Here is a 56,234-nt window from a genome sequence, read left to right on the forward strand (position 1 = left end):
AGCGCCAGCAGCGCGGCGCGGGCGGCATCGTCGACGTGCAGGGCGAGGCGCGGATCGGGCTGCTCGAAACCGCTGCCCGGCCCGTACAGGCGCCCGTAGCGCAGGACGATCCCCTGCAGCGGCGCGGCCTCCAGCACGGCCTTTTCCAGCGCGGCGACGCCGCCGACGCTGATGCCGCGGCCGCCCCCCGCGCCCAGGTCGAGCGGCTGGTCCTCGCGGTGCGGCAGCGCGCCCGGCGCATAGGCCCAGGCGATGCTCTGCGCCACCAGCCGCTGCGCCCCGGCGGCACGGGCGGCGGCCACCAGGTTGGCGGTGCCTTCGCGGCGCAGTCGAGCATTGCGGCGGATGGCCTCGTCCATGCGCGCCGGGTCCAGCCCCGGCGGCAGGTCGGTCAGCTGGTGGATGACCCACTGCGGGCGGAATCCGCCGAGCAGGTCGTGCAGCGCATCGCCGTCGAACACATCCAGCAACCGCGCCTGTACGCCGCTCCGGCGCAGGGCCTCGACGCGCTCCGCCGAGCGGCTGATGGCGAGCACCTGGTAACCGCGCGCCAGCAGCAGCGGCAGCAGGCGACGGCCGACGACGCCGGTGGCGCCGGCCAGGAAGACTTTCATGCACATGGGAGCAACCTCCGTCGGGAGAATCCATTGGACAGCTGCGACTCTAGGCCGCGGATGGCATAGTCCACAGAGCCAAGAACCATGAAAGTGACCGGGACATGAAGACACTGGGCCTGCACCTCGACCCCACGCTGGCGCTGCCGATCTATCGCCAGCTCTACCAACGCTTCCGCGAGGCGATCGCCCGCGGCACGCTGCGCCCCGGCGAGCGAGTGCCGCCGGTACGCGGGCTGGCCAGCGAACTGGGCGTGGCGCGCGGCACGGTGGAGCTGGCCTACCAGCTGCTCGCCAGCGAGGGCTACCTGCTGCCGCGCGGCCCGGCCGGCACCGTGGTTTCGCCACAGCTGGCGGAGCGCATCGCCACCACGCCACAACGCCCGGCGGCGGTGGCCGAGCAGGTGCATCCGGGCCTGATCGCCCACGGCCCGCAGGTGCGCCCGTTGCAGCTCGGCCTGCCGGCGCTGGATGCCTTCCCGCGCGCGCTGTGGTCGCGCCTGGCGGCACGGCGCCTGCGCCAGCTCGGACCGCTCGACCTGGTCTATCCCGATCCCTGCGGGCTGGCGCCACTGCGCGCGGCCATCGCGGCCTATCTCGGCGTGTCGCGGGGCATCGCCTGCGATCCGGCGCAGGTGTTCATCTGCGCCGGCTACCAGGGCGCGCTCGACCTGATCAGCCGCACCCTGCTGCAACCGGGGGACAAGGCCTGGCACGAGGACCCCGGCTATCCGCGCAGCCGCGGCCTGCTGCAGGCGGCCGGCGCCGAGCTGGTGTCGCTGCCGGTGGACGAGGACGGCCTGCGTGTGAGCGACGGGCTGGAACGCGCGGCGGACGCCCGTTTCGCCCTGGTCACGCCATCGCAGCAGAGCCCCACCGGCGTTGCGCTGTCACTGCCACGGCGGCTGGCGCTGCTGGACTGGGCGGCCGACGCCGGCAGCTGGATCATCGAGGACGACTACGACAGCGAATACCGCTACAACGGCTTCCCCCTGCCGGCGCTGAAGAGCCTCGACCGCCAGGGCCGGGTGCTCTACACCGGCACCTTCAGCAAGGTGCTGTTCCCGGCGCTGCGCCTGGGCTACCTGGTGGCGCCGGAAAGCCAGGTCGAGCGCTTCGTGCGCAGCGCGCAGACCTTCTCCGCCGGCTGCCCGGAACTGCTGCAGGCGACGCTCTGCGACTTCCTCGTCGAGGGCCATTTCGCCCGCCACCTGAAACGCACCCGCAGCCTCTATGCGCAGCGCCGCCGGATGCTGCGCTCGACGCTGGAGGAACGGCTGGGGGAGCGCATGAAGTTCGCCGACCTGCCCGGCGGCCTGCACCTGATCGGCCAGGTAGAGGGCGACGACCTCGCCGTCGCACAACGCGCGCACGCGACGGGGCTGGGATTGCAGGCGCTGAATGCCTGGTGCCTGGAAGCGCGGCGTGAACCGGCATTGATGATGAGTTTCACCAATGTGGTGGACGAGGCGATGGCGGAACGCCTGGCGCAGCGGGTGGCGGAGGTGATGTAGGGCGAATGAAGCGGAACGCTTCATCCGCCGATGAGGCCGTGCCGAAGCGATGGCGGATAACGCTGGCGCGTTATGCGCCCTACCCGGGGTCCCATCGAAACTGTAGGAGCGGGCCATGCCCGCGACCGGTCGCGCCCAGGTGCGCTCCTACAGGAAGCCTCGAGCCTCAGGCCGACAGGTACGACGATCGCGTCAGCCCCAGGCGCAGGGCGTCGAGGTACTGGGTGCGTTCGCGCGCGGTGAGCTTGGCGCGGGCCACCTTGTCGCGGTAGTGGGTCATCAGCTCCTCGGGCGACAGGTGCACGTAGCGCAGCATGTCCTCGATGGTGTCGTGGGTCTCGATGCCGGCGTGGAAGAAGCTGCCATCGGCGTTCTGGTAGACGTTCACCGAGTCGGTGTCGCCGAACAGGTTGTGCATGTCGCCGAGGATTTCCTGGTACGCGCCGACCAGGAACACGCCGATCATGTACTCCTCGCCTTCCCTCACCTCGTGCACCGGCAGGCTGGTCTCGATGCTCTGCTCGTCGACGTACTGGGTGATCTTGCCGTCGGAGTCGCAGGTCAGGTCCTGCAGCACGGCGCGGCGCAGCGGTTCCTCGCCGAGGCGGTGGATCGGCAGGATCGGCAGCACCTGGCCGATGGCCCAGGTATCCGGCAGGCTCTGGAACACCGAGAAGTTGCAGATGTACTTGTCGGCGAGCTTGTCGTTGAGTTCGTCGAGCACCTGGCGATGGGAGCGCTGGCGGGCCTTGAGCTGGTTGTGCAGGCGCCGGCAGATGGCGAAGTAGCACTGCTCGGCGAGGGCCTTCTGCGCCAGGCTGATCTTGCCTTCGGCGTACTGCGCGGCGGCGTCGCTCATGTAGTGGGTGGCGCGCCAGTAGGTTTCGGTGACCATCTCTGCGTCGGTCGGGCCAAGCAGGTCGGCCAGCCACTGGACGATCTCCGGTTGCTCGTCGCGATCGGTGATCTTCGGCAGCTCGTCGTTGTGCCGCTCGACGTCGGTGACCTGGGTGATCAGCACCGCGTGATGCGCGGTCAGCGCGCGGCCGCTCTCGGAGAAGATGTGCGGATGCGGCAGGCCCTGGGCGTCGCAGAACTCCTTGAGCATGCTCACCACCACGCCGGCGTAGTCTTCGATGTCGTAGTTGATCGAGCTGGCGTTGCGCGAGTGGGTGCCGTCGTAGTCCACGCCGAGACCGCCGCCGACGTCGACGTGGTCCACCGGCAGGCCGAGGCCGCGCAGTTCGCCGTAGTAGCGGATGGCTTCCTTGAAGCCGTGCTGGTAGTCGGCCAGGTTGGCGATCTGCGAGCCCATGTGGAAGTGCAGCAGGCGCACGCCCTGGTCCAGCCCGGCCTTGCGGAAGCGCTCGACCACCGACAGCAGCTGCGCGGCGGAGAGGCCGAACTTGGCCTTCTCGCCGCCGGTGTCGGCCCACTTCGACGAAGCCAGCGAGGACAGCCGCACGCGCAGGCCGACCTGCGGCAGCACGCCGATGTGCTCGGCCTCCTCGATCACCAGCTGAACCTCGGACTCCTTCTCGATCACGATGAACACGTTGTGGCCGAGCTTCTGCCCCATCAGCGCCAGCTTGATGAACTCGCGGTCCTTGTAGCCGTTGCAGACGATGGTGCCGCCCTTGGGCGCCAGCGCCAGCACGGCCATCAGCTCGGGCTTGGAACCGGCTTCCAGGCCGATGGAGACCTTCTGCGTGGCGATGATGCTTTCCACCACCGCTTCCTGCTGGTTGACCTTGATCGGGTACAGCGCAGTGTAGCGGCTCTGGTATTCCAGGCGCGCGATGTTGGCGTCGAAGGCACCGGTGAGCTTGCGCACGCGGTCCTGCAGGATGTCCGGGAAACGCACCAGCAGCGGCAGCGACAGCCCCGCCTCGCGCAGTTGGCCGACCAGAGCATGCAGATCGATCGGCTGGCCGTCGATGCCCTGCGGACGCGCCTCGACGTTGCCGGCTTCGTTGATCGCGTAATAGCCGGCGCCCCAATGGCGAATGCCGTAGATGCTGCGGCTGTCTGCCACGGTCCAGTTGCTGCCGTCGTCTTTGCGGGTCCGTCTGGCGGCCATGCGCGGAGTTCTCCTCGATAGAAAAGTCGGCCCGTCCGCGGGTGCGCGGGCAGGCATGAATAGCGTAAACGTCGGATATGACGTTGCCGTGTGGACCGCGTTGCCTAGCGGTAGTTTAGGAAAGCAGGACGAGCGCGCAGGCGCCAGGCGTCTTCCATCCAGGGAGCGGGCTTGTGGATAACCCGCTCTCTGCAGGGAAGACCGGCATCAGCCGCCGGATTTCTTCGTCTTGAAGCCGCGCTTGGCCAGCTCTTCGAGGAGCAGCTCGACGTGGTCGCCCTGGATCTCGATCACCCCGTCCTTGAGGCTGCCGCCGGTGCCGCAACGCTTCTTCAGCGCAGTGGCGAGGTCCTTCAGGGCGTCTTCGGCCAGGGGCACGCCGGTCACCGTGGTCACGGTCTTGCCGCCGCGGCCCTTGGTTTCCCGGCGCACGCGGGCGATGCCATCGCCGGCGGGGATCAGCGCCTGCTTGCAGATGCATTCGGCCACGGGCTTGCCGCAGTCCGGGCAGTGCCGGCCGGCGTCGGTGGAATATACGAGACCGCCGAGGGCGGAGAAGGAGGAAGCTTTCTTGACCACCGGGCTATGTCCCTGGATTGGCCTCTTGGGGCCAGGTCAATGTTAAGGCTGACGATTGCCAACCGCGACGCCCCACTCAGGCAGGGGCTGCGCATGACCGGCCGTGGCCGGCCGGAAAAGGTCGCGCAATTTAGCAGCATTGCGGGCAAATGCTAAGAGCAGAAATGCGCCATTGATCGCTGGAATGGCGACATCGGCGCGGCGGACGCCTTTGCGTAGGGTGGATCACGCTCCACCGATCCACCATGGCCGCGCATGCGGCCCCGCAATGGTGGATGAAAAAAGCCTCATCCACCCTACGTCCATGGCAGCGGAGTTGCGCCCGGGCTCCTACAGGTTTGGCACTCTGGCGATTTGTGGGAGCGACTCCACCATCGATGTTGAGAGCCGCGCGAATGGTGGATGGAAAAAGCCCCATCCACCCTACGTTTGATCATTCCAACGCCACGCAGGATGGACTTATCCCCACCTCCTGTTGACCTCCCTGTGGACAACATGCGGACAACCCCGCCCGCCCCAGCCACGGCAGGCCCCGCCGCCATCTGTTCAGCTTTTATCCGCACTGGCTGTTGTGCACCACTCACGGAGCCGGCTGTTATCCTCCCCGGGAACGTCGAAAACCCCGCGCCGGCTGCGATCCCTACCTCACCGGGAATGCCGGCCCAGAGAGGAGCAAGCCATGACTTCCACCCTGTTCATTACCGGCGCCACTTCCGGCTTCGGCGAAGCCTGTGCGCGGCGGTTCGCCCGCGAGGGCTGGTCGCTGGTGATCAGCGGCCGCCGCGAGGACCGCCTGCAGGCGCTGGCCCAGGAGCTTTCCGCGCAGACCGAGGTGCTGCCGCTGACCCTCGACGTGCGCGACCGCGCCGCCGTCGCCGCCGCGCTGGACAGCCTGCCGGCCGGCTTCGACCGCCTGACCGGGCTGATCAACAACGCCGGCCTCGCCCTCGGCACCGATCCGGCGCAGGACTGCGACCTGGATGACTGGGACACCATGGTCGACACCAACATCAAGGGCCTGATGTACTGCACCCGCCTGCTGCTGCCGCGGCTGATCGCCCACGGGCGCGGGGCGAGCATCCTCAACCTGGGGTCGGTAGCCGGCCGCTGGCCCTATCCGGGCGGCCACGTGTACGGCGCGACCAAGGCCTTCGTCGAGCAGTTCTCGCGCAACCTGCGCTGCGACCTGCAGGGCACCGGCGTGCGGGTGAGCAACCTGGAGCCCGGCCTGTGCGAGAGCGAGTTCTCCCTGGTGCGCTTCGGCGGCGACCAGGCGCGCTACGACAAGACCTACGCCGGCGCCGAGCCGATCCAGCCGCAGGACATCGCCGAGACCATCTTCTGGATCATGACCCAGCCGCCGCACATCAATATCAACAACCTGGAAATCATGCCGGTCAGCCAGTCCTGGGCCGGCTTCGCCATCCATCGCAAGGGCTGAGGCATACGGAACCCGGCGTCCGGGGCGTCGTCAGATGGCGTCCGCCCCGTCGCCCAGCCATCCCATACCCGCAACCGCGGGGTGTTGTTCAAGGAATCGAAATGTTCGGCCCGCTCGTCACCTTCCCGGCGCTCTACAGCGCCACCCTGCTCATGCTCGCCGGCACCGGCCTGCTCACCACCTACCTGGGCCTGCGCCTGACCGCCGAAGGGGTCGGCGACCTGTGGGTCGGCGGCCTGACCGCGGCCTACTATTTCGGCCTGGTCTGCGGCGCCAAGTTCGGCCACCGGCTGATCGCCAGCTTCGGCCACATCCGCTCCTACGTGGCCTGCGCCGGCCTGGCGACGGTGGCGGTGCTGCTGCATGCGCTGATCGACCAGTTGGAGGTGTGGGTGGTGCTGCGCTTCGTCACCGGCGCGGTGATGATGAACCAGTACATGGTGATCGAGAGCTGGCTCAACGAGCAGGCCGAGAGCCACCAGCGCGGCAAGGTGTTCGCCGGCTACATGATCGCCGTCGACCTCGGCCTGGTGCTCGGCCAGGGCCTGCTGGCGCTGAGCCCGGGGCTGGATTACCGGCCGCTGCTGCTGGTGGCGATCTGTTTCGCCGCCTGCCTGATCCCGCTGGCGATGACCCGCCGCGTGCACCCGGCCAAGCTGGTCGCGGCGCCGCTGGAGCTGCGCTTCTTCTGGCAGCGCGTGCCGCAGTCGCTGGGCACCATCTTCGCCGCCGGCCTGATGGTCGGCGCCTTCTACGGCCTGGCGCCGGTGTACGCCAGCCGCAACGGCCTGGATACCTCGCACGCCAGCCTGTTCGTCGGCCTGTGCATCGTCGCCGGCTTCTGCGCGCAGTGGCCGCTGGGCTGGCTGTCGGACCGCATGAACCGCGCCTGGCTGATCCGCCTCAACGCGCTGCTGCTGTGCCTGGCCGCGGTGCCGATGTGGGGGCTGATCGAGCTGCCGTACTGGGGCCTGCTGGGCAACGGCTTCCTCACCGGCATGCTGCTGTTCACCCTCTATCCGCTGGCGGTGGCGCTGGCCAACGACCACGTGGAGCAGCCGCGGCGGGTGGCGCTGTCGGCCATCATGCTGACCGCCTACGGCGTCGGCGCCTGCATCGGCCCGCTGATCGCCGGCGCGCTGATGCGCCATTTCCATCCGGGGATGTTCTACGTGCTGATCTCGGCCTATTCGCTGCTGCTGATCTTCTGGGTGCGGCCGAAGAAGGTCAGCGACCTGCCGCAGGTCGACGAGGCGCCGCTGCACCACGTGGTGATGCCGGAATCCGCCAGCCCGGTGTCCGCCGCGCTCGACCCGCGCGTCGAGCAGATTCCGGAGGAAATGACCGTGGAAGCCCCGCCGAGCATCGGCCGCCCGGAAGATTCGCACCCCTGAAAACGCCAAGGCCCGGCGGGGTGCCGGGCCTTGTGTGGTTGGACTTGCCTGGAGCCGCAGTCATGCGATGCGGCTCTGGCCAGCCATCTTCTCGTGCAGGCGATCGATGGTGCGCTCGCTGCCATTCTCGGCGATGCGCGGTTGCTCGCTCATCTTCTCGTGCAGGCGGTCGATGGTCCGTTCGCTGCCGTTCTCGGCCATGCGCAGTTGCTCACCCATCTTCTCGTGCAGGCGGTCGATGGTCCGTTCGCTGCCGTTCTCGGCGATGCGCGGTTGCTCGCTCATCTTCTCGTGCAGGCGGTCGATGGTCCGTTCGCTGCCGTTCTCGGCGAGCACCTGGACGTCGCTGGCCTGCGGGGCGGCGACTACGCGCTGCGGAGCGGAAACGGCGATGTTGGCGGCGAGGAAGGAAAGGGCAAAACCAAGTACAAGAGTGGGTTTCATGATGTCGGCTCCTGGAAGAGTGGGGAGTTCGTTGAACACGGAGCCATTGTCTGTTCTGGATAATCGATTTAAAAACGAAGACGGCGAATAGTCGCTATCATTCCCATCGATTCAACATTTTCCATTTAAAAACAATAGATTGATTTTAAAAATTGACGTCTATCAACGGCCTCGATAGCAAATATCGGCCCGAACGTTAATATCGAATAAATGGATATTATCAGCAGGAGCCACATTGGCGAGGCCTTGCCAGGCGGCTGGCGCGGCGCTTCCCGAGCGGAGAAGATCGGCGAGATCGCGGGAGCTTAACGTGCCAGCACCGGTCCAAGAGTTACTGGCGGTGGCCCGAGCCGGCATCGCGCAGCCCATCACCGACGCGGCGACAAGGAGTTCAGCATGACGCGCGGCCGAAAAATCTCGCTCTGGGCCTTCGCTGCCCTGTTCTGCCTGCTGGCGCTCGGCGTGGTGTTCATCGCCACCTTCGACTGGAATCGCGCCAAACCCCTGCTCAATGAAAAGGTCTCCGCCGCGCTCAACCGCCCCTTCGCCATCAACGGCGACCTGCGGGTGGTCTGGAATCGCGAGCCCGGCGAGGACGGCTGGCGCGCCTGGGTGCCGTGGCCACGCTTCCAGGCCAGCGACCTGACCCTCGGCAACCCCGACTGGACCGCCGGCCAGACCCGCGCCGAGCGCTTCGCCAGCCTGGACAGCGTGGAGTTCCGCCTGGCTCCGCTGCCGCTGCTGTGGAAACGCATCGTCATCCCGCAGATCACCCTCGTCCGCCCCAGCGCCGACCTCCTGCGCCTGGCCGACGGCCGCGCCAACTGGGACTTCCAGCTCCCCGCCAACGAGGAGGAACCCCGGGAGCCCTCGCCGTGGCAGCTGGAGATCGGCGCCATCGGCTTCGACCAGGGGCGCGTCAGCCTTGACGACCGCCAGTTGAAATCGCGCATCGAACTGCTGGTGGACAGTCTCGGCAAGCCGGTGCCCTTCGCCCAGCTGGCCGGCAAGGCCGCCGGCGCCAACGCCACGGCGACCCAGGACTACGTGTTCGGCTGGAAGGCCAGGGGCGAGTACAAGGGCCTGCCATTCAGCGGCCAGGGCAAGGTCGGCGGCGTGCTGGCGCTGCAGGAGGCCAGCCGGCCGTTCCCGGTGCAGGCCGACGTGCGCGCCGGCAGCACCCGCGCCAGCATCGTCGGCACCCTCACCGACCCGCTGCACCTCGGCGCCCTCGACCTGCGCCTGAAGCTGGAAGGCGCCAGCATGGCCCATCTCTACCCGCTTACCGGCATCACCCTGCCCGATACCCCGCCCTACGCCACCGACGGCCGCCTGCACGCCGAGCTGAACGACCCCGGCGGCGCGGTGTTCCGCTACCGGGACTTCAACGGCAAGGTCGGCGACAGCGACCTCCACGGCAGCCTCACCTTCGTCAACCGCCAGCCGCGGCCGAAGCTCTCCGGCAAGCTGCAGTCCAACCAGCTGCGCATGGTCGACCTCGGCCCGCTGATCGGCGCCGACTCCAACGACAAGAAGCGGGCCCGCGGCCAGACCACCCGCCAGCCGGCGGACAAGGTGCTGCCGGTGGAGGAATTCCGCACCGAGCGCTGGCGGACGATGGACGCCGACGTGGAATTCACCGGCAAGCGCATCGTGCACGGCGACAAGCTGCCGATCAGCGACCTGTACACCCACATCCAGCTGCACGACGGCCTGCTGGCCCTGCAGCCGCTGCGCTTCGGCATGGCCGGCGGCAAGCTGGAATCGCAGATCCGCCTGGACGGCGGCAGGACGCCGATGCAGAGCCGCATCGAAATGCAGGCGCGGGGCCTGCAGCTGAAGCAGCTGTTCCCCGGCTTCGCGCCGATGCAGACCAGCTTCGGCGAGCTGAACGGCGACGCGGCGCTGAGCGGCAGCGGCAACTCGGTGGCGAAGATCCTCGGCGGCGCCGATGGCGAGATGAAGCTGCTGATGAACGACGGCGCGATCAGCAAGGGCCTGATGGAAATCGCCGGGCTGAACGTCGGCAACTACCTGGTGACGCGGATGTTCGGCGACGAGGACGTGCAGATCAATTGCGCCGCCGCCGACGTCGGCATCACCCGCGGCCTGGCCAGGCCGCGGGTGTTCGTGTTCGACACGGAGAACGCCATCATCAACGTCGAGGGCGACGCCAGCTTCGCCACGGAGGCGCTGAACATCGACGTGATCCCGCACAGCAAGGGCCTGCGCATCTTCTCCCTGCGCTCGCCGCTGTACGTCCACGGCACCTTCAAGAACCCGCGCCCCGGCGTGCACGCCCTGCCGCTGGCGGCGCGGGGAGCGGGAATGGTCGCCCTCGGCATCGCCGCGGGCCCGGCCGCCGGCCTGCTGGCCCTGGTGGCGCCAAGCAAGCGCGAGGACAACCAGTGCGCGGCGCTGCTGGCGCAGATGCGCAAGCGCTGAACCCTGCAGGAGCGCGCCATGCGCGCGAGTCGCGGGCATGGCCCGCTCCTACAGGCGACGATGCATGTGCGTGACGTAGGGTGGATGAGTCTTTTTTCATCCACCATTGCGGGGGCCGCATGCGCGGCCATGGTGGATCGATGGAGCCTGATCCACCCTACGAACAGCGCGCCGGCTCAGTAGACCGGGATATACAGATCCACTTCCGCCGCCGGATCGTCCGGCCCGCTGAAGCGCTGGTCATAGCGTTCGTACCCCACCCCCTGCTTCGGCTCCAGCCCGTGGCGGGCGAGCAGTTCCGAGTAGATCGCCTGGAAGCTGTCGGCAATCTGCTCCACCGTGCCGCGATGGGTGAACACCGCGCACTTCTGCGCCGGCACCACGAACTTCACCATGCCCTCGGGCAGCGAGGCGGTGTCCGGGGCGTGGACGCCGGCGATGTAGCGCAGCATGCCGTCCGCCGTCTGGCTGCAGATGCCATAGGCAACGCCCGGCTCCAGGCGCGGGGCGATCTCGCCTTCCCGGGGGATGAAGCGCTGCCAGAGCTGGCGCAGGTTGTCGGCGGGGTCGCTGCCGATGTATTCCAGGCCGACCACGGTGAAGGCCGGCGATTCGATGATACGTTGTTTCATGGGGCGGGACTCCTGGATGACCACAGGATGATAGCCCGCCGCTCCGGACGGCTCAGCGTTCCCACGCGGGAGCGCGGGAACGCTCATCCGCTGTCACGGCCTGGCATCGCGCTCGTGGCGGTCCAGTTCGGAACAGGTCATGAAGCCCGAGCCGTCCACCTGGCCATTGCCGTCGAAACTGACGTAGTACGGCTGTTGCCGGCCATCGGTGGTGAGGATGTAGCTGTTGCAGCTACCGGGCTTCATCAGGCGCTCCTGGGTGGACGAAGGCGTGCCGCCGATGCGCAGCACATCCGACTTGCTCATGCCCTTCTCGACGTCCCTGACCAGCGGTTCGTCCCGATAGGTGACGTAGTTGACCGGGTTCTGCACCTTGGTCGATGCGCAACCGGCAACCGCAGCCAGTACCACCATAGCCAGCAACGTATGTCTGTACATGATCGGCTCCTTGTGGACGAGCAGAGGCGCTCAGTCTGGTTTGAGCCGGGCACGCCTGCGCAAGTTCGATCCGATGCGCCAGCCCGGCACTATCAGCCGTAGCGCTTTTTCGCCTCGATCGCCAGGCCGCTGCCGATGCTGCCGAAGCGGTTGCCGTCCACATGCCGCGCGTTCGGCAGCATCGCCGCCACGCTCTGGCGCAGCGCCGGCACGCCGCTGGAGCCGCCGGTGAAGAACACCGTGTCGACCCGCTCCACCGGCACGTCCGCCTGCGCCAGCAGCTGGGTGACGCTGTTGCGCACGCGCACCAGCAGCGGCTCGATGGCCTCCTCGAACAGGCCGCGGGTGAGGTCGGCGCGCAAGTTCGGCTCGATGCGCGAGAGGTCGATGCTGCGCGCGTCGATGTCGCTCAGCTCGATCTTGCTGGCCTCCACCTGCATCGCCAGCCAGTGCCCGGCGCGCTGGTCGATCAGCCTGAACAGGCGGTCGATGCCGGTGGCGTCGACGATGTCGTAGCGCATGTTCTTCAGCGCCAGCTGCGACTTCTGCGCGTACACCGCGTTGATGGTGTGCCAGGTGGCGAGGTTCAGGTGGTAGCTGGTCGGCATGAAGGCGTCGCTCTTCATCCGGCTGCCGTAGCCGAACAGCGGCATCACGCCCTGCAGGCTGAGCTGCTTGTCGAAGTCGGTGCCGCCAACGTGCACGCCGCCGGTGGCGAGGATGTCGGACTGGCGGTCGGCGACGTCGCGGCGCTCCGGCGCCAGGCGCACCAGGGAGAAGTCCGAGGTACCGCCGCCAATGTCGACGATCAGCACCAGTTCCTCGCGCTCGACGCCGCGCTCGTAGTCGAAGGCCGCGGCGATCGGTTCGTACTGGAACGACACTTCGCTGAAGCCGATCTTCCTGGCCACCTCGACCAGGGTGTCGGAAGCTTCCCTGTCGGCCTTCTCGTCGTCATCGACGAAGAACACCGGGCGGCCCAGCACGACGGAATCGAACTCGCGCCCGGCAGCCGCCTCGCCACGCTTCTTCAGCTCGCCGAGGAACAGCCCGAGCAGGTCCTTGAACGGCAGCGCGCTGCCCAGCACGGTGGTTTCGCTCTTCAGCAGGCTGGAGCCCAGCAGGCTCTTCAGCGAGCGCATCAGGCGGCCTTCGTAGCCTTCCAGGTATTCGTGCAGGGCCAGGCGGCCGTACACCGGGCGGCGTTCCTCGACGTTGAAGAACACCACCGACGGCAGGGTGATCCTGCCGTCCTCCAGTACGATCAGCGGCTCCGCGTCCGGGCGCCACCAGCCGACGGTGGAATTGGAAGTGCCGAAGTCGATGCCCAGGGCGCGGGCCGGAGTGCTGTGCTGCATGACGCGAAGGGTCCGGGGAAAAAACGGCCGCGCAGTTTACGCGAGAGAGGCACGCGATGCTCGTCCATCGAGCGGATGATGGGGACGAAAGGCTGCTGCAAGTTTGATACTGTATACAATCTCCTCATCAAGATCCCGCTACAGCTGGACCCCTCACCATGCAAAGAGCTTCCCACCATGAACTGCGTGCGGCCTTTCGCGCGCTGCTGAATTCCCATTCCTGCTACCACACCGCCTCGGTGTTCGATCCGATGTCCGCGCGCATCGCCGCCGACCTCGGCTTCGAAGTCGGCATCCTCGGCGGCTCGGTCGCCTCCCTGCAGGTCCTGGCGGCGCCGGACTTCGCCCTGATCACCCTCAGCGAATTCGTCGAGCAGGCCACCCGCATCGGCCGCGTCGCCCGCCTGCCGGTGATCGCCGACGCCGACCACGGCTACGGCAACGCGCTGAACACCATGCGCACGGTGGTGGAACTGGAGCGCGCCGGCATCGCCGCGCTGACCATCGAGGACACCCTGCTGCCGGCGCAGTTCGGCCGCAAGTCCACCGACCTGATCCCGGTCGAGGAAGGCGTCGGCAAGATCCGCGCGGCGCTGGAAGCGCGGGTCGACCAGGACATGGCGATCATCGCCCGCACCAACGCCGAGGTGATCGAGGTGGACGACGTGATCCGCCGCACCCTCGCCTACCAGGCCGCCGGCGCGGACGCCATCTGCATGGTCGGCATCCGCGACTTCGAGCACCTGGAAGCCATCGCCCGGCACCTGCGCATCCCGCTGATGCTGGTCACCTACGGCAACCCGCAACTGCGCGACGACCGCCGCCTGGCGCAGCTCGGCGTGCGCATCGTGGTCAACGGCCACCTGGCCTACTTCGCCGCGATCAAGGCGACCTACGACTGCCTGCGCGAACAGCGCGGCGTCGACGCGTCGGACCTGACCGCCTCGGAACTGGCGAAGAAGTACACCCTGCCCGAGGAGTACCAGATCTGGGCGCGGGAATACATGGAAGTGAAGGAATAGCGAACAGCTCGTCGCCGGAAGCGACATGCACCCTTGCAATGCCGAGTGCTGCCGCGCATATCTTCGGACAGACGACGAATTTCGGAGGCAGCCATGGCCAGCGGTTGGGCGAACGACGGGGCGGTACAGGAACAGATCGACAGCACCATCGAGGACGCCGTCGCCCGCGCGCGCAGCAACCTGCCGCGCGGCGAAAGCCTGAGCCACTGCGAGGAATGCGGCGCCGCCATCCCCGAGGCCCGGCGCAAGGCCGTGCCCGGCGTGCACCTGTGCGTCACCTGCCAGAGCGAGCACGACAAAGAGGAGGCGGCCTTCGCCGGCTACAACCGGCGGGGGAGCAAGGATAGTCAGTTGCGTTGAGACGCAGGGCTTGTGGCGGATAACGCCGGGGCGTTATTCGCCCTACACCGCCCCCGACTGCAGGAGCAACTGTCTGGTATCTCAGCACATTTGCTCGCGAATCCCGTGTAGGAGCGGGCCATGCCCGCGACACTCCGAGGACACCGATATCGGGCGCGCTCCTACGGCGCCTTGCGCTCCGGATCGAGCACCAGCTGCATGAAGGTCAGGTCCAGCCAGCGCCCGAATTTCTGCCCCACCTGCGGCATCTGCCCGGTGGTGACGAAGCCGACGCGTTCGTGCAGGCGGATCGAGGCGGCGTTGCCGCTTTCGATGGCGGCGACCATCACGTGCAGGCCCTGCACCCGGGCGCGGACGATCAGGGCCTGCATCAGCTGCGGACCGATGCCCTTGCCGCGCTGGTCGTCGCGCACGTAGACCGAGTGCTCCACCGTTTCGCGGAAGCCATCGAAGTTGCGCCACGGACCGTAGCTGGCATAGCCGACCACCTCGCCGCCCTCCTCCGCCACCAGCACCGGGAAGCCCTGCTGCCGGCGCCCGGCGAACCAGTCGCGGCGGTTGTCGAGGTCGACCTCGGTTTCGTTCCAGATCGCCGTGGTGTTGCGTACGGCGTCGTTGTAGGTGTCGCGAATGCCGGGCAGGTCGGCTTCGCTGGCGTCGCGGATGACGAGGGACATGACTGGATCTCGAACCGTTGTTTGTTCACGAAGCGTTCGCCAGCAGGCTGGCTCCTGCGGGCAAGACATCATCGTCACTGGACGATGAAGTACCCGCGCACCCCGGTCATGATGATCTGCGCCGCCAGCGCACAGACGAACAGGCCCATCAGGCGGCTGACGATCTGCAGGCCATCCTCGCCGAGGAATCTTTCGATCCTGTCGGACATGTAGAGCGTCACGCCAAGGGTGACGCACGCGGCGGCCACCGCCAGCATGGAGATCAGCTTGTCGTCCCAGGGCTGGCCGACGCCCATCACCAGCAACGCACCGATGGTGCCGGGGCCGACGGTGATGGGGATGGTCAGCGGCACTATGGTGACGTCCTGCTGCACGTTGTCGCTCTGCACCGTCGAGCGCCCCTGGGCCATGCCCAGGGCGGAGATGAACAGCACGCTGCCGGCGCCGATGCGGAAGGCGTCGGCGGTGATGCCGAACAGGGTGAAGATGTAGCGGCCGAACAGGTACAGCAGCAGGCTGGCGATCAGCGCCGCCAGCGCCACGCGCCAGGCCATGCGCTTGCGGTCGCGCGGGCCGAAGCCGCGGCTCAGGCTGATGAAGCAGGAAAGCACGAAGAAGGGGCTGTAGAGCACCAGCATCTTCAGGTACACGCTGAACAGCAAATGCATGGAAACGACTCCGGGAGGAAAGACTCGGCGGCCCTGCGCCTGGCTCAGAGCATAGCGGCGGATGGTGACGGGGTCATGGAGCAGTTGCAGGGCGGACCGTAGGGTGGATGAGTCTCCTTTCATCCACCATCCGGCGAGCAGTCAGGACGCCAGCGCATCCTTCTCCAGCCGCCGCTGGCGCTCGCCGACCCAGTAGGCCACCAGCTCGCGCAGCTGCGACAGTTCCACCGGCTTGGCCATGTGGCCGTCCATGCCGACCTGCCGGGCGCGGTCCTTGTGTTCGCTGAGGATGTGCGCGGTGAGCGCCACCACCGGGGTGCGCGGGCGCTGTTCGCTGGCCTCCCAGGCGCGCAGGCGTTCGGTGGCGGAGAAGCCGTCGAGCACCGGCATCTCGCAGTCCATCAGCACCAGGTCGTACTGGGTCTTCTTCATCGCCGACAGCGCTTCCTCGCCGTTGCTGGCGGTGTCCGGCTGCAGGTTGAGCTTGCCGAGCATGCCGCGGATGACCTTGGTGGAGATGCTGTTGTCCTCGGCGATGAGGATGCGGAAGTCGCCGGGCAGTTCGACCGGCAGCGGCTCCACGCCGGCCGGCGCGTAGCTGTCGGCGCTGCCGTGGCCGCGGCGGTCGAGCTCGTCGGCGAGGGTGGCCTTGAGCGCGTAGCCGGCCACCGGCTTGGCGAGGATGCGCTTGATCCCGGCGTTGCGCGCGATGATCTTGCTCGGCGCGTTGCTGATGCCGGTGAGCATGATCAGCAGCAGGTCGTGGTTGAGGTTGGGGTCTTCCTTGATCTTGGTGGCCAGCTGCATGCCGGTCATGCCGGGCATTTCCTGGTCGAGCAGGACCACGTCGAAATATTCGCGCAGGTGCGCCTTGGTGCGCAGGTGGGCCAGCGCCTCCTTGCCCGACGCCACCGCGCTGACGTCCATGCCCCAGGCGCTGCACTGCTGCATGACCACCTTGCGGCAGGTCTGGTTGTCATCGACGATCAGCAGCCGCGCGCCCTGCAGCGGGCCGTCGAGGTCGGCGGCGGGCTGTTCCAGCAGTTGCTGGTCGAGCGGCAGGCTCAGCCAGAGGGTGCTGCCCTGGGCGTCGCCGGTCTCGATGCCGAACTGGCCGGACATCAGCTGGATCAGCTGGCGGGCGATGATCAGGCCGAGGTGACGATCCTCGCGATCGGTGGCGAGGAAGTCGCGGCTGTGCAGCTTCGCCTCCAGCAGCGCCTGACGCTCGCCGGCGCCCAGCGGGCGGCCGCTGTCCTGCACGGCGATGCGCAGGCGCTTCTGCCCCTCCGGGCCGTCCAGGGCCACCACCAGCAGCACCTCGCCCTCCTCGGTCTGGCGGAAGGCATTCTCCAGCAGACTGATCAGCACCTGGCGCAGGCGCGCCGGGTCGCCGCAGACCACCCGCGGCACCTGCGGCTGGGTGAAGCTGATCAGCTCGATCTTCTGCTGCTCGGCCCGGGCGCGGAAGATCGCCAGGCAGTCCTCGATCAGCGCACCGAGGTCGAAGGACACCTCGTCCAGCTCGATCTGCCCGGACTCGATGCGCGAGATGTCGAGGATCTCGTTGATCAGCGCCAGCAGTTCGTTGCCGGAGCTGTGGATGGTCTGCACGTAGTCGCGCTGCTTGGCCGACAGGGTGGTGTCGAGCAGCAGCTCGGTCATGCCCAGCACGCCGTTCATGGGGGTGCGGATCTCGTGGCTGAGCCGGGCGAGGAACTCGCCCTTGGCCTTCAGCTCGGCGATGTTCGCCGCGCGCCGGCGGCTGGCGGTGAAGTGGTCGTACTGCATCTTCCAGCGGCGCTCGGCCTGCGCCTGGCTGAGCAGGAAGCCGGCGATGGCGGTGATGCCGAGCAGGCCGCTGGTCAGCCATTCGCTGCGGGTCGGCACGTAGCCGAGCAGCGCCGGCAGGTTGATGACCCAGGAGCAGAGGAACACCAGCATGCCGATCACGAACATCCGTGCCGGCTGGTAGCCGTGCGCCCAGTAGCGGATGCCCACCAGCAGGGCGCCGAGGTTGCCGAGGACGATCAGCCCGTAGAGCAGGCTGCTGGCCGGCACGCCGAGCCAGTAGTACAGCGGCAGGCCGAGCAGCAGCAGGCCGGCGGCGCCGCCGCACAGCAGGCGCCTGAGCGGCAGCTGCGGCGGGACGTTGCGGAAGAACGCCGCGGTATGCGCGAGGATGCAGCACAGCGCCGCCAGGTGCGCCAGCTGGGCGGTGAGCGGCTGCCATTGCTGGTGTTCGCCGTACCAGGGGCTGAGCAGGCCGAAGCCGGTCAGGCAGGCGACCAGCAGGCTGAGATAGAGCGCGGCGAGCCAGATCCCGCCGCGCGGATCGGCATAGGCGAGGCGCACCAGCTGGTAGAGCAGCAGCATCACCAGGCAGCCGAGCAGCACGCCGAACTGCAGCATGCGCAATTCGCTGCCCGGCTGCAGGCCATCCTCCAGGCTGATGCTGGGATAGAGCGGCTGCGCGGAGCCCAGGCGCAGATACAGGTCGAGCTGCCCGGTGGCGGCAGGCAGCGGCAGGAGGATGTCGCTGCTCAGCAGCGGCCGGGCGATGGGAGTGAGGTTGCCGGCGCTCTTCTGCTCCAGCAACTGGCCGTTGCGCAGGACGAAGAGTTCCAGGCTGTCCAGGCTCGGCGCGAACACGCGCAGCTGGCGAGGCCCCTCGGCGGGCGGCAGGTGATAGTGCAGCCAGATCGCACCGGCGCCGGCCGGGGCGTGGACGTCCTCGATATCGGCGAGCGGGCTGAACAGCGGGTGGAAGCGTGGCGCAGTGACATCGTGCAGCTGCAGGCGCCCTTCTCCGTCATGCAGCTGCGCCCAGCCGGATGCCGGACCCTCCGCAGTGGTCGGCATGAAGACCACTGCGGCAAGCGCAAAGCTGATCAGGAGTCCAATGGCAATCCAGAGCCGGTGCACGGTGAGGTCCCTTCGGTGAACAATGGGCGGAGTATAGACAAGCGCCCGATCGGCCTGACGGCGGGCCGCCGGAGCGTACTCCGGCGGCGCAGGCGTCAGCTCTCGCCCTGCTCGCGGGCGATGGCGCGATAGCCGATGTCCTTGCGGTAGAAGCAGCCGTTCCAGCGGATCTTCTCCGCCAGACGGTAGGCCTGCTGCTGGGCCGAGGACACGCTCGGGCCGATGGCGGTGGCGCAGAGCACGCGGCCGCCGCTGGTGACGATCCGGCCGTCCTTCAGCGCGGTGCCGGCATGGAATACCTTGCCGTCCAGCGCGGCGGCGTCTTCCAGGCCCTCGATCACGTCACCCTTGGCGTAGTCACCCGGGTAGCCGCCGGCGGCCAGCACCACGCCCACGGTCGGACGCGGGTCCCAGGTCGCCTCGACCTTGTCCAGCGCCTTGGCCAGCGCGGCCTCGACCAGCAGGACCAGGGAGGATTCCAGACGCACCATGATCGGCTGGGTTTCCGGATCGCCGAAGCGGCAGTTGAACTCGATGACCTTGGGCGCGCCGCTCTTGTCGATCATCAGGCCGGCGTAGAGGAAGCCGGTGTAGACGTTGCCTTCCTCGGCCATGCCGCGCACGGTCGGGTAGATCACTTCGTCCATCACCCGCTGATGCACCTCGGGAGTGACCACCGGGGCCGGCGAGTAGGCGCCCATGCCGCCGGTGTTCGGGCCGGTATCGCCGTCGCCGACGCGCTTGTGGTCCTGGCTGGTGGCCATCGGCAGCACGTTCTGGCCGTCGACCATGACGATGAAGCTGGCTTCCTCGCCGTCGAGGAACTCCTCGATCACCACCCGCGAACCGGCGTCACCGAAGGCGTTGCCGGCGAGCATGTCGCGCACGGCGGCTTCGGCTTCGTCCAGGGTCATGGCGACGATCACGCCCTTGCCCGCGGCCAGGCCGTCGGCCTTGATCACGATGGGCGCGCCCTTCTCTTTCAGGTAGGCCAGCGCCGGCTCGACTTCGGTGAAGTTCTGGTAGTCGGCGGTGGGAATCCTGTGGCGGGCGAGGAAGTCCTTGGTGAAGGCCTTGGAGCCTTCCAGCTGGGCGGCGCCGGCGGTCGGGCCGAAGATGTCCAGGCCGCGCGAGCGGAACAGGTCGACCACCCCGGCCACCAGCGGCGCCTCGGGGCCGACGATGGTCAGCTGCACGTTCTTCGCGGCGAAGTCGGCCAGTTGCTCCAGCGCCAGCACGTCGATGGCGACGTTCTCGCACTTGGCTTCGGTGGCGGTGCCGGCGTTGCCCGGTGCGACGAAGACCTTCTCGACGCGCGGGTCCTGGGCCACTTTCCAGGCCAGGGCGTGTTCGCGACCGCCGCTGCCGATGATGAGTACGTTCATGGGAGTTCTCCTGAACAGTTCCGGACCTGCCGGATCGTTGGGTATCGCTTCGCTCCACCCAACCTACGAATTCTTTGCGACCAAATCTCGAGGGGCGCGATGAAGCTGGTAGATGCAAGGCGCCCGAGCGTTCACCAAGCGGAGTTGCCTACTGGCAATGAGCATTGGGGAACGTTCGGGCAACGCAGCAGATGCCTGCTTCAGTGCGCCCTATCCACCTTAGTGACGGAAGTGACGCATGCCGGTGAACACCATCGCGATACCGGCCTCGTCTGCCGCGGCGATGACTTCGTTGTCACGCATCGAGCCGCCCGGCTGGATCACCGCGGTGATGCCGGCCTTGGCGGCGTTGTCGATGCCGTCGCGGAACGGGAAGAAGGCGTCGGAAGCCATCACCGCGCCCGCAACGATCAGGCCGGCGTGCTCGGCCTTGATCGCGGCGATGCGCGCGGAGTTGACGCGGCTCATCTGGCCGGCGCCGACGCCGACGGTCTGGCGGTTCTTCGCATACACGATGGCGTTGGACTTGACGAACTTGGCCACTTTCCAGGCGAAGATCAGGTCGTGGATTTCCTGCTCGCTCGGCGCGCGCTGGGTGACGATCTTCAGGTCGGCCTCGGTGATCATGCCGATGTCGCGGCTCTGCACCAGCAGACCGCCGTTGACGCGCTTGAAGTCCCAGCCCGCGGCGCGCTCGGCCGGCCATTCGCCGCATTCGAGCAGACGCACGTTGGCCTTCGCAGCTACCACCTCGCGGGCGGCGGCGGAGACTTTCGGGGCGATGATGACTTCGACGAACTGGCGCTCGACGATGGCCTTGGCGGTTTCGCCGTCCAGCTCGCGGTTGAAGGCGATGATGCCGCCGAAGGCCGACTCGGTGTCGGTGGCGTAGGCCAGGTCATAGGCCTTGCGGATGCCGCCTTCGTTTTCCGGAACCACGGCCACGCCGCACGGGTTGGCGTGCTTGACGATCACGCAGGCCGGCTTGACGAAGCTCTTCACGCACTCCAGCGCGGCGTCGGTGTCGGCCACGTTGTTGAACGACAGCTCCTTGCCCTGCAGCTGCACGGCGGTGGAGACGCTGGCCTCGCCCTTCTTCGCCTCGACGTAGAACGCCGCGCTCTGGTGCGGGTTCTCGCCGTAGCGCATTTCCTGCGCCTTGACGAACTGGCTGTTGAAGGTGCGCGGGAAGGCGCCGCGGTCGGCGGTGCTCAGGGTGTCGCGGCTCTGGTCGATGGTGCCCAGGTAGTTGGCGATCATGCCGTCGTAGGCGGAGGTGTGCTCGAACGCCTTGAGCGCCAGGTCGAAGCGCTGGGCATAGGTCAGGCCGCCGGCCTTCAGGCTCTCGACCACGCCGGCATAGTCGCTGGCGTTGACCACGATGGCGACGTCCTTGTGGTTCTTCGCCGCGCTGCGGACCATGGTCGGGCCGCCGATGTCGATGTTCTCGATGGCGGTCGGCAGGTCGCAGTCGGCCTTGGCCACGGTGGCCTCGAAGGGATACAGGTTGACCGCCACCAGGTCGATCGGCTTGATGCCGTGCTCTTCCATCACCGCGCCGTCGATGTCGCGACGGCCCAGGATGCCGCCATGCACTTTCGGGTGCAGGGTCTTCACCCGGCCGTCCATCATTTCCGGGAAGCCGGTGTAGTCGGCCACTTCCACGGCGGCGATGCCGTTGTCCCTGAGCAGCTTGTAGGTGCCGCCGGTGGAGAGGATCTCCACGCCGAGGGCGGCCAGCTCACGGGCGAAATCGACGACGCCGGTCTTGTCGGAAACGCTGATCAGCGCGCGGCGGATGGGCAGGCGGGTGGTTTGGTCGGTCATAACGGTTCCATCTAGCGAATAAGAACGCTGAAGGCTGGAGGCTGGACGAGGAGCGCTTTTTCCGTCCGGCCTCCAGCCTCCAGCGGCTTTTAGAGAAGGTCGTATTGCTTGAGTTTCTTGCGCAGGGTGCCGCGGTTCAGGCCGAGCAGTTCGGAAGCCTTGGTCTGGTTGCCCTTCACGTAGTTCATGACGGTTTCCAGCAGCGGCGCTTCCACTTCGCAGAGCACCATGTTGTACACATCCGTGACCGGCTGCCCTTCGAGATGGGCGAAGTAGTTGTGCAGTGCCTTCTCCACGCTGTCGCGGAGGGTCTGGCCCTCCTGCGTCGGAGTGGTCAGGTGCTGTTTAAGGTTGGTGTTGTCGCTCACGGGCGTATTTCCACTCACTAATGTCTCGGTCATCGTTGTCATGCGGCCACCCCTTCTCCGTTGTCGTGGCGCTCGGCGAAGAACTGCCTGACGCTGGCGCACTGTGCATCCGTGTCCTGCAAACGATTGAATCGGGCGCGGAACTCCGCTGCGCCCGGCAAGGTCGCCAGATACCAGCCCACGTGCTTGCGGGCGATCCTCACGCCTTGCTCCTCCCCATAAAACGCATGCAATGCGGCGAGGTGTTCAAGCAGGATGCTTTCCACTTCGCGCAGCGAAGGCGCCGGCAGTTTCCTGCCGGTGCTGAGAAAATGTTCGATCTCGCGGAATATCCACGGCCGGCCCTGGGCCGCGCGGCCGATCAGCAGGGCATCCGCCCCGGTCTGCTCGAGCACGCGCCGGGCCTTTTCCGGCGAATCGATGTCGCCATTGGCGAACACCGGGATCGACACCGCCCGCTTGATCGCGGCGATGGTCTCGTACTCCGCGTCGCCGGTGTACAGGTCGGCCCGGGTCCGGCCATGCACGGCCAGCGCCCGGATGCCGGACTGTTCGGCGATCCGCGCCACGTTGACCCCATTCTTGTTATCCCGGTCCCAGCCGGTCCGTATCTTCAGGGTCACTGGCACATCGACGGCAGCCACCACCGCTTCGAGGATGTCGGCCACCAGCCGTTCATCCCTGAGCAGCGCGGAACCCGCCGCCTTGTTGCACACCTTCTTGGCCGGGCAGCCCATGTTGATGTCGATGATCTGCGCACCCAGCTCCACATTGCGCTGCGCCGCCTCGGCCAGCATCTGCGGGTCGCCGCCGGCGATCTGCACCGAACGCGGCTGATCCTCGCCATCGTGCAGCAGACGCAGGCGCGACTTGCGGCTGTTCCACAGGCGCACGTCGCTGGTGACCATCTCCGACACCACCATGCCGGCGCCCAGGCGGCGGCAGAGTTGGCGGAACGGCCGATCGGTCACGCCCGCCATGGGCGCCAGGATCAGTCTGTTGGGCAATGTATAGGAGCCGATGCTTACCACCGACGTGGCTTCCCTGTTGTGGAGGCGAAAACATGGCACTCCCGCGCTTTCGGAACGCGCAGGGCCAATGGGTTTCAGCCACCGTGCCAGCGAAAAAGGGAGGGCATGATACCTGCTCTCGGTGACCGGATAAAGGCGATTCTGGATAAATTCTGAACAGCCAGGCGCTTATTGCCGGCGGGATGAAGACGAGCGGAGATGGCGAATTCCAGCGCCCTGGGCTACGTCGCGCGGCTTATTCCGGGGAGTGGAAACTGAGGCTGTAATTGACCGCCCTGGGGCCCGGATCGAGGATGTCCAGCGAGATGTGGATGGGCGTTTGCGGCGGCATTTCGCTCTGCCCGGCCAGTTCGCCGCTGAGGTATTCGCCGGGCTTGAACTGGCGGCTGGCGAGGAGCTGGCCATTGAGATCGGCGAAGCGCAGCTCCAGCAGCGGGAACGGCTGGGAGAAGCTGGCGCGGTTGTAGATGATCGCGTCGACCACCAGCGCGCCGGTGAAGTCCGGATGGCTGCGCACCACCAGGTTGCTGCTGCGGATCTGCTCGACGTCCACCTTGGACGGCAGGGTGCAGCCGAGGCTCGGGCAGACCTGGGCGAACCAGGGGCGATATTCGTCCTGCCGCGCCAGTTCGTCGAAGTGATAGGCGATGTACTGGAAGACCAGGCCGCCGAGGGCGATGAGGATCAGCAGCAGCCAGAGGATGCGCCGGCCCCAGTGGCGCCTGGGCTTTTCCCAGCCGAGGTGCAGCGGTTCCTCGTGCAGTTCGCGCAGGCTTTCGTCGCGCAGCGCGGGCTCAGGGCGCGGCTCGCGGAGGGCTTCCGGCTCGTCCTCGGGCTCGTCGACGGCCAGCACGTCGTCGCGGCGGGCGCTGAAGCTGGGCAGGTCTTCGTCCTCCTCGACCTTCAGCGGCGCCGGTTCCGGCTCCACATCGAGTTCCGCCTGCACGGGCTCGACGCCCGCTTCGACTTCCGGCTCGGCGGCGATTTCAGGCCTGGCGGCCACTTCCGGCGGCTCTTCGTGCTCGCCGTCGTCGATGCTTTGCAGATTGCCGAGGCTCGGCTCCTGGCGCCGCTCGTCCGGCTCGTCGACATGCTCTTCCAGCAGTTCCTCGGCCCAGCGCTCATCGTAGGGATCGCGGGCCTCGGCGCGCTGGTTGAGCAGCGCCTGCGCCGGCTTGGGCGCGCCCTCGATGCTGAGGAACTCCTGGGACAGCTCGAATTCGTCGAGCTTGGCCAGCTCTTCGTCGAAATCCAGGGTTTCCAGGTCGAGATCGTCGTGGATCCACAGGGTTTCGTCGGCTTTCTTCGCCGACTCCGCGGCGGCAGGCGCCGGTTCGGGCGCCGACTGCGGCGGCTCGGCGTCGACAGGCGCGACCGGCGGCGCCGGCTCGGGCTGGGCGGGCGCTTCGGCGCGGGTTTCAGCCTCCGGCTCCGCTGCGCCCGGCTCCGCCAGTATGTGCTGCGGCGCGCTGAACACCTTGAGGCAGGCACCGCAGCGCACAGCGCCATTGGCCGCACCCAGCTGCGCCCGGCTGACGCGGAAACTGGTCTGACAATGTGGGCACTGGGTGATGAAGCTCTCGCTCATGGGTGTTCCGACGAAAAATCAGGCGTTTAGTCTAACTCAAGGCTCGTTGCGCAGGCAGTCGCCCTGCCCATCAGCGCCGGCGGCCGCTGATGCGGATCCAGCCGTCGCGCTCGGCGGTGGGGTCCAGCTCGAAGCTGCCCGCGTAGGCTGCGCGGACCTCCTCGGCCTGCTCGGCGAGGATGCCGGACAGCGCCAGGCGACCGCCCGGCTTGACCAGTTCGGCCAGCTGCGCTGCCAATGAGACCAGCGGACCGGCCAGAATGTTCGCCACCAGCACGTCGGCCGGCTCGCGCGGCAGGTCCTCGGGCAGGTAGACCGGGAACCGCGCCGGCTCGATGCCGTTGCGCGAGGCGTTGTCACGCGAGGCTTCCAGCGCCTGCGGATCGATGTCGGTGCCCACCGCCTGTTCGGCGCCGAGCAGCAGCGCGGCGATGGCGAGGATGCCCGAGCCGCAGCCGAAATCCAGCACCTTGCAGCCGGCCAGCTCCTGGCCGTCCAGCCATTCCAGGCACAGCGCGGTGGTCGGATGGGTGCCGGTGCCGAAGGCCAGGCCCGGGTCGAGCAGCAGGTTGACCGCCTCCGGCTCGGGCGCGGCATGCCAGCTCGGCACGATCCACAGACGGCGGCCGAAGCGCATCGGCTGGAAGTTGTCCATCCAACTGCGCTCCCAGTCCTGGTCCTCGACGCGCTCGATCTGGTGCTCGGGCAGCTCGCCGCCGGTGAGCAGCTGCAGGTGCGCGAGCAGCGCCTGCTCGTCGGTATCCGCCTCGAACAGCGCCAGCAGGTGGGTATGCGACCACAGCGGGGTGGTGCCCAGGTCCGGCTCGAAGATCGGCTGGTCCTCGGCATCCATGAAGGTCACGGAAACGGCGCCGACTTCCAGCAGCGCGTCTTCGTAGGTTTCCGCCTGTTCGGGGGTGATGGCGAGTCGGACTTGAACCCAGGGCATAGGAAAAACCTCGTGAGAAAACGGCTGAAGGCCGGAAGGCTGGACGAAAGGCGGCGGGATTATCCGCTTTTTCGTCCGGCCTTCCAGCCTTCAGCGCTCTTATCGGCTTGGGGTCAGTGACTCATGCCGAGTTTCTTTTCCAGGTAATGGATGTTCACACCGCCCTTGCAGAATTCCTTGTCGCGGACGAGGTCCTTGTGCAGCTCGGTGTTGGTCTTGATGCCGTCGACGATCAGCTCGTCCAGGGCGTTGCGCATGCGCGCCAGGGCTTCGTCGCGATCCTTGCCGTAGGCGATGACCTTGCCGATCAGCGAATCGTAGTTCGGCGGAACCGCGTAGCCGCTGTACAGGTGCGAGTCGACACGCACGCCGTTGCCGCCCGGGGCATGGAAATGCTTGATCTTGCCGGGGCTCGGCATGAAGGTGCGCGGGTCTTCGGCGTTGATCCGGCATTCCAGGGCGTGGCCGCGGATGACCACGTCCTCCTGGCGGATCGACAGCTTCTGGCCGGAAGCGATGCGCAGCATTTCCTTGACGATGTCGATGCCGGTGACCATCTCCGACACCGGATGCTCCACCTGCACGCGGGTGTTCATCTCGATGAAGTAGAAGCGGCCGTTCTCGTAGAGGAACTCGAAGGTGCCGGCGCCACGGTAGCCGATCTCGATGCACGCCTGGACGCAGCGTTCCAGCACTTCCTGGCGGGCCTGCTCGTCGATGCCCGGGGCCGGCGCTTCTTCCAGCACCTTCTGGTGACGGCGCTGCAGGGAGCAGTCGCGGTCGCCGAGGTGGATGGCGTTGCCCTGGCCGTCGGAGAGGACCTGCACTTCCACGTGACGCGGGTTGGTCAGGAACTTCTCCAGGTAGACCATGGAGTTGCCGAACGCCGCGCCGGCTTCGGTGCGGGTCAGCTTGGCCGACTTGATCAGGTCTTCCTCGTCATGCACGACGCGCATGCCGCGACCACCGCCGCCACCGGCGGCCTTGATGATCACCGGGTAGCCGACCTCGCGGGCGATCGCCAGGGCGGTTTCCTCGTCCTCCGGCAGCGGGCCGTCGGAGCCCGGAACGGTCGGGACGCCGGCGCGCTTCATGGCGTCCTTGGCGGACACCTTGTCGCCCATCAGGCGGATCACATCGGCGGTCGGGCCGATGAAGGTGAAGCCCGAGCGCTCGACCTGCTCGGCGAAGTCGGCGTTCTCGGCCAGGAAGCCGTAACCCGGGTGAATGCCATTGGCACCGGTGACTTCAGCGGCGGCGATGATCGCCGGGATGTGCAGGTAGGACTGGCCGGCCGGGGCCGGGCCGATGCACACCGCTTCGTCGGCCAGCGACAGATGCATCAGCTCGCGATCGGCGGTGGAGTGAACGGCCACCGTCTTGATCCCGAGCTCCTTGCACGCGCGCAGGATGCGCAGCGCGATTTCGCCACGGTTGGCGATCAGCACTTTTTCCAGCATCGGGAACTCCCTGTGCCTCAAGCGATGGTGAACATCGGCTGGTCGAATTCAACCGGCTGACCGTTTTCCACGAGGATTGCAGTAATGGTGCCGCTGGTTTCGGCTTCGATGTGGTTCATCATCTTCATCGCTTCGACGATGCAGAGGATGTCGCCCTTCTTCACCGACTGGCCGACTTCGACGAAGGACGGCGAGCTCGGCGACGGCGAGCGGTAGAAGGTGCCGACCATCGGCGAACGCACCACGTGGCCGTTCAGCGCGGCCGGGGCAGCTTCGGCGGCCGGAGCGGCAGCAGCGGCAACCGGAGCGGCGGCGGCAGGAGCCGGGGCGTAGGCGGGAGCGGCAGCGTAAACCGGCTGGGCAGCGGTCTTGCTGTGGCGGCTGATGCGTACCGACTCTTCGCCTTCGCGGATTTCCAGCTCGTCGATACCGGATTCTTCGAGCAGTTCGATCAGTTTCTTGACTTTACGGATGTCCATTAGCTTCGCTCCCACAGGTCACGGGCGTTCAAGTTGTTCAAGGGCGGATTCCAGGGCCAGGCGGTAGCCTGTGGCACCCAGACCGCAAATCACCCCTACCGCCACGTCGGAGAAGTAGGAGTGATGTCGGAAAGGTTCTCGCTTGTGCACGTTGGACAGGTGCACTTCGATGAATGGGATGCTCACCGCGAGCAATGCGTCACGTAGGGCGACACTTGTATGCGTGAAAGCCGCCGGATTGATGATGATGAAGTCCACACCCTCGCCGCGCGCGGCATGGATGCGGTCGATCAATTCGTACTCCGCGTTGCTCTGCAGGTACTGCAGGTGATGGCCGGCCTCGCGGGCGCGGCGCTCCAGGTCCTGGTTGATCTGGTCGAGGGTGACCGAGCCGTAGACGCCGGGCTCGCGGGTGCCCAGCAGGTTGAGATTCGGCCCGTGCAATACCAGTAAGGTCGCCATCTGGTTTCTCTTGTTGGATTCGGCTGGTGGAAGGCTGGCCGGGGACTATGCCGGAAACACGAACTGACTGTCCAGTCATGCCAGTTTTGCAGAAGATGACAGCATATTGCCTGCCAATTACGGCAGTTGTGTTGCCATGCGCTGTAACGAGCCGATCAGCGGCGCGCGTTGGCCTGGGCCAGATGCCCGGCCAGGGTCGCCGAATCGGTTTCACCGATGATGCGCAGATCGCTCAATTCGTCACCCTGGGCGGAGAAGAACAGCAGCGCGGGCGGCCCGAACAGGTTGTAGCGATCCAGCAGGCTGCGCTGTTCCTGGGTGCTGGCGGTCATGTCGAAACGCAGCAGCCGGTAGCCGGCCAGCCGCGACTGCACTTCCTCGGCCGGCAGCACCTGGCGCTCGATGACCTTGCAACTGATGCACCAGTCCGCGTACCAGTCGAGCAATACCGGCTTGCCGGCCGCCCGCGCCTCGGCCAGGGCGCCGTCGAGCTGCGCCGGGGTGGTGATGTTGCTCCACTCCCCCGGCACCGCTGCCGAGGGCCCCGCATGCAGCGACGGCGCCGAGCGCCCCAGCGGATGCAGCGGGTCGGATTCGCCGCGTAGCGCGCCGGTCCAGGCCGCCACCGCGTAGACCAGGAACATCAGGCCGAGCAACTGGCCGGCGCGCTGCAGCGGCCGCTTCGTGCCCAGTTCTAGGGTGCCGAGGGCGATGGCGACGCCGGCGGCCAGGGCGCCCCAGAGGGTCAGCGACACCGGCCCGGAGACCACCCGTTCGAGCAGCCAGATCGCCACCGCCAGCAGCAGCACGCCGAAGAAATTGCGCACCGTGGCCATCCATGCACCACCCCGGGGCAGCAATGCACCACCACCGGCGCCGAAGATCACCAGCGGCGTGCCCATGCCGAGGCCGAGGGCGAACAGCTTCAGGCCGCCGCCGAGGGCATCGCCGGTGCTGCTGATATAGAGGAGCAGCCCGGCCAGCGGCGCCGACACGCAGGGCGAAACCAGCAGGCTGGATAGCACGCCGAGGGTCGCCGCGCCGGCGATGGAACCGCCGCGGGTGCCGGAAGCCATCTGGTCGAGGCGGTCGCGGACGAAGGCCGGCAGGCGCAGCTCGAAGACGCCGAACATGGCCACGGCGAACAGCGCGAAGAACGCCGCGAACGGCACCAGCACCCAGGGCGACTGCAGCATCGCCTGCAGGTTGAGCTGGGCGCCGAACATGCCCATCAGCGCGCCGAGCACTGCATAGCAGAGCGCCATCGGCAGCACGTAGGCCAGCGACAGGGTGAAGCCGCGCAGCCCGCCCGGACGGCCGCGCAGGACCACGCCGGAAAGGATCGGCAGCATCGGCAGCACGCAGGGCGTGAAGGTCAGGCCGAGGCCGGCGAGGAAGAAGAACAGCACGCCCTTGTCCAGCCCCCCGAGGCTCGCCGCGCCGTTCGCCGCCGGCTGCGCCTGGGCCCTGGCCGGGCCGCTGACGACGGTCGCCGGAACGCCGTCGGCGATCTGCACGCGGGCGGTCTCGGGCGCATAGCAGAGGCCCTTGTCGGCGCAGCCCTGGTAGGTGACGACCAGCGTCAGCGGGCGCTTCTGCGGGTTGTTCAGCGGCACCACGATGTCGGTGATCGCGTAGTACACCTCGCTGTCGCCGAAATACTCGTCGTGGTGCTTCTTGCCCGGCGGCAGCTGCACCTCGCCCACGCCAATGTCCGCGGGGTCGGTCTGGAATTTCAGGCGGTGGCGGTACAGGTAGTAGCCGTCGGCATTGACGAAGCGCAGGCGCACCTGCTGGCTGCTGCTCTCCTCCACGCTCAGGCGGAAGGCCTCGGCCACCGGCAGGAACTTGCCCTGGGTCGTCTGCACCGAGCCGATCGGGCTGTCCGGGACTTTGTCGAAAAGGCCAGCGCTGGCGGGCAAGGCGACCAGGAACAGGAGCAGGGTCAGCAGGCGGCGCATGGAGAACTCGCGATCAGTGGGATGGCCGCATGATAGCGGAAAGCTCCGGGACTGGGCCGTCCCGGCGCCGCGGCTTGTGTGACAAAAGCTGAGCGAAACGGTTCGTCTCGCGGGTGTCGGACTGCGGCATCAGGTCGCAGGAGACGTTCTGCCGAAGGCCGCCAGCAGATCGGCGACGAAGGCTTCCTCCGCCTCGCCCGCCTGCCGGCCGCGATGGCGGGCCAGGCTGAAGCGCACCTCGAAGCTCAGCTCGCCTTCCTGCAGGGCGCGCAGCCGGCCGCGGGCGACCCAGGGTTCGGCGATGTGCCGCGGCAGGTAGCCGATATGGCGGCCGGACAGGACGAACGCCAGGGTGCCGTCGACCTGCTCGCTGCGCGCGCTGCTGTGGCGGGCCTGCAGCGGCTCGTCGGCGGCGATGAAGCGATAGGGATGGTGCACCTGGTCGGCCCCGGCGATCGCCTCGCGGTCCGCGCGCGGCCGCTGGAACAGCGGGTGGCCGGCGCCGCAGTAGAGCGCCTGCTGCTCGACGAACAGCGTCTCGTGCTGCAGCGCCGCCTGGGTCCCAGCGAAATAGCCGACCGCCAGGTGCAAGCGGTCCTGCAGCAGTTGGCGCTCCAGCTCGGCGGGCATGACGGTGAGTAGTTCCAAGGTCACCGCCTCGTTGCGCCGGCGGAAGCGGCCGATGGCGTCGGCGATCCGCGCCAGCACGGATTCGTCCAGCGCCTCGGACAGGCCGATGCGCACCTCGCCAAGCAGCTTGTCGGCCACGCCACTGGCTTCCTGGCGGAATCCCTCGATGGCGACGAACAGCCGCCGCGTCGCCTGCAGCAGCTGCTCGCCCTTGGGCGTCAGGCGGAAGCCGCCCTTGCCGCGTTCGCACAGGCGGTAGCCGAGACGGGTTTCCAGCCGCGCCATCTGGATGCTGATACTCGGCTGGCTGAGCCCGAGCTCGCCCTGGGCGGCGCTGAAACCGCCGCACTCGACCACGGTGACGAACAGCCGCAGCAGTTGCAGATCGATGTCACGCAGTTGGCTCAACATGGCGAGCGGCCTCAAACATTGGAATTCGACAATGCCAATGTAATTGACTTTGTATTTTTGCAAAGTGAAACCCGCGGCATGCTCGTCCCCACAAGAACAATCCAGCGTGAGGCGACCAACCATGCGTGCGTTATTCCTGGCGGGCCTGCTCGCCGTGGCGCTGCCCCTGCAGGCGCAGGAGCAGGTGCTGAACCTGTACAACTGGGCCGACTACGTCGGGACGGAGGCACTGAAACGCTTCCAGGCAGAAACCGGCATCAAGGTCCGCTACGACACCTTCGACAGCGCCGAAGTGCTGGACAGCAAGCTGCTCACCGGCGGCAGCGGCTACGACCTGGTGTTCCCGGCCAGCAGCGGCCTGGCCCGGGCGATCCAGGCCAGGGCGGTGCAGCCGGTGGACACCGCGCAGCTGAAGAACTTCGCCAATCTCGATCCCGAACTGCTGGCCAAGCTCGCCAGCGTCGACCCCGGCAACCGCTATGGCGTGCCCTACACCTGGGGCACCGTCGGCCTGGGGATCAACCGCGAGGCGGTGGAAAAGCGCATCCCCAACGCGCCGCTGGACAGCCTCGACCTGCTGTTCAAGCCGGAATACGCCAGCAAGCTCGCCGACTGCGGCATCGCCATCCTCGACTCGCCGCAGGAAGTGGTGAGCATCGCCCTCAACTACCTCGGCAAGAACCCCTACAGCAGCGACAAGGCCGACCTGGACCAGGTCCGCCAGTTGCTCGCCGAGCTGCAACCCCACGTGCGCTACGTGGCGACCGCCCAGCACATCAACGACCTGGCCAACGGCCAGGTATGCATCGCTCTCACCTACACCGGCGACGCGCTGATGGCCGCCAGCCAGGCGCAGAGCGCGCACAAGCCGTACCAGGTGATCTACCGGATACCCCGCGAGGGCACGCTGATCTGGTTCGACACCATGGCCATCCCGGTCGACGCCCCGCACCCCGAGGCCGCGCGCAAGTTCATCGATTTCATGCTGCGCCCGGAATCCATCGCCGAGCTGACCAACACCCTGTACTTCGCCAACGCCAACCTGAAGGCCCAGCCGCTGCTGGATGCCGCGGTAGCCGGCGATCCGGACATCTACCCGCCGCAGGCAGTGCGCCAGAAGCTGTTCGGCGAGCAGGTGCAGACGCTCAAGCAGCAGCGCGAGCGGACGCGGTTGTGGTCGGCGTTTCGTACCCGGCGCGGGTGAACGGACGCGGGAGCGTCCACGGATGCATTCCCACGCGGAAGCGTGGGAACGATGAAACACCGTCTTCCCCGCGAACGCGGGGACCCAATAAAAAGATGAGGACGATATGGACCAGGCCTACGACAACGACCAGGCGATCACCCGCGACAGCCTCTACGGCACCGCTGCGGAAGCCACCTACGCCGGCGTCACCAGCTTCATGCGCCGCCGCTACAGCCGCGACCTGCGCGGCGTCGACCTGGTGGTCAGCGGCGTGCCGTTCGACACCGCCACCAGCAACCGCCCCGGCAGCCGCTTCGGCCCGCGCGCCATCCGCGCCGCCTCGGTGCAGATGGCCTGGGCCCGGCACTACCCCTGGGAGTTCGATCCGTTCGACCACCTGGCGGTGATCGACCACGGCGACTGCGATTTCGACCACGGCCAGCCGCAGCTGACCCCGGCGGCCATCGAGGCGCATGCGGAACGGATTCTCGCTGCCGGCTGCGGCATGCTCACCCTCGGCGGCGACCATTTCATCAGCTACCCGCTGCTCAAGGCCCACGCGAAGAAGCACGGCCCGCTGTCGCTGATCCACTTCGACGCGCACAGCGACACCTGGCCGGACGAGGACGTGCAGCGCATCGACCACGGCACCATGTTCTACCACGCCGCCCGCGAGGGGCTGGTCGACCCGGCGCGCTCGGTGCAGATCGGCCTGCGCACCACCAACGACGACGTGATGGGCTTCCAGGTACTGGACGCGCGGGAAGTGCACAGGCGCGGCCCGGAAAGCATCGCCGAGGCGATCCGCGCGCGGGTCGGCGACCATCCGGTGTACCTGACCTTCGACATCGACTGCCTCGACCCGGCCTTCGCCCCCGGCACCGGCACGCCGGTCTGCGGCGGGCTGAGCTCGAACCAGGCGCTGGAAATCATCCATGGCCTGCGCGGCATCAACCTGGTCGGCATGGACCTGGTGGAAGTCGCGCCGCCCTACGACAACGCCGAGATCACCGCGCTGGCCGGCGCCACCCTGGCGATGGAGATGGTTTGCCTGTACGCCGCGCGGCACAAGCTGGGCGAACGCTGAGGCCGACGCGACAGCCGGCAGGCAGGACGGATCGCGCCTCGCTATGATCGAGAGTCATGAACGCCAGCCTGCCGCTCCGCCAGCCCTGCCCGCCCGGCGCCTGCATCTGCAACCGCGAACTGCTGATGAACGCGCCCGGCGCCGACCTGCGCATCCTCCTGCTGACCCGCCAGGAGGAACGGCGCCTGCTCGAACGGCTGGAAAACATCCAGAGCCTCGCCGACCTCGAACACATGCAGCGGCGGATGTACGAGCAAGTGGGCATCCGCCTGCACGTCGCCCCGGGCTTCAACGAGGTGCGCAGCATGCGCGGCATCGAGATCGAGATCGCCGAACTGCCCGGCATGTGCCGCAAGACCCGCCAGGCGATCCCGGCGGCGATCCGCCGGGGCCTGGAGAAACGCCCGGAAATCGCCTGGCGCCTGCTCGATGCGCATGACCTGCTTCGGGATGCGTGAGGCACGGTGGACAACACTGGCGCGTTATGCCCTACGCGGATGGCTCCCTGTAGGAGCGGGCCATGCCCGCGACAAAAATCGCACGCATGGCCCACCTACAACGGCAATCTCACTTCCTGAACGCCTGCTGGATCCGCCCCGCCAGCGCCGACGCCCGTTCCGCGTTGGCGTCCAGCAGCAGGTAGTCGTAGTCGGACTCGGCCACCGGGGCGATGCGGTATTGCAGGATGCCCTCGACCCGCTTGTCGCCCACCGGCACGCTCAGGGTGCCGACGCACGCCAGTACGCCGCTGTCGGGGTCCTTCTCGATGATCGCCACGTCCCGCAGTTCGCTCTGCTTCAGCGCCGAAACGTGGCCGGCCAGCGGGCCGTCGGTGAACACCTTGACCAACTGGTCCTTCACGTCGGAGCCGGCGCAGACATCCGCTTCCTTGCCGCAGGCGCTCAGCAGAACCGCGACACCAACCAGAGCGAGCTTCCGGTATTTCATCATCCACCCATCGAAATCATTGGAGAGCCGTGGATTTTCCCGGCCACCGGGTGCCACCCGCAATGCTGGCCACGATGAGCGGCAGGGACGCTTCCGACGATCCGGAGTAATGGATCGATTAATCCGAACGGACGAGGCAGTCCTGACGTCCACCGGCTAGCGTTAACCAATGGGAAGCGTATCCGAGGAGGCCGCATCATGCAGAAGATCGCTCCGCTGCTGATTCTCGTCGTCCTGCTCGCCGCCATCCTGGGCGGGCATTTCGCCCTGGAGGCGCACGAGAAGGCGCGCCTGGATGCCCAGCGGCCGTCGCCGGCCGCCGTCTCCGGACTGCGCGTGCCCTGAGGCGGCGGCTAACGCCGAGGCCTCATGCGCCCTACCCCCGCCGCAACCGCTCCGCCGCCTCGCGCAGCATCCGCTCCGTTCCGCTCCAGCCCAGGCAGCCGTCGGTGATCGATACGCCGTAGCGCAGTTCGCCCTGCAGCGGCTGGCAGCCATCGAACAGGTGGCTCTCCAGCATCACCCCGCGCAGCGAGTCGTCGCCGGCCAGGCGCTGGTCGATCACGCTTTCCAGCACCGCCGGCTGGCGCAGCGGGTCCTTGCCGCTGTTGGCGTGGCTGCAGTCGACCATGATCCGTACGGCGATGCCCTGCCGCTGCAGCGCCTCGCGGGCGACGCGCACGCTTTGCGCATCGTGGTTCGGCCCGGAATGGCCGCCGCGCAGGACCAGGTGGGTGTCCGGGTTGCCCTGGGTCTGCACCAGCGACGGACGGCCGAGGGCGTCGATGCCGAAATGCTGGTGCGGGTGCGCCGCCGAGCGCATGGCGTCGCTGGCGATGCCGACGCTGCCGTCGGTGCCGTTCTTGAAGCCGACCGGCAGGTCCAGGCCGCTGACCATCTCGCGGTGCACCTGGGATTCGCTGGTGCGCGCGCCGATCGCCGCCCAGCCGAGCAGGTCGTCCAGATAGCCGGCCACCAGCGGTTGCAGCAGTTCGGTCGCCACCGGCAGGCCGAGACCGAGCAGGTCCAGCATCAGCCGGCGCGACAGGGCGAGGCCGGCGGCCATGTCGCCGCTGCCGTCGAGGTGCGGGTCGTACACCAGGCCCTTCCAGCCGACGGTGGTGCGCGGTTTTTCCACGTAGGCGCGCATTACCAGCAGCAACTGGTCGTCCACCTGCGGCGCCAGTTCGGCGAGGCGGCGGGCGTAGTCGAGGGCGGCTTCGGAGTCATGCAGGGAACAGGGACCGACCACCACCAGCAGGCGTGGATCGCGGCCATCGAGCACGGCGCGGATGGCCTGGCGCTGGTGCTGCACGCGGGCGGCCATGGCGGCGCTCAGGGGCAGGCGCTGGCGAAGTTCGGCGGGCGTCGGCAGCGGCTGTTCGCGGCGACGGGAGGATTGCAGCGGCAGATCGAGGAGTTCGGCGGTCTGCGGGCGGATCAGGGCGGAAGCGGAAGAATTCATTGGGGGCATCCTTGGCCCACGCAGCTAAGGCTACGCGGCGCGCTATCTAAGTGTTCGTTTCGATCGACTCGGGGCGGTGGCGGCAACCGTGCTAAATCGCCAGGCGTAACTGCGGTAATAGGCGTAATAGGTGGAATAAGCGGTCATGTTTCGATCCTCGGTTGATTGCGTCTGGCCTTGTGAGCCGGAAAAACAAAAACCCCGGTCGGGTTGCCGACCGGGGTTCTCTGAAACTGTCTGGTTGGCGACCCTGCTTTGCTAGGGCGCCTGTGGGGTATCAGGCGCGCCTGTGGCTAAACCAATACCCGTAAAAGTAATAACCGGCCGCAACGGCCAGCAGCTGCGCACGAGCGGCCGCAGCGCGGACGGCGCTGGAACGGGCGAGCAGTTGGCTGGAAAGGCTGTGCGGCATTTCGGTTTTACTCCGTGAATGCATGGACCTTACTGCAAGGCGGCAGGACTTTTCAATCGCGCCGGCAACATCCACTTGCAAAACGATCGAACGCTGTTGAAAATGAGATAAATTATCATTTAACAACAATTCCTGCGGCGCCCCCTCATGTCGTCCCACACCCTTTCCGTCCAGGCGCTCTATCGCGAGCACCATGGCTGGCTGCACGGCTGGCTGCGCAGCAAGCTGGGCAACGCCGCCGATGCCGCCGACCTGGCGCAGGATACTTTCCTGCGTCTGCTGCTCAGGTCCGACCTGCTGGAGCTGCGCACCCCGCGCGCCTTCCTGCGCACCGTCGCCCGTGGCCTGGTGATCGACCACTGGCGCCGCGAGGAACTGGAGCGCGCCTACCTGGAATCCATCGCCCATCTGCCGGAAGCGGAAACGCCTTCGGTGGAAACCCGCGAACTGGTGCTGGAACTGCTGGAAAGCATCGCGCGCATGCTCGACGGCCTGAAGCCGAAGGTGCGCACGGCCTTCCTCCTCGCCCAGTGCGAGGGCCTGCCCCATGCGCAGATCGCCGAGCACCTCGGCGTGTCGATCCGCTCGGTGGAGCGCTACGTGGCCGACGCGCTGTACCACTGCTACCAGCTGCGCTACGCCGAATGAGCCGCGCGACGCTGGCCGGCGGCACGCCGGAGGCCCGGGTGGTCAAGCAGGCGATCCAGTGGATGCTGCGCCTGCAGAACAGCCCCGACCGCGAACTGCATGCCGCCTGCGAACGCTGGCGCGCCGCCCATCACGACCATGAAACCGCCTGGCAGCGGGTCACCGGCCTGAACCAGGAGCTGCAGAACGGTTTCCACGCCGTGCCCACCGCTCGCGTGGCGCTGGACACCCTGGAAAACGCCAGCCAGCGCCTGCGTCGGCGGCAGGCGCTGAAGCTGCTGTCGACCTTCGCGGTCGGTGGCTCGGCGCTGTGGCTGAGCCGCGACATCGCGCCCTGGCAGCGCATGCTGGCCGACTACGGCACCGGCGTCGGCGAACGTCGCCGGGTGACCCTGGCCGACGGCAGCGAACTGCAGCTGAACACCGACAGCGCGGTGAACCTGCGCTTCGACGAGCGCCAGCGCCTGCTGGTGTTGGAGCGCGGCGAGATCCTCGTCAACAGCGCCGGCGATCCGCGCCGCCCGCTGCGCGTACTTGGCCGCGACGGGCTGTTCGAGGCGCTCGGCACGCGCTTCGTGGTGCGCCAGGACGCGGACAGCACCCGCCTCAGCGTCAGCCAGGGCGCGGTGGCCATCGCACCGCTGGGCCTCGGTCACAGCGTGGCGGTCGCCGAGGCCGGGCAGAGCTACGCGGTCGATCCCCACGGCGCGCGCCTGGCGCAGCAGCCGGACATGGATAGCGGCGCCTGGGCCGAGGGCCTGATCGTCACCCGCGACATGCGCCTGGCCGACTTCCTCGGCGAAATCGCGCGCTACCGTCATGGGCATCTCGGCTGCGCGAAGGAAGTCGCCGACCTGCGGCTGTCCGGGGTGTTCCGTCTGGACGATACCGACAAGCTCCTCGCCCTGCTGCCCCAGACATTGCCGGTGCGGGTGATGCGCAGGACGGATTGGTGGGTGACGGTGGAAGGCTGGGCCTGATTCCGATGAGCCACGGCGGATAACGCTGGGGCGTTAGGCGCCCTACCCACAACGGTCTCCGCCGAACCTGTAGGACGGGCGGGGACGCCTAGTCCATGCCCGCGACAGCCGCAGGCGCCGCCGGGGGCGCCGGGGTCGCGCGCATGGCGCGCTCCTACAAGGTTTGATCGTTACCACGCTGGAGCGTGGGAACCATGGACGTGAAGATTTTTTGTCGGGTTTCCCGACCTCGCCCGGCAAGGAGGACAAACCCCTTCGAATCCCCCTCGCCTACGGACCCTTTCATGACAGCAACACACCCCTTCCCCGCCGCCCTGCTCTGCGTCGCCCTTGGCTGCGCCATGCCGCTCGCCGCCGTGGCCGCGGATGCCGCCAGCGTTACCGCCAGCCGCGCCTACGCGATTCCCGCCGGGCCGCTGGGCGAGGTGCTGAACCAGTTCGCCCGTGCCGCCGGGATCACCCTCTCGGCTACCCCGGAGCAGACCCGCGGCCTGAACTCGCCGGGGCTGAACGGCACCTTCACGGTGGACCAGGGCCTGGCGCGCCTGCTCGCCGATTCGCCGCTGGAGGCCGAGGGCCAGGGCGACGGCAGCTACGTGCTGCGCAACGCCGCGCCGAAGGATGTGCTGGCGATGCCGTCCAGCGAGGTGTTCGCCCTCGGCAACGCGCTGGGCAGCACCGACGGCTATCTCGCCACCCACAGCCAGATCGCCACCAAGACCAGCAAGTCGCTGCTGGAAACCTCGCAGAGCGTCTCGGTGATCACCCGCGAACAGATCGACGACCAGGGTTCGCGCACCGTGCAGCAGGCCATGCGCTACACCCCCGGCATCTTCACCGGCCAGGTCGGCGCGTCGAACCGCTACGACTACGTGGTGATGCGCGGCTTCGCCGACAACAGCGTCGACAACATCTACCTCGACGGCCTGAAGACCATGGGCGACAGCGGCACCTTCAGCTCGATGCAGGTCGACCCGTTCTTCCTCGAACGCATCGACGTGCTCAAGGGCCCGTCCTCGGTGCTCTACGGCCGCAGCCTGCCCGGCGGCCTGGTGGCGCTGACCAGCAAGAAGCCGCTGTACGAGGACTTCCACCAGGTCAGCGCGACCGTCGGCAACATGGACCAGAAGTCCCTCGGCTTCGACTTCAGCGGCCCGCTGGACGAGGAGAAGCGCATCGCCTACCGACTGATCGGCCTCGGCAAGGGCGCCGACACCCAGGTCGACCATACGAAGGAAGAGCGTTACGCCATCGCCCCGAGCCTGGCCATCGACTTCTCCGACGACACCACCCTGACCCTCCAGGGCTACCTGCAGCACGATCCGAACGGCGGCTACCACAGCGGCGTGCCGGCCGACGGCTCGCTGTTCCACCACAACGGCCGGCGCATCTCCCGCGACTTCTTCGAGGGCGAGCCGAGCCTGGACGACTTCGACCGCACCCAGCGCATGTTCGGCTACCAGTTGGAGCACCGCTTCGACGACGTCTGGACCGCGCGGCAGAACTTCCGCTACCTCGACTCCGACGTCGATCTCGCCCAGGTCTACGGCTACGGCTGGACCGCGCCGGACCAGAACACCCTGAACCGCTACTTCTCCGGCGCCAGCGAGCATCTCGAGGCGTACATCATCGACAACATGGTGCAGGCCGAATTCGATACCGGCGCGGCGCGCCACACCCTGCTCACCGGCCTCGACTACCAGCGCCGCCGCACCTCGGTGGACTGGACTTCCGGCATGCTGGCGCCGATCGATGCGTTCGACCCGGTGTACGGCAACACCGCCATCACCTTCTTCCCCGACGACAACCACACCCGCCGCCTGGAGCAGACCGGCCTGTACATGCAGGACCTGATCGACCTCGACCGCTGGCGCTTCTCCCTCGGCATCCGCCAGGACTGGGTGGACGTCTCGGACGAGAACCGCAGCACCGGCGGCAAGAGCGACGACGACTGGGAGAAGTTCACCGGCCGCGTCGGCGCGCTGTACCTGTTCGACAACGGCGTGGCGCCGTATGTCAGCTACTCCGAGTCGTTCAACCCGAACGCCTTCTCCGACGCCAGCGGCCAGCCGCTGGCGCCCACCGAGGGCAAGCAGTGGGAAACCGGCCTGAAGTTCCAGCCGGAGGACGGCCGCAGCCTGTACACCGTCTCGCTGTTCCACATCACCCAGGAGAACGTCGCCTCCAAGGAGCCGCAGGACAACTTCTTCACCTCGGTCGGCGAAGTGACCTCCAAGGGCGTGGAACTGGAAGCGCACGTACAGGCGACCGACAACCTCAAGCTGCTCGGCAGCTACACCTACACCGACATCACCTACAGCAAGTCGCTGGACGGCAACCAGGGCAACACGCCGAACCAGGCGCCGAAGCACATGGCCTCGGTCTGGGCCGACTACTTCTTCAATGCCGGCCCGCTGGACGGCCTGAGCGTCGGTGGCGGCGCGCGCTATGTCGGCGAGACCTGGGCGGACAAGGAGAACACCCTGCACGTGCCGGACTACACGCTGCTCGATGCGCGCATCGGCTATGACCTGGGCCGGGTCGGGCTGAAGGGCCTGGATGTCAGCCTCAACGCCAACAACCTGCTGGACGAGGACTACGTCGCCTCCTGCTACAGCCTGGACTTCTGCTACTTCGGCGAGAAGCGCAACGTCACCGCGACGGTGAACTACCAGTTCTGACGGTTCCGCAGGACCATCCAGGCAGGGCGCATAACGCGCCAGCGTTATCCGCCATCCCATCGGCGTGGCCTTATCGGCGGATGAAGCGTTCCGCTTCATTCGCCCTACACCAGCCGTTGGCCGTGGCGTAAAGACAGTTGCTCAGGACGATCCGCCGGCGGGCGGCGGCTCCATGCGCACGCCGCGGGTGAGTTGGCGGAAGCGCGGCAACAGGTCCTGCAGGCGTCCCGCCTCGAAAGCCGCGGCATGAGCGGCCAGCGCATGCCGGACCTGCGCATGCAGCTCCGCGGGCGCGACTCTCCCGACCTGGACCGTGATGTCCTCGTCAGCGACGCCACCCGGCAGCACACGTTCCAGCGCGCCGAGGGCGACCAGCTCCGGCGAATTGTCCGAGGGGGTGCCGCTGCCGGTGCCCTCTTCGGCGCCTCCCAGCCAGCGCAGCACGCTGTGCCGCAGGGTTTCCCAGAGCGTCGGCGCGCGCTGCCCGGCGCGCTGCATCATCGCCAGGTAGCGCACCCAGTTCTGGTAGCGCTTGACCGCCCGTGGCGTGCGCAGGGCCGCCGCGACCACCGGATTCCAGATCGCCAGCGCCTGGCGGAAGGCCGGGGAATCCTTCACCACCGGGTCCGGCCGGCGCAGCACGGCGAGCAGCAGCAGGGCCAGGGTCAGCGCGGCGAGCGCCAGGCCGTAGGGCAGCGCCCGCGCCTCCAGCCTCTCCGATGCGCTGGCGAAATAGGCAGCGGCCGATTCGTCCGCCCCGGTCGGCGTCTCGCGGGTGGAATCGGCGGGCGCGCCCGGAGCGGTCGGGGACTGCGCCACGATGGCCAGCGCTTCGCGGCTTTCCGGCGTCGGCAGCCAGTCGCCCAGCAGGGCGCCGAGGAAGCCCACGCAGAGCAGCAGCGCCAGCGGCCACAGGTGCAGCAGACGGACCAGCCACAGCGGCCACTCGAAGCCCTTCGCCGGCGGCGCCTCGTCCTGCAGGCGGCTGCTCGCCTGCGGGTCGAGCTGCGGCATCGGCACCTCGATGTTGATCAGCTTCTCCAGGTACTGCCGGGCGTATTCGCGGCGCACCTGGCGCGCCCGCTCGGCGTCGTTCTCGTGGCTGCCGGCGGTCGCGCTGCCGACCATTTCCTGCGCGACCTTCTCGAAGGCCAGGCCGACGCAGGCCTCGACCCGCTCGCGGGCCATGCCCAGCACCACGAACACCCGCCCCGAGGAGACCAGGAAATTCACCGCCTCCATCACCTCCAGCATCGCTTCCGGGCGGCAGCGGTCGAGGTCGTCGATCATCACCAGCATGTTGCGCGGCTCCAGCGCCGCGGTGACTTCGCCGAACTCGACGGCGAAGCGTTGGCGGAAGCTGGCCTGCACGCCGAGGTCGCGCACCGAGGCACGATTCGAAAGCGACGCCACCAGCGCCCCGGGATCGACACCGAAGGCGCGCAGGCGCAGCAGCGCGGTCACCAGCGGCGCCAGCACCCCGGCGGTCAGCCCGACGGTGCGCAGGTGGTCGAGCAGGTCGCCTTCCGCCGGTGCGTCCTTCGCCTCGCCGAGCAGCAGACGGCCAACGTCGCCGACCAGCGCCAGCCAGCCGTGCAGGGCGCTCAGCGGGTAGGTCAGCAGCAGTCCGATGATGAAGGCGACCAGCAGCGACAGCAGCCAGTAGCGCCGGCCGCGAATCCACAGCAGGCGCAGGCGGTAGGTCAGGCCCTCGTAGTGCAGCCAGCCGGGGATCGCCTGGTCGCGGATGGCGGCCAGCAGCGCGGCGAGCAGCGCCTCCTCCTTCTGGTGGTGCCAGGCGTTGAACCACACGCTGCGCACGCCGAAGCGCGCCAGGTCCTCGCGCAGCAGGCCCATCAGCGAACTCTTGCCGCTGCCCCAGTCGCCGGTGATGGCGATGGTCAGCGGCGCCTCGGTGCGCTCGTTGCGCAGGAAGGCGGACAGGCCCCAGGCGCGCGGGGCGAAGTCCAGGCGATCCTCGCGCACGGCGGCCAGCGGGCGGTCGGAGGCGAAGGCATCGGCGATGGTTTCGTCGATGCCCGTGGTCGGCGTCGGCGGCGGGCGCAGGGCTGCTACACCGAGGGCGACGAAGCCGGCCAGCCAGCCGAGCCACACCCAGGGCGCCGGATAGCGCGCGTAGCCGGGGCCGTCCGGCGCCCAACTGCGGCCGCCGTCGCGGGTCAGGTAGCGCTGGCCGGCGTGGCCGCTGGCCGTGCCATTGCCGTCGGCGCCGATGCGCACGTCGTGCAGCAGGCCCTGTGGCGGCTGGGTCAGCCAGCGGAAGCCCTGCAGCCGGTCCTGGGTGGCCTGGAGGTCCTGGCGGCCGATGGAACTCCGCTCGGCGATCAGGAACAGCGCGCCGGCGCGCTCCTCTAAAGCGCGGATCGGCAGGCGGAAATCCGGGCTGCGCAGGCTGGACATGTCGCGCAACGACGAATCGCCGCCGCTGTAGCCGTAGAGGTCGCCGCTGCGGGTCATCAGGATGATTCCGCCGCCGGTGAGGGCGATGTGTTCGGCGTCAGGAACCTGCACGCTGTCCACGCTCCAGTTGGCGCCGCCATTGCGCCCGATACGCAGCCGGCCATCGCTCCAGAGACATGCCAGGGTCGCGTTTTCGGGGTCCAGCGCCACATCCAGCAGCGCCGACGGCAGGATCAGGAACTCTTCCCATCCGGCGTTTCCGTCCCAGCGCATCACCAGTCCCGCACGGCTGACCAACCAGCCCTCCCCCGCTTCGTCATAGCCAATCGCCAGCCAGTCTTCCCGACCATAACGCTGGTAGAAGACTTCGCCGAATTCGACGGCGCGCTCAGGCAGTCCCTCGCCCCAGCTGGCACCGCCATCGGTGGTCGAGAAGAAGCTGCCGCCGTCGCCCACCGCCCAGCCGCGCCGGTTGTCCTTCAGGAAGAACACCGACTGCAGATTCGGTCCGCGCGCTTGCGCTGGAGGTGTTTCAGGCTGCCGGACCTGCGCCGGCGCATTCGGCTGTACCTGCGGCTGTGGTGCCGTGTCGCCGCCCTTTTCCAGCGGCCCGGGCTCCGGCTGGATCGCCGCCTGCGCCGCCGGAATCAGCGACCAGCCGGCCGCCTTGGCCGACTCCTTGCCCTGTGGCTCCGGCGGCGGAGGGGGTTCGTACGGCTGTTGCTGTTGCTGTTGCTGTTGCTGTTGCTGCTGCTGCTGCTGCTGCTGCTGCTGCTGCTGCTGCTGCTGCTGCTGCTGCTGCTGCCGGGGAGCCTGCGGCGTCTGTGTCGGTGCGGGAAGGATCTGCTGCAGCCAGTGTTCGCCGCCGTCGGCCGAATGCAGGATCAGCCCGTCGCTGCCGACGGCCCAGATATTCCGTCCGGCCGCATCCACATGCAGGCCGTTGAGCACTCCGCCGACCACCGGCAGGCGCAGGGCAGCGTGCCGTTCCAGCGGATGGCGCCACCAGTCGAGGGAGAGAAAGGCCGGCGGGGCGAAAGGATCGGGCCAGGGCGACTGGCCGAAGCCGGCGAGGGTCACCGCGACCAGCCATAGCGGCGCCACCACCAGGGCGATCGCCCGCCCCGGCAGACGCAGCCCCGGGCTCGCCTGCTTGGTCGTCGCCGCCCGCATTCCGTGATCCTCGCAGCGCCTCTTCCCCTGACGCTAGACGGGCTGCGCGAAGCGGTCAAAGCAGCGTGTCGGCGCGCCGACTGCAAATAAATAGTCACATCTGCCCACCCGGCCCGGGTGGTCGATCTGAAGCCGCCGCCGCGTACTCTCCCCCGATGGGGAGCGAACGGGCCACAGCGGTCCGCCGGTGCGGCAGTGCCCTCCGGCCCTGGCCGGTGCCCGTCCCGGGAACGCTCCATCCCTGCACGACAATAAAAACAAACTGGCCCCGGCCAGCAGGAGTCACCCGCATGTCCCACGCTGCAGAGCAATTCCTACCTTCGACGACGGCGCCCACCGCCCAGTCGATGAAGGCCACCTATGCCAAGGTGGTCTGGCGGCTGATGCCGTTCCTGATCGTGGCCTACACCATCAACGCCATCGACCGCCTCAACGTCTCCTTCGCCAAGCTGCGCATGGGCGAGGACATCGCCCTGACCGACGCCGCCTACGGCATCGGCGTCGGCGCCTTCTACCTGGCCTACATCCTCTTCGAGATTCCCAGCAACCTGTACATGCAGCGGGTCGGCGCCCGCGTCACCCTGACCCGGATCATGGTGCTGTGGGGGCTGGTCACCGTCGGCACCGCCTTCGTCACCACGCCGAACCAGCTGATCGCCGCGCGCTTCCTGCTCGGCATCGCCGAGGCCGGCTTCTTCCCCGGCGTGATCCTCTATCTCACCTACTGGTTCCCCTCCGAGCTGCGCGGGCGGATCACCGCGGTGTTCCTGATGTCGGGCACGGTCGCCGGGATCGTCACCGGCCCGCTCGCCGGCACCATCATGACCCACCTGCACGGCGTGCTCGGCATGAAGGACTGGCAGATGCTGTTCGTCGTCACCGGCCTGCCGGCGGTGGCGCTCGGCCTGTTCGGCTGGTTCTGGCTGACCGACCGGCCGGAACACGCCAAGTGGCTGAACGACGAGGAAAAGACCGCCATCCGCGACCTGCTCGCCCAGGAGCATCACAGCCACACCGGCCACGGCCGCTTCATCGACGTCCTGCGCCAGCCGAGCGTCTACCTGGCGGGCCTGGTGTTCTTCTGCATCTACAGCGGCTCGAACACCGTGTCGTACTGGATGCCGAGCCTGATCCGCGGTTTCGGCCTGGAGGACATGCGGACCATCGGCATGATCTCCGCCCTGCCCTTCGCCCTCGCGCTGGTCGGCATGTACCTGCTCGGCCGCAGCTCGGACAAGCGCCAGGAACGCCGCTGGCACCTGGCCGCGACCATCCTGGTGAGCGCCGCGTGCTTCTTCGCCCTGGGCTTCGTGCAGGGCCACCTGGTGCCGGCGGTGATCCTCATGACCATCGGCTCGGCCGCGGCGCTGTCCGCCATCCCGCTGTTCTGGACCATTCCGCCGGCCCTGCTCAGCCCGGGCATCGCCGCCGGCGGCATCGCTGCGATCAGCTGCATCGGCGGCAGCGCCGGAGTGGTCAGCCAGATCGCCGTCGGCGCGATCAAGACCGCCACCGGCAGCCTCTACGTGGCCTTCGACATGATCGCCGTGGTGCTGGTGGTCGGCGCGCTGATCCTGCTGCTGGGCATCCCGGCCGAGCGCCTGCGCAAGCGCCCGCACTGACCGCTGCACGCCCGGCCGGCGAACACCACCGGGCGCGACGGAATCCCCGCGAGGAATCTTTTTTTGCCCAAACCGGGCGGGTGCAACCCACCGTGGGTGCGCCCCCATGGCTCGGCCAGAACACTATCCCTGTAGGAGCCAGCTTGCTGGCGATCCAAAAGTTACCGGCGCCACCCAAGCAGCCGGTTGGCACATCGATCGCCAGCAAGCTGGCTCCTACGAAGAGCAGCCCCCGACGCCCCGCGTCCGAACGGGCCCTACGGATTTACCCCAGTAATCCGCGAACCAAACAAAAGGCCCCGCAAATGCGGGGCCTTTTTCGTGACGCCTGGACTCAGAACGGAATGTCGTCGTCGAAGCTGTCGTAGTCCTGCTGCGGCTGCGGAGCCGGAGCCTGTTGCGGCGCCGGGCGCTGGACCTGCTGCGGACGCTGTTGCTGCGGCTCACGCGGCGCGCGCGGGGCGTCGTCGCCGGAGGGACGGCCGCCGAGCAGCTGCATGTTGCCGTTGATGTCCACCACGATCTCGGTGGTGTAGCGGTCCTGACCATCCTGGCCCTGCCACTTGCGGGTGCGCAGGCTGCCTTCGACGTAGACCTGCGAACCCTTGCGCAGGTATTCGCCGGCGATTTCCGCCAGGCGGCCGAAGAACACCACACGGTGCCATTCGGTGCGTTCCTGCTGCTGGCCGGTCTGCTTGTCCTTCCAGCTCTCGCTGGTGGCCAGGGTGATGTTGGTCACCGCGTTGCCGTTGGGCATGTAGCGGGTTTCCGGGTCACCACCGACGTTGCCAACCAGAATGACTTTGTTAACCCCACGGGCCATGACTATCTCCTAAAAGACTCAACACATCGCCGGAGCGGCTTGCGCCAGACGCTCCAGGGATGTGCGATCCACTTGTTGGGTATCTACTTTGACATAGGCGGCGGCCTCCTCGACCACCACCATGACGTCTGCCACACCGGGCAGCGCCCTGAAACGCTCGGCCAGCGCCGCATCGCGCAGGGCCTCGGCGGACAGAGGCAGGCGGACGCTGGTCACATACGGCGGTTCGCGCATGGTAACAGCAATCGCCAACCAGAGGGCGGCGAGCAGCGCACAACCGATGAACACCCCGTCGAGGCCGCCGTGCTGGTACATCCAGCCACCGACGATGCCGCCCAGCGCGGCGCCGAGGAACTGGCTGGTGGAATACACGCCCATCGCCGTGCCCTTGCCGCCGGCCGGCGCGACCTTGCTCACCAGCGAGGGCAGCGAGGCTTCCAGCAGGTTGAAGGCGGTGAAGAACACCACCGCGCCGAACACCAGCCCGGCGACGCTGTTGCCAAGTTCGAGGAACAGCAGCTCGGCGATCATCAGGGTCGCCACCGCACCGATCAGCACGCGCTTCATGCGACGCTTCTTCTCGGCGTAGATGATGAACGGCACCATGCCGAAGAAGCCCACCAGCAGCGCGGTCAGGTAGACCCACCAGTGCTGCTCCTTGGGCAGCCCGGCGCGCTCGACCAGTGCCAGCGGCAGGGCGACGAAGCTGGCCATGAGGATCGCGTGGAGCACCAGGATGCCGACGTCGAGGCGCAGCAGGTCGGCGTTCTTCAGGGTCGGCAGCAGCGACTCCCTGGCCACGCTGGATTCCAGGTGGTGCAGCGGGTGGTCCGCCTTCGGCACCATGAACAGGATCAGCAGCAGGCCGACCAGCGCCATGCCGGAGGTGAACCAGAACAGCCCGTGCAGACCGAACAGGTGGGTGAGCACCGGGCCGAGCACCATGGCCACGGCGAAGGACACGCCGATGCTCATGCCGATCATCGCCATCGCCTTGGTGCGGTGCTGTTCGCGGGTGAGGTCGGAAAGCATCGCCATCACCGCCGCCGAGATCGCCCCGGCGCCCTGCAGCACACGGCCGGCGATCACGCCCCAGATGGAGTCGGCGCTGGCCGCCAGCGCGGCGCCGGCGGCGAAGATCAGCAGGCCGACGACGATCACCGGACGCCGGCCGATGCGGTCGGAAATGGTGCCGAAGGGGATCTGCAGGATGGCCTGGGTCAGACCGTAGGCGCCGATCGCCAGGCCGATCAGGGCCGGGGTCGAGCCGGCCAGGTCCTGGCCGTAGGTCGCCAGTACCGGCAGCACCATGAACATGCCGAGCATGCGGAAGGCGAAGACCAGCGACAGGCCGACGGCCGCGCGCGTCTCGGTGCCGCTCATGCGCTCAGTGTGGGTATCGTGCATAGGTCCCTCGTGGGAAGGCTGCGGCGGGCCTCATGCCCCGCCTGGGCGTCACCACCCGCTCCCGGGTGGCCGGCGCGTTCGGCGCCAAAATAGCCGGGCATTCTAGCAGCCCTCGCCCTTCACGGCACAGTCGCGCCACTTTGCCGCGCAGCGTCGGCGCCCCGTATACTCAGCGGTTTTCGCCCGCCATGCGAGGCCGCTGTGGACAAGATCCTCATCCGTGGGGCACGTACCCACAACCTGAAGAACATCGACCTGACCCTGCCGCGCGACAAGCTGATCGTGATCACCGGCCTGTCCGGCTCCGGCAAGTCTTCCCTGGCCTTCGACACCCTTTACGCCGAGGGCCAGCGGCGCTACGTGGAATCCCTCTCGGCCTACGCCCGGCAGTTCCTGTCGATGATGGAAAAGCCCGACGTCGACACCATCGAAGGGCTGTCCCCGGCGATCTCCATCGAGCAGAAGTCCACTTCGCACAACCCGCGCTCCACCGTCGGCACCATCACCGAGATCTACGACTACCTGCGCCTGCTCTACGCCCGCGTCGGCATCCCGCGCTGCCCGGACCACGACATCCCGCTGGAGGCGCAGACCGTCAGCCAGATGGTCGACCAGGTGCTGGCGCTGCCCGAGGGCAGCAAGCTGATGTTGCTCGCACCGATCATCCGCGAGCGCAAGGGCGAGCACCTGGCGGTGTTCGACGAGATGCGCGCCCAGGGCTTCGTCCGCGCGCGGGTGAACGGCAAGCTCTACGAACTGGACGAGCTGCCCAAGCTCGACAAGCAGAAGAAGCATTCCATCGACGTGGTGGTGGACCGCTTCAAGGTCCGCGCCGACCTGCAGCAGCGCCTGGCCGAATCCTTCGAGACGGCGATCAATCTGGCCGATGGCATCGCCCTGATCGCTCCGATGGACGGCGAGGAAGCCGTCGAGGAAATCATCTTCTCCGCGCGCTTCGCCTGCCCGGTCTGTGGCCACTCGATCAGCGAGCTGGAACCCAAGCTGTTCTCCTTCAACAACCCGGCCGGCGCCTGCCCGACCTGCGATGGCCTCGGCGTGAAGCAGTTCTTCGACGCGCGGCGGGTGGTCAATGGCGAGCTGACCCTGGCCGAAGGCGCGATCCGCGGCTGGGACCGGCGCAACGTCTACTACTTCCAGATGCTCGGCTCGCTGGCCCAGCACTACGGCTTCAGCCTGGAGGAGCCGTTCGACGAGCTGTCCGCCGAGCACCAGAAGTCCGTGCTGTTCGGCTCGGGCCGGGAGAACGTCGACTTCCGCTACCTCAACGACCGCGGCGACATCGTCAAGCGCGCGCACCCGTTCGAGGGCATCCTGCCGAACCTGGAGCGCCGCTACCGCGAGACCGAGTCGGCCACCGTGCGCGAGGAGCTGGCCAAGTTCCTCAGCACCCAGCCCTGCCCGGACTGCCACGGCACCCGCCTGCGCCGCGAGGCGCGCCACGTGTGGGTCGGCGACAGGACCCTGCCGGCGGTCACCGCGATGCCGGTCGGCGCCGCCTGCGACTACGCCGCCGGCCTCAGCCTGACCGGCCGCCGCGGCGAGATCGCGGCGAAGATCCTCAAGGAAATCCGCGAGCGCCTGCAGTTCCTGGTCAACGTCGGCCTCGACTACCTGACCCTCGACCGCAGCGCCGACACCCTGTCCGGCGGCGAGGCGCAGCGCATCCGCCTGGCCAGCCAGATCGGCGCCGGCCTGGTGGGCGTCATGTACATCCTCGACGAGCCGTCCATCGGCCTGCACCAGCGCGACAACGAGCGCCTGCTGGCGACCCTCACCCACCTGCGCAACCTCGGCAACACGGTGATCGTGGTCGAGCACGACGAGGACGCCATCCGCCTCGCCGACTACGTGGTCGACATCGGCCCCGGCGCCGGCGTGCATGGCGGCCGGATCGTCGCCGAGGGCACGCCCGATGAGGTGATGAACCATCCCGACTCGCTGACCGGCAAGTACCTGTCCGGGCGCAAGAAGATCGCCGTGCCGGCCAAGCGCACACCGCGCAACCGGAAGACGCTGCTCAAGCTGAAAGGCGCGCGCGGCAACAACCTGCAGAGCGTCAACCTGGAACTCCCGGTGGGGCTGTTCACCTGCGTCACCGGCGTGTCCGGCTCGGGCAAGTCGACGCTGATCAACAACACCCTGTTCCCGATCACCGCCACCGCGCTGAACGGCGCCACCAGCCTGGAGACCGCGGCCCACGATTCCTTCGACGGCCTGCAGCATCTGGACAAGGTGGTCGACATCGACCAGAGCCCGATCGGCCGCACCCCGCGTTCGAATCCCGCGACCTACACCGGGCTGTTCACGCCGATCCGCGAGCTGTTCTCCGGCGTGCCGGAAGCGCGTTCGCGCGGCTACGGCCCGGGGCGCTTCTCCTTCAACGTCAAGGGCGGCCGCTGCGAAGCCTGCCAGGGCGACGGCGTGATCAAGGTGGAGATGCACTTCCTGCCGGATATCTATGTGCCCTGCGACGTCTGCAAGGGCAAGCGTTACAACCGCGAGACCCTGGAGATCCGCTACAAGGGCAAGAGCATCCACGAGGTGCTGGAAATGACCATCGAGGAGGCGCGGGAGTTCTTCGACGCGGTGCCGGCGGTGGCGCGCAAGCTGCAGACGCTGATCGACGTGGGGCTGTCCTACATCCGCCTGGGCCAGTCGGCGACCACCCTATCCGGCGGCGAGGCGCAGCGGGTCAAGCTGTCCCGCGAGCTGTCCAAGCGCGACACCGGCAAGACCCTGTATATCCTCGACGAACCGACCACCGGCCTGCACTTCGCCGACATCCAGCAACTGCTCGACGTGCTGCACCGACTGCGCGACCACGGCAACACCGTGGTGGTGATCGAGCACAACCTGGACGTGATCAAGACCGCCGACTGGCTGGTCGACCTCGGGCCGGAAGGCGGCTCCAAGGGCGGCCAGATCATCGCCACCGGCACGCCGGAGGAAGTCGCCGAGATGGAGCATTCCCACACCGGGCGTTTCCTCAAGCCGCTGCTGGAGCGGGATCGGGCCTGATCCGCGCCGGCATTGAAAAGCCCCTGTCGCCATTCAGCGCAGGGGCTTCTTGCTTTTCGCAGGAGCGGGCTTGCTCGCGAACGGAGTTTCCCGGCGACTCCGGTATCAGGCGGTTCGCGAGCAAGCTCGCGCCTACAAGAGCCGCAAATCAGATCTGCGACTGCAGGTAGTTCTCCAGCCCCATCTTGTCGATCAGGCCGAGCTGCTGCTCCAGCCAGTAGGCATGGTCTTCCTCTGTATCCGCCAGCTGTGCGCGGAGCAGGTCGCGGCTGATGAAGTCGCCATGGCTCTCGCACAGGGCGATGCCCTTGCACAGCGCCTTGCGCACCTTGCGTTCCAGCTCGAGGTCGTTGCGCAGCATTTCCGGCACCGAAGCGCCGGTATTCAGCGGCTCGGGGCGCATGTCCGGCGCGCCTTCAAGCAGCAGGATGCGGCGGATCAGCACGTCGGCATGCTGGGTTTCTTCCGCCATTTCATGGTCGATGCGCTGGAACAGCTTGTCGAAACCCCAGTCCAGATACATGCGCGAATGGATGAAATACTGGTCGCGGGCGGCCAGTTCGCCACCGAGCAGTGTGTTCAGGTAATCGATGACTTCGGCTTGCCCTTTCATGTCTGGTCTCCCCGTCGGACAGAAAATCATTTCAGCTCCGGAACATAGTTCCCGACTTGATATCCATCAATATCCACACAGCAAAAGGCCGTCTTCAGGGAAGACGGCCTCGCCTGCCAGCGCTCGGGTCAAAGAATGTTCAGGCCCAGGGCCTTGGCGACACCCTCGCCGTAGACCGGATCGACCTTGTAGAACAGGGCGAGCTGACGGCGCTGGATTTCCTCGGGAACGCCCTGCATGTCGCCGGCGATGTTGTCATACAGCCGCTGCCGCTGGGCAGCGTCGAACAGCTTGAACAGCGCTGCCGGCTGGCTGTAGTAGTCCTCGTCGACGCGGTGGTTCCAGTGATCGGCCGCGCCTTCGAGGCTCAGCGGCGGTTCGGAGAAGTCCGGCTGCTGCTGCCACTGGCCGAAACCGTTCGGCTCGTAGGTCACGGTCTGCCGGGCGTTGTTGCCGTCGACGCGCATCGCCCCGTCGCGATGATAGGGGCAGACACCGTTGCGCGGACTGTTCACCGGAATCTGATGGTTATTCACACCGAGGCGATAGCGGTGCGCGTCGCCATAGGAGAACAGGCGGCCCTGCAGCATGCGGTCAGGCGAGAAGCCGATCCCCGGAACGATGTTGGCGGGGGAGAAGGCGGACTGCTCGACTTCCGCGTGGTAGTTGTCGGGATTGCGGTTCAGCTCGAAATAGCCGACTTCGATCAGCGGGTAGTCACCGTGCGGCCAGACCTTGGTCAGGTCGAAGGGATTGAAGCGATAGGTGGCAGCCTCTTTCTCCGGCATCACCTGGACGAACATCTTCCAGCGCGGGAAATCGCCTTGCTCGATGCTGTCGTAGAGGTCGCGCTGCGAGCTTTCACGATCGTGGGCAATGATGGCGGCCGCCGCCTCGTTGCTCAGGTTCTCGATGCCCTGCTGGGTCTTGAAGTGGAACTTGACCCAGAAGCGCTCGTTCTGCGCGTTGATGAAACTGAAGGTATGGCTGCCGAAGCCGTGAATATACCGGTAGCTGCGCGGCAGGCCACGGTCGCTGAAGTCGATGGTCAGCTGATGCAGGGCTTCCGGCAGATGGGAGAAGAAGTCCCACTTGTAGGTCGCATTGCGCAGGTTGGTACGCGGGTCGCGCTTGACCACGTGGTTGAGGTCCGGGAATTTCAGCGGGTCGCGCAGGTAGAACACCGGCGTGTTGTTGCCGACCAGGTCCCAGTTGCCTTCCTCGGTGTAGAACTTGATGGCGAAACCGCGAATATCGCGCTCGGCATCGGCCGCACCACGCTCGCCGGCGACGGTGGAGAAGCGCACGAACAGGTCGGTCTGCTTGCCGACCTGGGAGAACAGCCTGGCGCGGGTGTAGCGGGTGATGTCATGGGTGACGGTGAAGGTGCCGTAGGCGGCGGAGCCCTTGGCGTGCATGCGGCGCTCGGGAATCACTTCACGATCGAAGTGCGCGAGCTTCTCGAGGAACCACACGTCCTGGAGCAGCATGGGGCCGCGCGGTCCGGCGGTTTGAACATTCTGGTTATCGACTACCGGCGCACCCGCGGCAGTAGTAAGACGGACTTTCTCGTCCATTGGAGATCTCCTTACCAGCTAATTGCCATGAAGCGAAACACGGAAACCCGAAGAGTGATCCTGTAATGCCCGTCGGGCAATTTCCGGAACGGTCAAAACACCACTTCATTGATTTGTGTCGTGCGTCACACGCTTCCAGGCAGCGGTAAGAGATCCGGAGGGGCAGCAGCAAAGCGGCTGATCGATTGGCGCTACGTCACCGGCAGTTTTCGCAGGCAATAAAAAACCGGGCACAGGGCCCGGTTCTTTATCAGGTGTTCGCCTTACTCGGCAGCTTCTACAGCTTCGCCGCCGACAGGACGATCAACCAGCTCGACGTACGCCATGGGGGCGTTGTCGCCAGCGCGGAAACCGCACTTGAGGATGCGCAGGTAGCCGCCCGGACGGTTGGCGTAGCGCTTGCCCAGGTCGTTGAACAGCTTGCCTACGGCAGCTTTCGAACGGGTACGGTCGAAAGCCAGACGACGGTTGGCGACGCTGTCTTCCTTGGCCAGGGTGATCAGCGGCTCGGCAACGCGACGCAGTTCCTTGGCCTTGGGCAGGGTGGTTTTGATCAGTTCATGCTCGAACAGCGACACAGCCATGTTCTGGAACATAGCCTTGCGGTGCGCGCTGGTACGGCTCAGGTGACGACCACTTTTACGATGGCGCATGGTTCAATTCCTTTCCAAACTTTACGTTCGGTAGCTACGACGATCAGGCAGTAGCCTTGTCGTCTTTCTTAAGACTTGCCGGCGGCCAGTTGTCGAGGCGCATACCGAGGGACAGACCGCGAGAGGCCAGAACGTCCTTGATTTCGGTCAGGGACTTCTTGCCGAGGTTCGGAGTTTTCAGCAGCTCTACTTCGGTGCGCTGAATCAGGTCACCGATGTAGTAGATGTTCTCCGCCTTCAGGCAGTTGGCCGAACGTACGGTCAGCTCCAGATCGTCGACCGGACGCAGGAGGATCGGATCGATCTCGTCTTCCTGCTCTTCCACGACCGGCTCGCTATCGCCCTTGAGGTCCACGAACGCTGCCAGCTGCTGTTGCAGGATGGTAGCGGCGCGACGGATAGCCTCTTCAGGGTCCAGGGTGCCGTTGGTTTCCAGATCGAGGACCAGCTTGTCCAGGTTGGTACGCTGTTCGACACGGGCGTTCTCGACCACGTAGGCAACACGACGTACGGGGCTGAACGAGGCGTCGAGCTGCAGACGGCCGATGCTACGGCTTTCGTCTTCATCGCTCTGACGGGCATCAGCCGGCTCGTAGCCACGGCCACGAGCGACTTTCAGCTTCATGTTCAGCGCGCCGTTATCGGCCAGGTGGGCGATAACATGGTCACCGTTGACGATCTCGACATCATGATCCAGCTGAATATCGGCAGCGGTCACCACACCCGAGCCCTTTTTCGCCAGGGTCAGCGTCACTTCGTCACGGCCGTGCAGCTTGATGGCCAGACCTTTCAGGTTCAGCAGGATTTCGATGACATCTTCCTGCACACCTTCGATCGCGGAGTACTCGTGGAGTACACCGTCGATCTCGGCCTCGACTACTGCACAGCCAGGCATGGAGGACAACAGGATGCGACGCAGCGCGTTGCCCAGGGTATGGCCGAAACCACGCTCGAGGGGCTCGAGGGTGATCTTGGCGCGGGTTTGGCTGACCACCTGCACATCGATGTGGCGGGGGGTCAGGAACTCATTTACCGAACTCTGCATGGATGCACCTATTTTCTAGCCCTTACTTGGAGTAGAGCTCGACAATCAGGTTTTCGTTGATGTCGGCGGACAGATCAGCGCGAACCGGAACGCTCTTGAAGGTGCCGGTCTTCTTCTCGGTATCCACTTCGACCCACTCAACGCGACCGCGCTGGGCGCACAGTTCCAGGGCTTGGGCGATACGCAGCTGGTTCTTCGATTTCTCGCGAACAGCGATGACGTCGCCAGCCTTGACCTGGTAGGACGGAACGTTGACGGTCTTGCCGTTCACGCTGATGGTCTTGTGGGACACCAGCTGACGGGATTCGGCACGAGTGGAGCCGAAGCCCATGCGATAGACGACGTTGTCCAGGCGGCATTCGAGGATCTGCAGCAGGTTCTCACCAGTGGAACCCTTGCGACGGGAAGCTTCCTGGTAGTAACCGCTGAACTGACGCTCCAGAACACCGTAGATACGGCGGACTTTCTGCTTTTCACGCAGCTGCAGACCGTAGTCGGACAGGCGACCACGGCGCTGGCCGTGTTGACCGGGGATCTGTTCGGCCTTGCACTTGGAGTCGAGCGCACGAGCGCCGCTCTTCAGGAACAGGTCGGTGCCTTCACGGCGAGACAGTTTGCACTTGGGACCAATGTAACGAGCCATTTCTCACTGTCTCCTATTACACGCGACGTTTTTTCGGCGGACGGCAGCCGTTGTGCGGGATCGGGGTCACGTCGGTGATGCTGGCGATCTTGTAACCGCAGGCATTCAGCGCGCGAACAGCCGACTCGCGGCCCGGGCCCGGGCCCTTGACGTTCACGTCGAGGTTCTTCAGACCGTATTCCAGAGCAGCCTGGCCGGCACGCTCGGCCGCTACCTGGGCAGCGAACGGGGTGCTCTTACGCGAGCCACGGAAACCGGAACCACCGGAAGTCGCCCAGGACAGAGCGTTGCCCTGACGGTCGGTGATGGTCACGATGGTGTTGTTGAAGGACGCGTGGATGTGGGCGATGCCATCAACCACCGTCTTTTTGACTTTCTTACGAGGACGAGCAGCAGGTTTTGCCATGACTAGATTCCTAAGCGATTACTTGCGGATCGGCTTACGCGGGCCCTTGCGGGTGCGCGCGTTGGTCTTGGTACGCTGACCGCGAACCGGCAGACCGCGACGATGACGCAGACCGCGGTAGCAACCGAGGTCCATCAGACGCTTGATGTTCATGTTGATTTCGCGGCGCAGATCACCTTCGGTGGTCAGCTTGGCCACCTCGGTACGCAGCGAATCGATCTGCTCTTCGCTCAGGTCCTTGATCTTTGCTGCCGGGCTGATGC

General features: G+C 67.1%; 49 protein-coding genes (2 of these 49 running past the window's edge). 15 read left to right on the plus strand and 34 right to left on the minus strand.

What is annotated here, in order from left to right:
• Nucleotides 1–620, minus strand: the 5' portion of a protein-coding gene (locus BLR75_RS22030; RefSeq protein ID WP_084313331.1) for an NAD-dependent epimerase/dehydratase family protein. Its footprint begins 112 nt before the window's first position; the window shows 620 of its 732 coding nt (coding positions 1–620); the start codon lies at nucleotides 618–620; its stop codon lies off the left edge, out of view.
• A gap of 98 nt (nucleotides 621–718) precedes the next feature.
• Here BLR75_RS22030 and pdxR point away from each other — a divergent pair, with 98 nt between their 5' ends.
• On the plus strand, nucleotides 719–2,128 hold the full coding sequence (gene pdxR / locus BLR75_RS22035; protein ID WP_084313332.1) for a MocR-like pyridoxine biosynthesis transcription factor PdxR: 1,410 nt from the start codon (nucleotides 719–721) through the stop codon (nucleotides 2,126–2,128).
• 166 nt (nucleotides 2,129–2,294) lie between these two features.
• Here pdxR and speA read toward each other — a convergent pair whose 3' ends face one another.
• On the minus strand, nucleotides 2,295–4,208 hold the full coding sequence (gene speA / locus BLR75_RS22040; protein WP_084313333.1) for an arginine decarboxylase: 1,914 nt from the start codon (nucleotides 4,206–4,208) through the stop codon (nucleotides 2,295–2,297).
• Nucleotides 4,209–4,415: 207 nt separating this feature from the next.
• Nucleotides 4,416–4,787 carry a translation initiation factor Sui1 gene (locus BLR75_RS22045; RefSeq protein WP_084313334.1) on the minus strand — a complete coding sequence of 124 codons (372 nt, stop codon included), beginning with the start codon at nucleotides 4,785–4,787 and terminating at the stop codon, nucleotides 4,416–4,418.
• 679 nt (nucleotides 4,788–5,466) lie between these two features.
• Here BLR75_RS22045 and BLR75_RS22050 point away from each other — a divergent pair.
• Both BLR75_RS22050 and BLR75_RS22055 read left to right on the plus strand, forming a co-directional pair.
• Complete coding sequence (locus BLR75_RS22050) at nucleotides 5,467–6,228, plus strand: SDR family oxidoreductase (protein WP_084313335.1); 762 nt, start codon at nucleotides 5,467–5,469, stop codon at nucleotides 6,226–6,228.
• A gap of 101 nt (nucleotides 6,229–6,329) precedes the next feature.
• A complete protein-coding gene (locus tag BLR75_RS22055) occupies nucleotides 6,330–7,622 on the plus strand; it encodes an MFS transporter (protein WP_084313336.1) in 1,293 nt (430 codons plus the stop codon).
• A gap of 60 nt (nucleotides 7,623–7,682) precedes the next feature.
• On the opposite strand, the gene BLR75_RS22060 is transcribed toward BLR75_RS22055, so the two are convergent.
• Nucleotides 7,683–8,066, minus strand: coding sequence for a hypothetical protein (locus BLR75_RS22060; RefSeq protein WP_084313337.1), 384 nt, complete (start codon nucleotides 8,064–8,066; stop codon nucleotides 7,683–7,685).
• A gap of 396 nt (nucleotides 8,067–8,462) precedes the next feature.
• Here BLR75_RS22060 and BLR75_RS22065 point away from each other — a divergent pair, with 396 nt between their 5' ends.
• The gene (locus BLR75_RS22065; protein WP_084313338.1) at nucleotides 8,463–10,511 is read left to right on the plus strand and encodes an AsmA family protein; all 2,049 of its coding nucleotides are present in this window, start codon (nucleotides 8,463–8,465) and stop codon (nucleotides 10,509–10,511) included.
• Nucleotides 10,512–10,687: 176 nt separating this feature from the next.
• On the opposite strand, the gene BLR75_RS22070 is transcribed toward BLR75_RS22065, so the two are convergent.
• The 3 genes from BLR75_RS22070 to BLR75_RS22080 all read right to left on the minus strand — a co-directional run bounded on the left by BLR75_RS22070 (nucleotide 10,688) and on the right by BLR75_RS22080 (nucleotide 12,939).
• Nucleotides 10,688–11,143 (minus strand): GyrI-like domain-containing protein, encoded by a 456-nt coding sequence (locus BLR75_RS22070; protein WP_084313339.1) that lies wholly within the window; start codon nucleotides 11,141–11,143, stop codon nucleotides 10,688–10,690.
• A gap of 93 nt (nucleotides 11,144–11,236) precedes the next feature.
• Nucleotides 11,237–11,581 (minus strand): osmotically-inducible lipoprotein OsmE, encoded by a 345-nt coding sequence (osmE, locus tag BLR75_RS22075; protein WP_084313340.1) that lies wholly within the window; start codon nucleotides 11,579–11,581, stop codon nucleotides 11,237–11,239.
• 92 nt (nucleotides 11,582–11,673) lie between these two features.
• Nucleotides 11,674–12,939 (minus strand): Hsp70 family protein, encoded by a 1,266-nt coding sequence (locus BLR75_RS22080; RefSeq protein ID WP_084313341.1) that lies wholly within the window; start codon nucleotides 12,937–12,939, stop codon nucleotides 11,674–11,676.
• Between the two features lie 158 nt (nucleotides 12,940–13,097).
• Here BLR75_RS22080 and BLR75_RS22085 point away from each other — a divergent pair, with 158 nt between their 5' ends.
• A complete protein-coding gene (locus BLR75_RS22085) occupies nucleotides 13,098–13,961 on the plus strand; it encodes an isocitrate lyase/PEP mutase family protein (RefSeq protein ID WP_084313342.1) in 864 nt (287 codons plus the stop codon).
• Nucleotides 13,962–14,054: 93 nt separating this feature from the next.
• On the plus strand, nucleotides 14,055–14,321 hold the full coding sequence (locus tag BLR75_RS22090) for a DksA/TraR family C4-type zinc finger protein (RefSeq protein WP_084313343.1): 267 nt from the start codon (nucleotides 14,055–14,057) through the stop codon (nucleotides 14,319–14,321).
• 161 nt (nucleotides 14,322–14,482) lie between these two features.
• Here BLR75_RS22090 and BLR75_RS22095 read toward each other — a convergent pair whose 3' ends face one another.
• From BLR75_RS22095 to BLR75_RS22160, 14 genes are all read right to left on the minus strand, one after another.
• The gene (locus BLR75_RS22095) at nucleotides 14,483–14,998 is read right to left on the minus strand and encodes a GNAT family N-acetyltransferase (RefSeq protein ID WP_084313344.1); all 516 of its coding nucleotides are present in this window, start codon (nucleotides 14,996–14,998) and stop codon (nucleotides 14,483–14,485) included.
• Between the two features lie 74 nt (nucleotides 14,999–15,072).
• Entirely contained in the window at nucleotides 15,073–15,666 is a 594-nt protein-coding gene (locus BLR75_RS22100; protein ID WP_084313345.1) for a MarC family protein, read from the minus strand.
• Nucleotides 15,667–15,807: 141 nt separating this feature from the next.
• Nucleotides 15,808–18,528: a response regulator gene (locus tag BLR75_RS22105; RefSeq protein ID WP_084313346.1), complete on the minus strand. Its 2,721-nt coding sequence runs from the start codon at nucleotides 18,526–18,528 to the stop codon at nucleotides 15,808–15,810.
• A gap of 158 nt (nucleotides 18,529–18,686) precedes the next feature.
• Nucleotides 18,687–19,976 (minus strand): phosphoribosylamine--glycine ligase, encoded by a 1,290-nt coding sequence (gene purD / locus BLR75_RS22110; RefSeq protein WP_084313347.1) that lies wholly within the window; start codon nucleotides 19,974–19,976, stop codon nucleotides 18,687–18,689.
• Nucleotides 19,977–20,195: 219 nt separating this feature from the next.
• The gene (gene purH / locus BLR75_RS22115) at nucleotides 20,196–21,803 is read right to left on the minus strand and encodes a bifunctional phosphoribosylaminoimidazolecarboxamide formyltransferase/IMP cyclohydrolase (RefSeq protein WP_084313348.1); all 1,608 of its coding nucleotides are present in this window, start codon (nucleotides 21,801–21,803) and stop codon (nucleotides 20,196–20,198) included.
• An 89-nt stretch (nucleotides 21,804–21,892) separates the two neighbouring features.
• The gene (gene fis, locus BLR75_RS22120; protein WP_084313349.1) at nucleotides 21,893–22,213 is read right to left on the minus strand and encodes a DNA-binding transcriptional regulator Fis; all 321 of its coding nucleotides are present in this window, start codon (nucleotides 22,211–22,213) and stop codon (nucleotides 21,893–21,895) included.
• Complete coding sequence (gene dusB / locus BLR75_RS22125; RefSeq protein ID WP_255312811.1) at nucleotides 22,210–23,241, minus strand: tRNA dihydrouridine synthase DusB; 1,032 nt, start codon at nucleotides 23,239–23,241, stop codon at nucleotides 22,210–22,212. The genes fis and dusB overlap by 4 nt, the downstream gene beginning before the upstream one ends.
• Before the next feature lie 196 nt (nucleotides 23,242–23,437).
• Nucleotides 23,438–24,790, minus strand: a complete 1,353-nt coding sequence (locus BLR75_RS22130) for a DUF3426 domain-containing protein (protein WP_084313351.1) — start codon at nucleotides 24,788–24,790, stop codon at nucleotides 23,438–23,440.
• A gap of 70 nt (nucleotides 24,791–24,860) precedes the next feature.
• On the minus strand, nucleotides 24,861–25,739 hold the full coding sequence (gene prmA, locus BLR75_RS22135) for a 50S ribosomal protein L11 methyltransferase (RefSeq protein WP_084313352.1): 879 nt from the start codon (nucleotides 25,737–25,739) through the stop codon (nucleotides 24,861–24,863).
• A gap of 113 nt (nucleotides 25,740–25,852) precedes the next feature.
• Nucleotides 25,853–27,199 carry an acetyl-CoA carboxylase biotin carboxylase subunit gene (accC, locus tag BLR75_RS22140; RefSeq protein ID WP_084313353.1) on the minus strand — a complete coding sequence of 449 codons (1,347 nt, stop codon included), beginning with the start codon at nucleotides 27,197–27,199 and terminating at the stop codon, nucleotides 25,853–25,855.
• Between the two features lie 17 nt (nucleotides 27,200–27,216).
• Nucleotides 27,217–27,678: an acetyl-CoA carboxylase biotin carboxyl carrier protein gene (gene accB / locus BLR75_RS22145; protein WP_084313354.1), complete on the minus strand. Its 462-nt coding sequence runs from the start codon at nucleotides 27,676–27,678 to the stop codon at nucleotides 27,217–27,219.
• 18 nt (nucleotides 27,679–27,696) lie between these two features.
• The gene (gene aroQ, locus BLR75_RS22150; protein ID WP_084313355.1) at nucleotides 27,697–28,140 is read right to left on the minus strand and encodes a type II 3-dehydroquinate dehydratase; all 444 of its coding nucleotides are present in this window, start codon (nucleotides 28,138–28,140) and stop codon (nucleotides 27,697–27,699) included.
• Between the two features lie 155 nt (nucleotides 28,141–28,295).
• Nucleotides 28,296–30,101 (minus strand): protein-disulfide reductase DsbD, encoded by a 1,806-nt coding sequence (locus BLR75_RS22155; RefSeq protein WP_084313356.1) that lies wholly within the window; start codon nucleotides 30,099–30,101, stop codon nucleotides 28,296–28,298.
• Nucleotides 30,102–30,230: 129 nt separating this feature from the next.
• Nucleotides 30,231–31,142, minus strand: a complete 912-nt coding sequence (locus BLR75_RS22160) for a LysR family transcriptional regulator (RefSeq protein WP_084313357.1) — start codon at nucleotides 31,140–31,142, stop codon at nucleotides 30,231–30,233.
• 121 nt (nucleotides 31,143–31,263) lie between these two features.
• On the opposite strand from BLR75_RS22160, the gene BLR75_RS22165 reads away from it, so the two are divergent.
• The 3 genes from BLR75_RS22165 (at nucleotide 31,264) to BLR75_RS22175 (ending at nucleotide 33,873) form a co-directional block, all read left to right on the plus strand.
• Nucleotides 31,264–32,346: a polyamine ABC transporter substrate-binding protein gene (locus tag BLR75_RS22165; protein ID WP_084313358.1), complete on the plus strand. Its 1,083-nt coding sequence runs from the start codon at nucleotides 31,264–31,266 to the stop codon at nucleotides 32,344–32,346.
• Between the two features lie 106 nt (nucleotides 32,347–32,452).
• Nucleotides 32,453–33,415 carry an agmatinase gene (gene speB, locus BLR75_RS22170; protein WP_084313359.1) on the plus strand — a complete coding sequence of 321 codons (963 nt, stop codon included), beginning with the start codon at nucleotides 32,453–32,455 and terminating at the stop codon, nucleotides 33,413–33,415.
• Nucleotides 33,416–33,471: 56 nt separating this feature from the next.
• Complete coding sequence (locus BLR75_RS22175; protein WP_174688573.1) at nucleotides 33,472–33,873, plus strand: hypothetical protein; 402 nt, start codon at nucleotides 33,472–33,474, stop codon at nucleotides 33,871–33,873.
• 109 nt (nucleotides 33,874–33,982) lie between these two features.
• Here BLR75_RS22175 and BLR75_RS22180 read toward each other — a convergent pair whose 3' ends face one another.
• The gene (locus BLR75_RS22180) at nucleotides 33,983–34,366 is read right to left on the minus strand and encodes a hypothetical protein (RefSeq protein ID WP_281246563.1); all 384 of its coding nucleotides are present in this window, start codon (nucleotides 34,364–34,366) and stop codon (nucleotides 33,983–33,985) included.
• A gap of 195 nt (nucleotides 34,367–34,561) precedes the next feature.
• On the opposite strand from BLR75_RS22180, the gene BLR75_RS26815 reads away from it, so the two are divergent.
• On the plus strand, nucleotides 34,562–34,708 hold the full coding sequence (locus BLR75_RS26815; protein ID WP_169720274.1) for a hypothetical protein: 147 nt from the start codon (nucleotides 34,562–34,564) through the stop codon (nucleotides 34,706–34,708).
• Nucleotides 34,709–34,739: 31 nt separating this feature from the next.
• Here the strand turns inward: BLR75_RS26815 and BLR75_RS22185 are convergent, their stop codons facing one another.
• Together BLR75_RS22185 and BLR75_RS26580 are read right to left on the minus strand one after the other, a co-directional pair.
• The gene (locus tag BLR75_RS22185) at nucleotides 34,740–35,828 is read right to left on the minus strand and encodes a 3-deoxy-7-phosphoheptulonate synthase (RefSeq protein ID WP_084313360.1); all 1,089 of its coding nucleotides are present in this window, start codon (nucleotides 35,826–35,828) and stop codon (nucleotides 34,740–34,742) included.
• Nucleotides 35,829–36,105: 277 nt separating this feature from the next.
• Nucleotides 36,106–36,399: a hypothetical protein gene (locus BLR75_RS26580; RefSeq protein ID WP_139207053.1), complete on the minus strand. Its 294-nt coding sequence runs from the start codon at nucleotides 36,397–36,399 to the stop codon at nucleotides 36,106–36,108.
• Here BLR75_RS26580 and BLR75_RS22190 point away from each other — a divergent pair.
• From BLR75_RS22190 to BLR75_RS22200, 3 genes are all read left to right on the plus strand, one after another.
• Nucleotides 36,388–36,888: a sigma-70 family RNA polymerase sigma factor gene (locus BLR75_RS22190; protein WP_084313361.1), complete on the plus strand. Its 501-nt coding sequence runs from the start codon at nucleotides 36,388–36,390 to the stop codon at nucleotides 36,886–36,888. The two genes, BLR75_RS26580 and BLR75_RS22190, sit on opposite strands and share 12 nt — an antisense overlap.
• Nucleotides 36,885–37,868 carry a FecR domain-containing protein gene (locus tag BLR75_RS22195; RefSeq protein ID WP_084313362.1) on the plus strand — a complete coding sequence of 328 codons (984 nt, stop codon included), beginning with the start codon at nucleotides 36,885–36,887 and terminating at the stop codon, nucleotides 37,866–37,868. The genes BLR75_RS22190 and BLR75_RS22195 overlap by 4 nt, the downstream gene beginning before the upstream one ends.
• Before the next feature lie 284 nt (nucleotides 37,869–38,152).
• Nucleotides 38,153–40,549, plus strand: coding sequence for a TonB-dependent siderophore receptor (locus BLR75_RS22200; RefSeq protein WP_084313363.1), 2,397 nt, complete (start codon nucleotides 38,153–38,155; stop codon nucleotides 40,547–40,549).
• Between the two features lie 141 nt (nucleotides 40,550–40,690).
• Here BLR75_RS22200 and BLR75_RS22205 read toward each other — a convergent pair whose 3' ends face one another.
• Nucleotides 40,691–44,143: a P-loop NTPase fold protein gene (locus BLR75_RS22205; protein ID WP_084313364.1), complete on the minus strand. Its 3,453-nt coding sequence runs from the start codon at nucleotides 44,141–44,143 to the stop codon at nucleotides 40,691–40,693.
• 290 nt (nucleotides 44,144–44,433) lie between these two features.
• Here BLR75_RS22205 and BLR75_RS22215 point away from each other — a divergent pair, with 290 nt between their 5' ends.
• Nucleotides 44,434–45,765 carry an MFS transporter gene (locus tag BLR75_RS22215; protein ID WP_084313365.1) on the plus strand — a complete coding sequence of 444 codons (1,332 nt, stop codon included), beginning with the start codon at nucleotides 44,434–44,436 and terminating at the stop codon, nucleotides 45,763–45,765.
• A gap of 334 nt (nucleotides 45,766–46,099) precedes the next feature.
• Here BLR75_RS22215 and ssb read toward each other — a convergent pair whose 3' ends face one another.
• Nucleotides 46,100–46,588, minus strand: a complete 489-nt coding sequence (gene ssb / locus BLR75_RS22220) for a single-stranded DNA-binding protein (RefSeq protein WP_084313366.1) — start codon at nucleotides 46,586–46,588, stop codon at nucleotides 46,100–46,102.
• An 18-nt stretch (nucleotides 46,589–46,606) separates the two neighbouring features.
• Nucleotides 46,607–47,995, minus strand: a complete 1,389-nt coding sequence (locus BLR75_RS22225) for an MFS transporter (RefSeq protein WP_084313367.1) — start codon at nucleotides 47,993–47,995, stop codon at nucleotides 46,607–46,609.
• 201 nt (nucleotides 47,996–48,196) lie between these two features.
• On the opposite strand from BLR75_RS22225, the gene uvrA reads away from it, so the two are divergent.
• On the plus strand, nucleotides 48,197–51,034 hold the full coding sequence (uvrA, locus tag BLR75_RS22230) for an excinuclease ABC subunit UvrA (protein WP_084313368.1): 2,838 nt from the start codon (nucleotides 48,197–48,199) through the stop codon (nucleotides 51,032–51,034).
• A gap of 148 nt (nucleotides 51,035–51,182) precedes the next feature.
• On the opposite strand, the gene bfr is transcribed toward uvrA, so the two are convergent.
• The 7 genes from bfr to rpsM form a co-directional block, all read right to left on the minus strand.
• Entirely contained in the window at nucleotides 51,183–51,647 is a 465-nt protein-coding gene (bfr, locus tag BLR75_RS22235) for a bacterioferritin (protein WP_084313369.1), read from the minus strand.
• Between the two features lie 128 nt (nucleotides 51,648–51,775).
• Nucleotides 51,776–53,224, minus strand: a complete 1,449-nt coding sequence (gene katA / locus BLR75_RS22240) for a catalase KatA (protein WP_084313370.1) — start codon at nucleotides 53,222–53,224, stop codon at nucleotides 51,776–51,778.
• Nucleotides 53,225–53,487: 263 nt separating this feature from the next.
• Entirely contained in the window at nucleotides 53,488–53,877 is a 390-nt protein-coding gene (gene rplQ / locus BLR75_RS22245; protein WP_084313371.1) for a 50S ribosomal protein L17, read from the minus strand.
• 43 nt (nucleotides 53,878–53,920) lie between these two features.
• Nucleotides 53,921–54,922, minus strand: coding sequence for a DNA-directed RNA polymerase subunit alpha (locus tag BLR75_RS22250; protein ID WP_084313372.1), 1,002 nt, complete (start codon nucleotides 54,920–54,922; stop codon nucleotides 53,921–53,923).
• 22 nt (nucleotides 54,923–54,944) lie between these two features.
• Nucleotides 54,945–55,565, minus strand: coding sequence for a 30S ribosomal protein S4 (rpsD, locus tag BLR75_RS22255; RefSeq protein ID WP_084313373.1), 621 nt, complete (start codon nucleotides 55,563–55,565; stop codon nucleotides 54,945–54,947).
• Between the two features lie 16 nt (nucleotides 55,566–55,581).
• Nucleotides 55,582–55,971 (minus strand): 30S ribosomal protein S11, encoded by a 390-nt coding sequence (rpsK, locus tag BLR75_RS22260; RefSeq protein ID WP_003093689.1) that lies wholly within the window; start codon nucleotides 55,969–55,971, stop codon nucleotides 55,582–55,584.
• Nucleotides 55,972–55,989: 18 nt separating this feature from the next.
• A protein-coding gene (rpsM, locus tag BLR75_RS22265) for a 30S ribosomal protein S13 (RefSeq protein ID WP_017521894.1) crosses the window boundary here: on the minus strand, nucleotides 55,990–56,234 show its 3' portion. 112 nt of this gene lie beyond the right edge of the window; only the last 245 of its 357 coding nucleotides appear in the window; its start codon lies beyond the right edge, outside the window; the stop codon is at nucleotides 55,990–55,992.

Source organism: Pseudomonas jinjuensis, assembly GCF_900103845.1.
In the GTDB taxonomy this organism is placed as follows: domain Bacteria; phylum Pseudomonadota; class Gammaproteobacteria; order Pseudomonadales; family Pseudomonadaceae; genus Pseudomonas; species Pseudomonas jinjuensis.

Excerpts from the sequence above, each read along its gene's own strand:
- pdxR (WP_084313332.1), top strand. The coding sequence starts at position 719 with ATGAAGACACTGGGCCTGCACCTCGACCCCACGCTGGCGCTGCCGATC.
- speA (WP_084313333.1), bottom strand. The coding sequence starts at position 4,208 with ATGGCCGCCAGACGGACCCGCAAAGACGACGGCAGCAACTGGACCGTG.
- BLR75_RS22050 (WP_084313335.1), top strand. The coding sequence starts at position 5,467 with ATGACTTCCACCCTGTTCATTACCGGCGCCACTTCCGGCTTCGGCGAA.
- BLR75_RS22055 (WP_084313336.1), top strand. The coding sequence starts at position 6,330 with ATGTTCGGCCCGCTCGTCACCTTCCCGGCGCTCTACAGCGCCACCCTG.
- BLR75_RS22060 (WP_084313337.1), bottom strand. The coding sequence starts at position 8,066 with ATGAAACCCACTCTTGTACTTGGTTTTGCCCTTTCCTTCCTCGCCGCC.
- BLR75_RS22065 (WP_084313338.1), top strand. The coding sequence starts at position 8,463 with ATGACGCGCGGCCGAAAAATCTCGCTCTGGGCCTTCGCTGCCCTGTTC.
- BLR75_RS22070 (WP_084313339.1), bottom strand. The coding sequence starts at position 11,143 with ATGAAACAACGTATCATCGAATCGCCGGCCTTCACCGTGGTCGGCCTG.
- osmE (WP_084313340.1), bottom strand. The coding sequence starts at position 11,581 with ATGTACAGACATACGTTGCTGGCTATGGTGGTACTGGCTGCGGTTGCC.
- BLR75_RS22080 (WP_084313341.1), bottom strand. The coding sequence starts at position 12,939 with ATGCAGCACAGCACTCCGGCCCGCGCCCTGGGCATCGACTTCGGCACT.
- BLR75_RS22085 (WP_084313342.1), top strand. The coding sequence starts at position 13,098 with ATGCAAAGAGCTTCCCACCATGAACTGCGTGCGGCCTTTCGCGCGCTG.
- BLR75_RS22090 (WP_084313343.1), top strand. The coding sequence starts at position 14,055 with ATGGCCAGCGGTTGGGCGAACGACGGGGCGGTACAGGAACAGATCGAC.
- BLR75_RS22095 (WP_084313344.1), bottom strand. The coding sequence starts at position 14,998 with ATGTCCCTCGTCATCCGCGACGCCAGCGAAGCCGACCTGCCCGGCATT.
- BLR75_RS22100 (WP_084313345.1), bottom strand. The coding sequence starts at position 15,666 with ATGCATTTGCTGTTCAGCGTGTACCTGAAGATGCTGGTGCTCTACAGC.
- BLR75_RS22105 (WP_084313346.1), bottom strand. The coding sequence starts at position 18,528 with ATGCCGACCACTGCGGAGGGTCCGGCATCCGGCTGGGCGCAGCTGCAT.
- purD (WP_084313347.1), bottom strand. The coding sequence starts at position 19,976 with ATGAACGTACTCATCATCGGCAGCGGCGGTCGCGAACACGCCCTGGCC.
- purH (WP_084313348.1), bottom strand. The coding sequence starts at position 21,803 with ATGACCGACCAAACCACCCGCCTGCCCATCCGCCGCGCGCTGATCAGC.
- fis (WP_084313349.1), bottom strand. The coding sequence starts at position 22,213 with ATGACAACGATGACCGAGACATTAGTGAGTGGAAATACGCCCGTGAGC.
- BLR75_RS22130 (WP_084313351.1), bottom strand. The coding sequence starts at position 24,790 with ATGAGCGAGAGCTTCATCACCCAGTGCCCACATTGTCAGACCAGTTTC.
- prmA (WP_084313352.1), bottom strand. The coding sequence starts at position 25,739 with ATGCCCTGGGTTCAAGTCCGACTCGCCATCACCCCCGAACAGGCGGAA.
- accC (WP_084313353.1), bottom strand. The coding sequence starts at position 27,199 with ATGCTGGAAAAAGTGCTGATCGCCAACCGTGGCGAAATCGCGCTGCGC.
- accB (WP_084313354.1), bottom strand. The coding sequence starts at position 27,678 with ATGGACATCCGTAAAGTCAAGAAACTGATCGAACTGCTCGAAGAATCC.
- aroQ (WP_084313355.1), bottom strand. The coding sequence starts at position 28,140 with ATGGCGACCTTACTGGTATTGCACGGGCCGAATCTCAACCTGCTGGGC.
- BLR75_RS22155 (WP_084313356.1), bottom strand. The coding sequence starts at position 30,101 with ATGCGCCGCCTGCTGACCCTGCTCCTGTTCCTGGTCGCCTTGCCCGCC.
- BLR75_RS22160 (WP_084313357.1), bottom strand. The coding sequence starts at position 31,142 with ATGTTGAGCCAACTGCGTGACATCGATCTGCAACTGCTGCGGCTGTTC.
- BLR75_RS22165 (WP_084313358.1), top strand. The coding sequence starts at position 31,264 with ATGCGTGCGTTATTCCTGGCGGGCCTGCTCGCCGTGGCGCTGCCCCTG.
- speB (WP_084313359.1), top strand. The coding sequence starts at position 32,453 with ATGGACCAGGCCTACGACAACGACCAGGCGATCACCCGCGACAGCCTC.
- BLR75_RS22175 (WP_174688573.1), top strand. The coding sequence starts at position 33,472 with ATGAACGCCAGCCTGCCGCTCCGCCAGCCCTGCCCGCCCGGCGCCTGC.
- BLR75_RS22180 (WP_281246563.1), bottom strand. The coding sequence starts at position 34,366 with ATGATGAAATACCGGAAGCTCGCTCTGGTTGGTGTCGCGGTTCTGCTG.
- BLR75_RS26815 (WP_169720274.1), top strand. The coding sequence starts at position 34,562 with ATGCAGAAGATCGCTCCGCTGCTGATTCTCGTCGTCCTGCTCGCCGCC.
- BLR75_RS22185 (WP_084313360.1), bottom strand. The coding sequence starts at position 35,828 with ATGAATTCTTCCGCTTCCGCCCTGATCCGCCCGCAGACCGCCGAACTC.
- BLR75_RS22190 (WP_084313361.1), top strand. The coding sequence starts at position 36,388 with ATGTCGTCCCACACCCTTTCCGTCCAGGCGCTCTATCGCGAGCACCAT.
- BLR75_RS22195 (WP_084313362.1), top strand. The coding sequence starts at position 36,885 with ATGAGCCGCGCGACGCTGGCCGGCGGCACGCCGGAGGCCCGGGTGGTC.
- BLR75_RS22200 (WP_084313363.1), top strand. The coding sequence starts at position 38,153 with ATGACAGCAACACACCCCTTCCCCGCCGCCCTGCTCTGCGTCGCCCTT.
- BLR75_RS22205 (WP_084313364.1), bottom strand. The coding sequence starts at position 44,143 with ATGCGGGCGGCGACGACCAAGCAGGCGAGCCCGGGGCTGCGTCTGCCG.
- BLR75_RS22215 (WP_084313365.1), top strand. The coding sequence starts at position 44,434 with ATGTCCCACGCTGCAGAGCAATTCCTACCTTCGACGACGGCGCCCACC.
- ssb (WP_084313366.1), bottom strand. The coding sequence starts at position 46,588 with ATGGCCCGTGGGGTTAACAAAGTCATTCTGGTTGGCAACGTCGGTGGT.
- BLR75_RS22225 (WP_084313367.1), bottom strand. The coding sequence starts at position 47,995 with ATGCACGATACCCACACTGAGCGCATGAGCGGCACCGAGACGCGCGCG.
- bfr (WP_084313369.1), bottom strand. The coding sequence starts at position 51,647 with ATGAAAGGGCAAGCCGAAGTCATCGATTACCTGAACACACTGCTCGGT.
- katA (WP_084313370.1), bottom strand. The coding sequence starts at position 53,224 with ATGGACGAGAAAGTCCGTCTTACTACTGCCGCGGGTGCGCCGGTAGTC.
- rplQ (WP_084313371.1), bottom strand. The coding sequence starts at position 53,877 with ATGCGCCATCGTAAAAGTGGTCGTCACCTGAGCCGTACCAGCGCGCAC.
- BLR75_RS22250 (WP_084313372.1), bottom strand. The coding sequence starts at position 54,922 with ATGCAGAGTTCGGTAAATGAGTTCCTGACCCCCCGCCACATCGATGTG.
- rpsD (WP_084313373.1), bottom strand. The coding sequence starts at position 55,565 with ATGGCTCGTTACATTGGTCCCAAGTGCAAACTGTCTCGCCGTGAAGGC.
- rpsK (WP_003093689.1), bottom strand. The coding sequence starts at position 55,971 with ATGGCAAAACCTGCTGCTCGTCCTCGTAAGAAAGTCAAAAAGACGGTG.